At 45.4% G+C, this 57671-nt stretch carries 54 protein-coding genes and 1 riboswitch (1 of these 55 only partly in view); of the genes, 33 read left to right on the top strand and 21 right to left on the bottom strand.

Translation table 11 applies throughout. The features are described 5' to 3' along the window. Positions 1-179 precede the first annotated feature (179 nt). From glgC to ACQEXT_RS07050, 3 genes are all read left to right on the top strand, one after another. Positions 180-1397, top strand: a complete 1218-nt coding sequence (gene glgC, locus ACQEXT_RS07060; protein WP_138972408.1) for a glucose-1-phosphate adenylyltransferase — start codon at positions 180-182, stop codon at positions 1395-1397. Continuing rightward, on the top strand, positions 1387-2847 hold the full coding sequence (gene glgA / locus ACQEXT_RS07055) for a glycogen synthase GlgA (protein ID WP_426951239.1): 1461 nt from the start codon (positions 1387-1389) through the stop codon (positions 2845-2847). Before glgC ends, glgA begins: the two co-directional genes overlap by 11 nt. Before the next feature lie 154 nt (positions 2848-3001). Then, positions 3002-3805 (top strand): alpha/beta fold hydrolase, encoded by an 804-nt coding sequence (locus ACQEXT_RS07050; protein ID WP_138972410.1) that lies wholly within the window; start codon positions 3002-3004, stop codon positions 3803-3805. Between the two features lie 2 nt (positions 3806-3807). Here ACQEXT_RS07050 and ACQEXT_RS07045 read toward each other — a convergent pair whose 3' ends face one another. The 5 genes from ACQEXT_RS07045 to torD all read right to left on the bottom strand — a co-directional run bounded on the left by ACQEXT_RS07045 (position 3808) and on the right by torD (position 7776). Next, positions 3808-4113 carry a putative signal transducing protein gene (locus ACQEXT_RS07045; protein ID WP_138972411.1) on the bottom strand — a complete coding sequence of 102 codons (306 nt, stop codon included), beginning with the start codon at positions 4111-4113 and terminating at the stop codon, positions 3808-3810. After that, positions 4113-4805 carry a TVP38/TMEM64 family protein gene (locus ACQEXT_RS07040; protein ID WP_426951238.1) on the bottom strand — a complete coding sequence of 231 codons (693 nt, stop codon included), beginning with the start codon at positions 4803-4805 and terminating at the stop codon, positions 4113-4115. Before ACQEXT_RS07040 ends, ACQEXT_RS07045 begins: the two co-directional genes overlap by 1 nt. A gap of 138 nt (positions 4806-4943) precedes the next feature. Beyond that, on the bottom strand, positions 4944-5540 hold the full coding sequence (locus ACQEXT_RS07035; RefSeq protein WP_426951237.1) for a TfoX/Sxy family DNA transformation protein: 597 nt from the start codon (positions 5538-5540) through the stop codon (positions 4944-4946). A gap of 132 nt (positions 5541-5672) precedes the next feature. Beyond that, a riboswitch (cyclic di-GMP riboswitch) is annotated at positions 5673-5758 on the bottom strand. A gap of 142 nt (positions 5759-5900) precedes the next feature. Next, entirely contained in the window at positions 5901-6908 is a 1008-nt protein-coding gene (purR, locus tag ACQEXT_RS07030) for an HTH-type transcriptional repressor PurR (RefSeq protein ID WP_138972414.1), read from the bottom strand. A 220-nt stretch (positions 6909-7128) separates the two neighbouring features. Continuing rightward, positions 7129-7776, bottom strand: a complete 648-nt coding sequence (gene torD, locus ACQEXT_RS07025) for a molecular chaperone TorD (protein ID WP_138972415.1) — start codon at positions 7774-7776, stop codon at positions 7129-7131. 238 nt (positions 7777-8014) lie between these two features. On the opposite strand from torD, the gene torR reads away from it, so the two are divergent. After that, complete coding sequence (gene torR / locus ACQEXT_RS07020; RefSeq protein ID WP_138972416.1) at positions 8015-8728, top strand: two-component system response regulator TorR; 714 nt, start codon at positions 8015-8017, stop codon at positions 8726-8728. A gap of 71 nt (positions 8729-8799) precedes the next feature. Here torR and elyC read toward each other — a convergent pair whose 3' ends face one another. Further along, positions 8800-9603 (bottom strand): envelope biogenesis factor ElyC, encoded by an 804-nt coding sequence (elyC, locus tag ACQEXT_RS07015; RefSeq protein ID WP_426951236.1) that lies wholly within the window; start codon positions 9601-9603, stop codon positions 8800-8802. 95 nt (positions 9604-9698) lie between these two features. Here elyC and cmoM point away from each other — a divergent pair, with 95 nt between their 5' ends. From cmoM to mukB, 4 genes are read left to right on the top strand one after another with little or no spacing between them, the layout of a single operon-like run. Further along, complete coding sequence (cmoM, locus tag ACQEXT_RS07010; RefSeq protein WP_240800917.1) at positions 9699-10508, top strand: tRNA uridine 5-oxyacetic acid(34) methyltransferase CmoM; 810 nt, start codon at positions 9699-9701, stop codon at positions 10506-10508. Positions 10509-10510: 2 nt separating this feature from the next. After that, positions 10511-11848, top strand: a complete 1338-nt coding sequence (gene mukF / locus ACQEXT_RS07005; protein ID WP_331416016.1) for a chromosome partition protein MukF — start codon at positions 10511-10513, stop codon at positions 11846-11848. Further along, positions 11829-12560 (top strand): chromosome partition protein MukE, encoded by a 732-nt coding sequence (gene mukE / locus ACQEXT_RS07000; protein ID WP_171052214.1) that lies wholly within the window; start codon positions 11829-11831, stop codon positions 12558-12560. The genes mukF and mukE overlap by 20 nt, the downstream gene beginning before the upstream one ends. Continuing rightward, positions 12557-17014, top strand: coding sequence for a chromosome partition protein MukB (mukB, locus tag ACQEXT_RS06995; protein WP_426951234.1), 4458 nt, complete (start codon positions 12557-12559; stop codon positions 17012-17014). The genes mukE and mukB overlap by 4 nt, the downstream gene beginning before the upstream one ends. A gap of 49 nt (positions 17015-17063) precedes the next feature. Here the strand turns inward: mukB and ACQEXT_RS06990 are convergent, their stop codons facing one another. The 6 genes from ACQEXT_RS06990 to ACQEXT_RS06965 all read right to left on the bottom strand — a co-directional run bounded on the left by ACQEXT_RS06990 (position 17064) and on the right by ACQEXT_RS06965 (position 23295). After that, complete coding sequence (locus tag ACQEXT_RS06990; protein ID WP_138972421.1) at positions 17064-18041, bottom strand: alpha-L-glutamate ligase-like protein; 978 nt, start codon at positions 18039-18041, stop codon at positions 17064-17066. A 3-nt stretch (positions 18042-18044) separates the two neighbouring features. Further along, on the bottom strand, positions 18045-19550 hold the full coding sequence (locus tag ACQEXT_RS06985) for an inactive transglutaminase family protein (RefSeq protein WP_426951233.1): 1506 nt from the start codon (positions 19548-19550) through the stop codon (positions 18045-18047). 17 nt (positions 19551-19567) lie between these two features. Further along, on the bottom strand, positions 19568-20311 hold the full coding sequence (locus ACQEXT_RS06980; protein WP_331427504.1) for an ATP-dependent zinc protease: 744 nt from the start codon (positions 20309-20311) through the stop codon (positions 19568-19570). A 219-nt stretch (positions 20312-20530) separates the two neighbouring features. Continuing rightward, on the bottom strand, positions 20531-21502 hold the full coding sequence (gene cmoB, locus ACQEXT_RS06975) for a tRNA 5-methoxyuridine(34)/uridine 5-oxyacetic acid(34) synthase CmoB (RefSeq protein WP_269377182.1): 972 nt from the start codon (positions 21500-21502) through the stop codon (positions 20531-20533). 62 nt (positions 21503-21564) lie between these two features. Then, a complete protein-coding gene (cmoA, locus tag ACQEXT_RS06970; RefSeq protein WP_138972425.1) occupies positions 21565-22302 on the bottom strand; it encodes a carboxy-S-adenosyl-L-methionine synthase CmoA in 738 nt (245 codons plus the stop codon). Between the two features lie 111 nt (positions 22303-22413). Further along, positions 22414-23295, bottom strand: a complete 882-nt coding sequence (locus tag ACQEXT_RS06965; protein WP_426951231.1) for a DUF72 domain-containing protein — start codon at positions 23293-23295, stop codon at positions 22414-22416. A gap of 274 nt (positions 23296-23569) precedes the next feature. Here ACQEXT_RS06965 and aspS point away from each other — a divergent pair, with 274 nt between their 5' ends. Further along, positions 23570-25348: an aspartate--tRNA ligase gene (gene aspS, locus ACQEXT_RS06960; RefSeq protein ID WP_138972427.1), complete on the top strand. Its 1779-nt coding sequence runs from the start codon at positions 23570-23572 to the stop codon at positions 25346-25348. A 124-nt stretch (positions 25349-25472) separates the two neighbouring features. Next, complete coding sequence (locus ACQEXT_RS06955; protein ID WP_426951229.1) at positions 25473-26507, top strand: GGDEF domain-containing protein; 1035 nt, start codon at positions 25473-25475, stop codon at positions 26505-26507. 19 nt (positions 26508-26526) lie between these two features. On the opposite strand, the gene ACQEXT_RS06950 is transcribed toward ACQEXT_RS06955, so the two are convergent. Next, the gene (locus tag ACQEXT_RS06950; RefSeq protein ID WP_426951227.1) at positions 26527-27219 is read right to left on the bottom strand and encodes a pseudouridine synthase; all 693 of its coding nucleotides are present in this window, start codon (positions 27217-27219) and stop codon (positions 26527-26529) included. 292 nt (positions 27220-27511) lie between these two features. Here ACQEXT_RS06950 and ACQEXT_RS06945 point away from each other — a divergent pair, with 292 nt between their 5' ends. Continuing rightward, positions 27512-29737 (top strand): NADP-dependent isocitrate dehydrogenase, encoded by a 2226-nt coding sequence (locus ACQEXT_RS06945; protein WP_426951226.1) that lies wholly within the window; start codon positions 27512-27514, stop codon positions 29735-29737. A gap of 76 nt (positions 29738-29813) precedes the next feature. On the opposite strand, the gene cspD is transcribed toward ACQEXT_RS06945, so the two are convergent. After that, a complete protein-coding gene (gene cspD / locus ACQEXT_RS06940) occupies positions 29814-30035 on the bottom strand; it encodes a cold shock domain-containing protein CspD (protein ID WP_138972431.1) in 222 nt (73 codons plus the stop codon). 463 nt (positions 30036-30498) lie between these two features. Between cspD and clpS the strand changes: the two genes are divergently transcribed. Together clpS and clpA are read left to right on the top strand one after the other, a co-directional pair. Then, positions 30499-30819, top strand: coding sequence for an ATP-dependent Clp protease adapter ClpS (gene clpS, locus ACQEXT_RS06935; protein WP_006879492.1), 321 nt, complete (start codon positions 30499-30501; stop codon positions 30817-30819). A 42-nt stretch (positions 30820-30861) separates the two neighbouring features. Beyond that, the gene (gene clpA, locus ACQEXT_RS06930; RefSeq protein ID WP_331427442.1) at positions 30862-33132 is read left to right on the top strand and encodes an ATP-dependent Clp protease ATP-binding subunit ClpA; all 2271 of its coding nucleotides are present in this window, start codon (positions 30862-30864) and stop codon (positions 33130-33132) included. A gap of 67 nt (positions 33133-33199) precedes the next feature. On the opposite strand, the gene ACQEXT_RS06925 is transcribed toward clpA, so the two are convergent. The 3 genes from ACQEXT_RS06925 to ACQEXT_RS06915 are packed head-to-tail and all read right to left on the bottom strand — an operon-like array spanning position 33200 to position 35559. Next, positions 33200-33835, bottom strand: coding sequence for a YdcF family protein (locus ACQEXT_RS06925; protein WP_426951223.1), 636 nt, complete (start codon positions 33833-33835; stop codon positions 33200-33202). Between the two features lie 15 nt (positions 33836-33850). After that, positions 33851-34672 carry an NAD(P)H-binding protein gene (locus ACQEXT_RS06920; RefSeq protein ID WP_426951221.1) on the bottom strand — a complete coding sequence of 274 codons (822 nt, stop codon included), beginning with the start codon at positions 34670-34672 and terminating at the stop codon, positions 33851-33853. Further along, on the bottom strand, positions 34672-35559 hold the full coding sequence (locus ACQEXT_RS06915) for a LysR family transcriptional regulator (RefSeq protein WP_426951220.1): 888 nt from the start codon (positions 35557-35559) through the stop codon (positions 34672-34674). The genes ACQEXT_RS06920 and ACQEXT_RS06915 overlap by 1 nt, the downstream gene beginning before the upstream one ends. 89 nt (positions 35560-35648) lie before the next feature. Between ACQEXT_RS06915 and ACQEXT_RS06910 the strand changes: the two genes are divergently transcribed. Both ACQEXT_RS06910 and ACQEXT_RS06905 read left to right on the top strand, forming a co-directional pair. Further along, complete coding sequence (locus ACQEXT_RS06910) at positions 35649-36068, top strand: PACE efflux transporter (RefSeq protein WP_426951218.1); 420 nt, start codon at positions 35649-35651, stop codon at positions 36066-36068. 66 nt (positions 36069-36134) lie between these two features. Beyond that, positions 36135-36917, top strand: a complete 783-nt coding sequence (locus ACQEXT_RS06905; RefSeq protein WP_426951217.1) for a substrate-binding periplasmic protein — start codon at positions 36135-36137, stop codon at positions 36915-36917. Here ACQEXT_RS06905 and ACQEXT_RS06900 read toward each other — a convergent pair. Next, a complete protein-coding gene (locus ACQEXT_RS06900; RefSeq protein WP_426951215.1) occupies positions 36910-37143 on the bottom strand; it encodes a TIGR02647 family protein in 234 nt (77 codons plus the stop codon). The two genes, ACQEXT_RS06905 and ACQEXT_RS06900, sit on opposite strands and share 8 nt — an antisense overlap. Before the next feature lie 545 nt (positions 37144-37688). On the opposite strand from ACQEXT_RS06900, the gene focA reads away from it, so the two are divergent. Continuing rightward, on the top strand, positions 37689-38531 hold the full coding sequence (focA, locus tag ACQEXT_RS06895) for a formate transporter FocA (RefSeq protein WP_269377350.1): 843 nt from the start codon (positions 37689-37691) through the stop codon (positions 38529-38531). Positions 38532-38589: 58 nt separating this feature from the next. On the opposite strand, the gene ACQEXT_RS06890 is transcribed toward focA, so the two are convergent. Then, complete coding sequence (locus tag ACQEXT_RS06890) at positions 38590-38715, bottom strand: hypothetical protein (protein WP_331427437.1); 126 nt, start codon at positions 38713-38715, stop codon at positions 38590-38592. 220 nt (positions 38716-38935) lie between these two features. Beyond that, positions 38936-39730: an ABC transporter permease gene (locus tag ACQEXT_RS06885; protein WP_426951214.1), complete on the bottom strand. Its 795-nt coding sequence runs from the start codon at positions 39728-39730 to the stop codon at positions 38936-38938. 443 nt (positions 39731-40173) lie between these two features. Between ACQEXT_RS06885 and torE the strand changes: the two genes are divergently transcribed. The 3 genes from torE to torA are packed head-to-tail and all read left to right on the top strand — an operon-like array spanning position 40174 to position 44075. Beyond that, positions 40174-40353, top strand: coding sequence for a trimethylamine N-oxide reductase system protein TorE (torE, locus tag ACQEXT_RS06880; protein WP_138972439.1), 180 nt, complete (start codon positions 40174-40176; stop codon positions 40351-40353). Between the two features lie 50 nt (positions 40354-40403). Beyond that, positions 40404-41588: a pentaheme c-type cytochrome TorC gene (gene torC / locus ACQEXT_RS06875; RefSeq protein ID WP_138972440.1), complete on the top strand. Its 1185-nt coding sequence runs from the start codon at positions 40404-40406 to the stop codon at positions 41586-41588. Between the two features lie 24 nt (positions 41589-41612). After that, positions 41613-44075, top strand: a complete 2463-nt coding sequence (gene torA, locus ACQEXT_RS06870) for a trimethylamine-N-oxide reductase TorA (protein ID WP_426951213.1) — start codon at positions 41613-41615, stop codon at positions 44073-44075. Between the two features lie 65 nt (positions 44076-44140). Here torA and ACQEXT_RS06865 read toward each other — a convergent pair whose 3' ends face one another. Continuing rightward, a complete protein-coding gene (locus ACQEXT_RS06865) occupies positions 44141-44887 on the bottom strand; it encodes a substrate-binding periplasmic protein (RefSeq protein ID WP_426951212.1) in 747 nt (248 codons plus the stop codon). A 371-nt stretch (positions 44888-45258) separates the two neighbouring features. Between ACQEXT_RS06865 and ACQEXT_RS06860 the strand changes: the two genes are divergently transcribed. The 14 genes from ACQEXT_RS06860 to tolB all read left to right on the top strand — a co-directional run. After that, on the top strand, positions 45259-46248 hold the full coding sequence (locus tag ACQEXT_RS06860; protein ID WP_426951210.1) for a porin: 990 nt from the start codon (positions 45259-45261) through the stop codon (positions 46246-46248). 296 nt (positions 46249-46544) lie between these two features. Continuing rightward, positions 46545-48284 carry a glycoside hydrolase family 36 protein gene (locus ACQEXT_RS06855; protein WP_426951208.1) on the top strand — a complete coding sequence of 580 codons (1740 nt, stop codon included), beginning with the start codon at positions 46545-46547 and terminating at the stop codon, positions 48282-48284. A gap of 57 nt (positions 48285-48341) precedes the next feature. Further along, positions 48342-48863 carry a crossover junction endodeoxyribonuclease RuvC gene (ruvC, locus tag ACQEXT_RS06850; protein WP_269377204.1) on the top strand — a complete coding sequence of 174 codons (522 nt, stop codon included), beginning with the start codon at positions 48342-48344 and terminating at the stop codon, positions 48861-48863. A gap of 165 nt (positions 48864-49028) precedes the next feature. After that, positions 49029-49646 (top strand): Holliday junction branch migration protein RuvA, encoded by a 618-nt coding sequence (gene ruvA, locus ACQEXT_RS06845; protein ID WP_138972446.1) that lies wholly within the window; start codon positions 49029-49031, stop codon positions 49644-49646. A gap of 12 nt (positions 49647-49658) precedes the next feature. After that, positions 49659-50663, top strand: coding sequence for a Holliday junction branch migration DNA helicase RuvB (gene ruvB, locus ACQEXT_RS06840; protein ID WP_269377207.1), 1005 nt, complete (start codon positions 49659-49661; stop codon positions 50661-50663). Between the two features lie 457 nt (positions 50664-51120). Continuing rightward, positions 51121-52707 (top strand): cytochrome ubiquinol oxidase subunit I, encoded by a 1587-nt coding sequence (cydA, locus tag ACQEXT_RS06835; RefSeq protein ID WP_331415995.1) that lies wholly within the window; start codon positions 51121-51123, stop codon positions 52705-52707. Between the two features lie 15 nt (positions 52708-52722). Next, on the top strand, positions 52723-53859 hold the full coding sequence (cydB, locus tag ACQEXT_RS06830) for a cytochrome d ubiquinol oxidase subunit II (protein WP_331415994.1): 1137 nt from the start codon (positions 52723-52725) through the stop codon (positions 53857-53859). 12 nt (positions 53860-53871) lie between these two features. After that, positions 53872-53979: a cytochrome bd-I oxidase subunit CydX gene (gene cydX, locus ACQEXT_RS06825; protein ID WP_000270284.1), complete on the top strand. Its 108-nt coding sequence runs from the start codon at positions 53872-53874 to the stop codon at positions 53977-53979. Then, positions 53972-54274 carry a cyd operon protein YbgE gene (ybgE, locus tag ACQEXT_RS06820; protein WP_426951204.1) on the top strand — a complete coding sequence of 101 codons (303 nt, stop codon included), beginning with the start codon at positions 53972-53974 and terminating at the stop codon, positions 54272-54274. Before cydX ends, ybgE begins: the two co-directional genes overlap by 8 nt. Positions 54275-54442: 168 nt before the next feature. Then, positions 54443-54862, top strand: coding sequence for a tol-pal system-associated acyl-CoA thioesterase (ybgC, locus tag ACQEXT_RS06815; protein ID WP_331415992.1), 420 nt, complete (start codon positions 54443-54445; stop codon positions 54860-54862). Continuing rightward, entirely contained in the window at positions 54852-55547 is a 696-nt protein-coding gene (gene tolQ, locus ACQEXT_RS06810) for a protein TolQ (RefSeq protein WP_426951203.1), read from the top strand. Before ybgC ends, tolQ begins: the two co-directional genes overlap by 11 nt. 5 nt (positions 55548-55552) lie before the next feature. Next, positions 55553-55996: an ExbD/TolR family protein gene (locus ACQEXT_RS06805; protein ID WP_138972452.1), complete on the top strand. Its 444-nt coding sequence runs from the start codon at positions 55553-55555 to the stop codon at positions 55994-55996. A gap of 12 nt (positions 55997-56008) precedes the next feature. After that, positions 56009-57076, top strand: a complete 1068-nt coding sequence (tolA, locus tag ACQEXT_RS06800; protein ID WP_138972484.1) for a cell envelope integrity protein TolA — start codon at positions 56009-56011, stop codon at positions 57074-57076. 52 nt (positions 57077-57128) lie between these two features. Continuing rightward, positions 57129-57671 carry the beginning of a Tol-Pal system beta propeller repeat protein TolB gene (tolB, locus tag ACQEXT_RS06795; protein WP_426951262.1) on the top strand. 771 nt of this gene lie beyond the right edge of the window, so 543 of the gene's 1314 nt are visible here — the first part of the coding sequence; the start codon lies at positions 57129-57131; the stop codon falls past the right edge of the window.

Raw genomic sequence — 57671 nt, 5'->3', positions numbered from 1 at the left:
AATCTTGCTGAAATACGATAACTTATAATAATCCTTTTACGCTAAGAACTAGGCTTAGAGTCTTGCGCGGCAGCGATTGTTGTGCCCACTCCTACGAGGAACTGGAGTGGGCTAAAGGAACTAGATGAGCCCCCCTAAATAAAGGCTCATTACACAATAAATAAAATGGAGAGAATTAAATGGCTGGTGTTTTGGGAATGATCCTTGCTGGTGGAGAAGGCTCGCGCCTGCGCCCACTGACGGAGTCTCGCAGTAAACCCTCGGTGCCTTTTGGCGGTAGCTACCGTCTTATCGACTTTGCACTAAATAACTTTGTTAATGCTGACCTAATGCGTATCTACGTGTTAACACAGTTCAAATCTCAATCTTTGTTTCACCACCTAAAGAAAGGGTGGAATATCAACGGTATTACCGACCGTTTTATTGACCCTATTCCAGCACAGATGCGTACCGGGAAGCGTTGGTACGAAGGTACGGCGGATGCTATCTACCAAAACCTCGGCTTTATGGAGTTATCTGAACCGGATCAAGTTTGTATTTTTGGTTCAGACCACATCTACAAGATGGATATCAAGCAAATGCTTGATTACCACAAAGAAAAGCAAGCTTCGCTTACCGTTTCTGCTTTACGTATGCCTTTAAGTGAAGCGTCTCAATTTGGTGTCATTGAAGTCGATGCTGAAGGGCGAATGGTAGGTTTTGAAGAGAAACCAGCGTACCCGAAATCTATCCCTGGCGATCCAGAATACGCGTTAGTATCTATGGGTAACTATGTATTTGAAGCACAGACGCTTTTTGCTGAGCTGATTGAAGATGCAGATAACCCAGACTCAACTCATGACTTCGGCAAGGATATCATTCCAAAGATGTTCCCTCGCGGCGATGTGTTCGTGTATGACTTCAGCACCAACCGCATTACTGGCGAGAAAGAAGAAGTGTATTGGCGTGATGTCGGTACGATTGACGCATATTGGCAGGCTCATATGGATCTGCTCGCGAAAGACGCGCCTTTCTCGCTGTATAACCGTAAATGGCCTCTCCACACCTATTATCCACCGTTACCACCGGCAACGTTTACTGACTCTGACAATGGTCGAGTACAAATTATCGATAGTCTTGTGTGCAGCGGTAGCTATGTTCGCGGTTCGAGAATTGAAAAATCGGTACTCGGCTTCCGCAGCAACATCGCCTCTGCGTGTGACATTAGCGAAAGTATCCTACTGGGTGATGTTAAGGTCGGTGAGGGCTGTGTACTGCGCCGCGTGATCGTCGATAAGGATGCGGATATTGCACCGGGTACCCAAATTGGTGTAAACCTATCGGAAGATAAGAAACACTACCATGTCTCGGAAGAGGGTATCGTTGTCATTCCAAAAGGAGCACGTATTGGCTACTAAGAATCTATCCATTCTATTTGTAGCATCGGAAGTTGAAGGGTTAATCAAAAGCGGTGGCTTGGCAGATGTTGCCAAGGCGCTGCCTGAAGCATTGCTCACATTACAGCAAGATGTTCGTATCACTCTACCCGCATACCAGAAAGTAGCGGGCATTGAACAAGCTCCAGTTTTACTGGACACACAGCTTGAATATTGGCCGCACACACCGTATCGAGTTAAACAACTCGAAATCGTGGGAGTACCTGTCTACGCGATTGATTGCGACGAGTACTTCAACCGCTCGGAAATGTACGCGGAGAACAACCAAGCGTATCAAGACAACGGTGAAAGGTTTGCTTTCTTTAGTGCCGCGTGCCTCGATATGCTACCGAAACTTGGCTTTCAACCAGATATCGTTCACGCCAATGACTGGCATACTGGGTTTGTTCCCTACTTACTGAAACACCGCTACGGAGCGGATACGTTTTTTTCATCGACGAAAAGTGTACTCTCGGTGCATAACGCCGTATTTAAAGGGGTGTTTAGCTATGATGAGTTACAGAATCTACCAGAGATGCACACACGCTACGCTGGTGATGCGGCTGTGAGTGACACCCATGTAACCATGCTAAAAGCGGGCGTTATGTGTGCGGATAAGATTAATGCCGTGAGTCCTACTTATGCACAGGAACTAAAAACTGAGTTAGGTAGCCATGGTATGGCGGCGGAATTTCAGCACAGAGCTGAGGATTTAGTCGGGATACTCAATGGTTGTGACTACTCGGCATGGAACCCTCAAACCGATCCTTCTTTGCCTGTGAACTACAAAGCAACGCGACAAAGCATGGTACGGGGGAAGAAAGCGTGTAAGAAAGAACTTCAGCAACGTGTTGGTTTAGAAGCGTGTGATGTAGCTGTATATGGCATGGTTTGTCGCCTAACGCACCAGAAAGGTATCCACTATCTAATCCCGATTCTGGATGCTTTCTTGAAGCATCAAGTTCAGGTGGTCATCGTTGGTACTGGAGACCCTGTCTTGGCGGCGCAGCTAAAAGAGATTGAAGCGTTACACAGCGATAAATTCGTCTTTGTCGAGGCCTACGATAATGACCTTGCTCATTTGGTCGAGGCGGGCTCTGACTTCTTTATCATGCCTTCTGAATTTGAACCGTGTGGGTTGAATCAAATTTATAGTATGGCTTATGGCACGTTACCCATTGTCCGTGGCGTCGGGGGATTGCGTGATAGTGTCAATGATTACGACGAAGGACCTAATACGGCGACTGGTTTTGTTTTTCAACAACCTGAGCCGAGTGAGTTATTAAACGTTCTACAGCGTTCACTCTTGCTATATGCCCAACAACCAAACGAAGTTAAACGCGTTCAATTGTATGCGATGGAACAAAACTTCTGTTGGTCTAAAGCGGCTGAAGAGTATATCAACCTGTATCGGTCGGCCCTTCACGCTTAACCTGTCTAAAGGCGTCATTTCGACGCCTTTTTCAATGATATTTACATTTTTGACCAGAGAATGACGGATAAATGGAGTTGTCGGACTTAAATCCTTCTAGGATTATGGTAATCTCCTAAGCCAAGATTTTGAACCTAAGTGGCCCTTGTCTGATATGAGCGATACCCTGTTATTCCACAAAACGTTTGCCCACCCTACTAGTGACGAGTGGGTTGTCTTTGTGCATGGTGCTGGGGGAAGTTCATCGATTTGGTTTAAACAAATCAAAGCGTACAGGGAGCATTTCAATCTATTGTTGATTGATCTTCGCGGTCATGGCAAATCGAATCAGTTGCTCAAAGAGCTGATTGCAAACCGCTATACCTTCAAAGCCGTGACCATGGATATTCTCAAGGTACTTGATCACCTAAAGATTCGTTCAGCCCATTTTGTGGGTATGTCGTTGGGTACCATTATTGTTCGTAATATCGCAGAGTTATCGACGGACAGAGTGAAGTCAATGGTGCTGGGAGGCGCTGTAACGCGTCTTAATACACGCTCTCAAGTGTTGGTCAAACTAGGTAACCTTTGTAAGCACATTGTTCCTTACATGTGGTTATACAGCCTTTTTGCCTATATCGTGATGCCTCAACGTACGCAAAAAGAATCACGTCACTTATTTATCCGTGAAGCCAAAAAGTTATGCCAAAAAGAGTTCAAGCGTTGGTTTATTCTTACTGCTGAAGTTAATCCGTTGATGCGATACTTCAAGGATCGTGAGTTACCCATCCCAACGCTATACTTGATGGGCGAGCGTGACTACATGTTCATTCAACCGGTTAAAGAGATGGTTGCCGCTCACCGTAAAAGCCAATTACTTGAAATCGCTGATTGTGGTCACGTCTGTAATGTTGAAAGGCCTGATGAATTTAACCAACACTCGATAGCCTTTATTCAGCAGCAAATCGAAGCCAAATAGAGTTAGGGCATACAGGCGCCGCACTTCCAGCACAAACCGAATTGAGCTTCGTTTTGTTCACTACACTCACTACACCGCCAGCTTACTCCTCTTTCAGCACGCTTAAAATCGGCAATGATTGCTTGTGCTTGAGCGAGTTGTTGAACATCGAATAGCCAAATATACGGTTCACTGTTCTCACCAAAAGGGAGCTCTCCCTGTAAACCGAATAAACCTTCGCCCCGCACCTCACAAAGGATTTGCTGTGATTTCAATAACTCACAAACGATATGTGCTTCAGGTGGTGTTGTCGCTGAGTAGAGACGCATTACACGTTTCCGTTTGATGCTGAAGGCGTCGATTTGAGTTTGGCCATTATCCACTTAGCGACAACAGGGAAAAGACCTAATAAGGCAAAGGAAGCCAACACACTTGGAGAAACGATACCGGATAAGTGTTCAATCTGCGCCAACTGGGTACCCGCGTTGAGGTATACCGCTGTGCCTGGCAACATACCTAACTGGCTCACCAAGTAGAATCGTAAAGTCGTAATCGGTGTTAGCCCCATCAATAGGTTGATCAAAAAGAACGGAAAAACAGGAATTAGACGTAACGAGAATAGATAAAATGATCCGTCACGTTCAACGCCTTGGTTGATTGATGACAACTTGTCACCAAACTTCGTTTGAACCCAGTCTCTAAGAAGATAGCGGCTGCTTAAAAAAGCCAGAGTTGCGCCAATGGTACTGGCAAAAGAGACAAGGACTAAGCTTGTCCAAAAACCGAATAGGGCAGCTCCCAATAGTGTGACCACAGCAGCACCCGGAACAGAAAAGGCGGTGATGGTGACATAGGCCAAGAAATAGCTAGCGGCCGCGACAACGAAGTTATCTGCGATAAATAGAGCGAGCTCGGCTTGCTGAGCTTTAGCGTTTTCCAGAGTGAGATACTGTCCAAAATTAAGGGCTAGCAATACAACAACAAGGATGAACACAACGCCCAAAATCAGTTTTTTACTCATACAACATCTCCATCAAACATCAAAGCTAGCGAAATTAAAGTGTTAATAGACTAGAAAGGGAAAGCAAGCAGTAAATTTCACAAATAAGAAAAAAGTCAGCACTAAGGCTGACTCTTTATTGATTCGATAACTTATCTGTTAGTGATGGCTAAGCTCGTTGAGCAGCTCTTGGCGTCGATTTTGAGGAATGACGGACCAGTGAGTGCCATTGATCGCACCTTCTAATGCCCAAAGTAGCTCGATGTTAACGTCAGAAGAGTGAGTAGACTGAATGGCTTTGAATGCGTTAACTGAGCCGGTTTCTTCAAGGTTTTCGACACTTTCGATACCTGCTTTATTGAGCATACGCTCAGTAGCTAATCGTAAGTTCGGTAAATCTTTGAGGCGACTTGGTTTCGCTTGCGATTGAGTTTTCTTCTCGTTGTTTGCCGCATCAAGTGCAAGCTTGGCGAGTTCTAAGGTTTTATTGGTATCTGAACTCCAGTCATGACACAAGGCGTAGTATTTCGTTACAACGGGAAATCCGCGTTTTTTATAAACGTAAGGCTCGAGTCCTTGAGATTTAAATTGTTTAGCCAGTTCTGCGTCTGCACGAACGTGAAGTTTATCGTTGACCACGAGTGCGAACATCGTGTCATCAGCAAAAATGCCAAAGCCACCAAACATTGAACGAGACTTGATGTAGCCAAGTTGCTCAAATAATCGCATTGAGTCTTTTAGTATTGGTTTATCCATGCTGTTTATTCTCGGTGTATAGTTATACGCCACCAGTTCAGGTCCGAGAGATTAGCAAAATAATGCAGGTACTTTGTAAGTAAGGCGTCATACAACCGTTAGTAATTCGTGTATGACAAGTGCATATTTACCATCGGCAACCCCGCTACCAGACATATCATGTTTAAGGCCGGAGGCTTTGCGTCCCACCCTTTCGGAGTGGTTTGCCCTGTTCGTGGCATTGTTCGAACATTTAGAGCATAAATAAAATATGCGTAGGACATCACGCCGAAATGGAATAAGTGTGATCTTGGTTCAGTAAAAAGAGGTGAATTATCCGCTTAGCCAATAATGTGCTACCGGCTAAGCGAACGATTTGAACTATTTGTTCAAATCAAGGACGGTATTTCGTTCAACAATCTCAGGGTGCATTTCAAAAATACGCTTCTCATGCTCTTTATCTTTGATCCGCTCAAGCAAGATTTCGAATGCGTTTTTACCAACACGACGTTTTGGTTGGTGGACAGTTGTTAATGGTGGAGAGAAGTACTCAGCCAGCTCAATATTGTCATAGCCGATGACTGACATATCTTCAGGAATTCGAATGCCTTTTTGCTGTAGACGGCTCATCAAACCCAATGCCATTGTGTCGTTGAAACAAAACACAGCACTTGGCTTGTTATCCATCGCTGCAATTTTGTCTGCGGCGAGTACGGCGGTATCACACTCGAAGTTGCCTTCAAGAATCCAATCTTCATTCACCGAAAGTTCTGCTTCACTCATCGCGCGTTTGAAACCACGAATACGCTCCTGACAGGCGGCTTTTTCAAAGTGACCACTTAGACAGGCAATATCTTTATGACCACGTTCGATCAGATATTTTGTTGCTAGGTAGCCGCCTTCTTCTGAGTTATCAATGATCTTGTCCGCTTGCGAGCTTTCAGGACCCCAGTCCATAACGACTTTAGGGATATCTTTATGGCGATCGAGCATTTCGCTCAGCTCTTCAGTAAGGTCTGAACACATGACTAAGATGCCGTCTACGCGCTTCTCTGCCAACATGCGGATGTAGTCGCGTTGTTTCTCGTAGATGCCACCAGTATTACACAAGATAAGCGTGTAGCCCTGACGGTAGCAGTAGCTTTCTACGCCATCAATCACTTCTGAAAAGAATAGGTTTGTTGATTGGGTGACCAACATACCGATTGTACGAGTCGTGTTACATTTCAAGCTACGCGCAACAGCACTTGGCGCATAGTTTAACTCGTTCACCGCTTCCATTACTTTTTCTTGAGTAGCTTCAGCAACAAAGCGTGTTTTATTAATTACGTGAGACACAGTGGTTGTTGAAACACCGGCTAGGCGAGCAACATCTTTAATAGTGGCCATAAGGTTTTGTCCTGTCGATGACTGCCAAGCAAATATATTCAAGTGTAGAATAAAATAGTCTGGCAGAAAGTATCAGAAACACAAAAACCGCCCTTATTTAGCGGTTTGTATTTGAATCGTTCATTTTTATCGTTTGCGGTCACGATTCTAGACCGCAAACTCTCAGAGAGCAAACAAAAAACGTCAAAGTTGTAGGTTTGAGCTCACAATGTGCGTTTTTTTACTCGCCTGCAAGATAGCTGCAATCTAGCTCTAAGAAAGCGCTAGTAAGGCTGGCGATTGCAGAGTAAAAGCCGAAGTCATCGAGTGTCTGACACTTGGCTGAAAATTTCGGAACCCAACTCAATAGGTGTTGCTGAATAAACGCTTCTTGCTCTTTTAACGCATCTTCTAAATGACGTTCTTGTTCCAACTCATTTGAGCGAATAATAAGATTGCCAAGAAAGTCGAGTTCGATTGCAAGATGGTCGGCTGGCTCGTTTAGATCTTTTTCAACTGCAACCCCATGTTTCGCCATGAGCTCTTCCATCTCTTTAGCTGGCGTGTCGTTGAGTAATCCCGATTGACCAATGTACATAGAGGCATAAGGAAGGGCAGAGTCTCTATCTGACTTTAAAAATAGATCACAGAAATCTGCGGCGAGTTCCAATTGAGCATCTTCACGATCCATCAAGCGATTGAGCGCATCAGTGACACGGTCAATTGCAGGTTTTAAAGCGGCATTTTCACCCAAACCAGTCAAAAACGCGCGGATTTCAGCGGAATGATACTGCGCGATATTTTCCTCAGTAAGCTCATTGGCAAACAGGCTTGATAGCCACCAGTAAATCTCGGCACGTTTCTCATTAAATGCTTTAATTTCTTGCATTAGGTTCAACTCCTAAAATAACTATCTACTAGTTTAACCAATAGAAATGAATAGGGATAACGGCTTGTGTGATAAGTTACCATCAATTATGAATGAATGTTAATGAGTGGGTGACTTTTGTCTTGAATCAAGAAAAAATCATCTTTCTTAGTTTTAAAGTGATAATTACTAGAAATGTTACTATTTATGAATAGAATACAATTTTAGAGCAATTCCCAATGTAAATTAAGTGGTGTAGATGAGCTATCATGTACTAGTTGTAGAAGATGACGCAGTCACGCGTAGCAAACTCGTTGGTTACTTTAAGAACGAAGGTTATAACGTGAGTGAGGCTGAAAGCGGCGAGCAGATGCGTCATACGCTACAAAACAATGCGATTGATTTGGTGATGTTAGATATTAATCTTCCTGGTGAAGATGGATTAATGCTAACGCGCGAACTTCGCAGTCAATCTGACATTGGAATTATCCTGGTAACAGGACGCACGGATAGCATCGATAAAATTGTTGGCCTAGAAATGGGCGCAGATGATTACGTCACCAAACCGTTTGAGTTACGCGAACTTTTGGTTCGAGTTAAAAACTTATTGTGGCGTATCTCTTCTGCCCGCAACGCATCTGCAACACTAGACGCAGCGCAGCAAGACGACAATGTAGTACGTTTTGGAGAATGGACATTTGATGTTCAACGACGTGCATTAAGTCGCAATGGAGAGCCAGTAAAACTCACTAAAGCTGAGTATGAATTGCTGGTTGCACTCTCTTCATACCCTAATCAGGTATTGAGCCGTGAGCGTATTCTCAACATGATTAGCCACCGTGTCGACGCACCGAACGATCGTACCATTGATGTGCTGATAAGACGTATGCGAGCGAAAATGGAATTCGATCCAAAGAACCCTCAGATCTTTGTGACGGTTCATGGCGAAGGTTATATGTTTGCAGGCGACTAGTCGCTCTAGATGAATTAAAAAAACCGAGGCATTTGCCTCGGTTTTTATTTTACAGTGATGACAGCAAGTTGCTAAACGTTGCTCTCTGAAGCCTGCAAAGCTTTCTCTTCATAGTCTGACGCCCAGTCTCGAAGCGTCTGCCAAATACGACCCAATGTCTCGTGCCAATAACGTTCAGTTTGCTCGAGGTAGACCGCTTTTGGCGCATATTTGGCCCAGAACTCGGTTACATTCTCATGCGCTAAGTAGTTAGTTGGAGCGGCATAAGGTTTTAAACCTGCTGAGTGGAACTCATTCAGTGCGCGCGTCATATGGCTTGCTGAAGTCACCACAACCAGCTTTTTGTTTGTCACAAAAGCTGCTGCTTGTCGCGCTTCTTCCCACGTATCTTTTGCTGTTTCAAGCAAAATGATGTCGGACTTAGACACACCAAGTGCGAGCGCGACTTTGGCCATCATTCGTGCATTACTCACTTCTGAACCTGCGGCGTAACCAGATAAGATCAGCTTGGCGCCTGGGTAGATGCGTAAAATTCGAATACCTTCTGTGAGGCGCATCAAACCAGAACGGCTTAACTCAGATGTTGGTGGTATTTTATCGTCGACAACGTGGCCGCTGCCCAAAACCATAACATAATCGATGGGCTCATCGACTGGGAAAAACGCCGAATATTGGCGCTCTAGTGGCATCAATAGACGAGATGAAACGGGTTGGAAGGCGATCAGGAAAATGCCAATAAAAGAGAATAGAACAACAAAGCAACCTGTCTTCTGCTTTCGAGTAAACATGATCAACATTAGCCCGAATAGGCCAATGATGAGCAGGGCCGGCAAGGGCATTAGCAAAGAAGACACAACTTTTTTCAGCTCAAACATACGAAATAGTCCGAAAAAACATCAATTGATTATATTTTAAGAGAAAGCCTCTTTATTCCTGCTTTTCTTGTGACAGAATAGCAGCACGATTAGACATGATAACTCAAGCTGCTGTGACTGAAGACCGCAATTTCGACGATATTGCCCACAAATTTGCAAAAAATATTTACGGTTCTGACAAAGGCGAGATTCGTCAAGTCATTGTTTGGGAAGATCTTCAACAGATACTTCATGCCGTAGATGGGGCGAAACAACCACTGAATGTGCTGGATGCCGGGGGCGGCTTGGCACAAATGTCACAAAAGCTTGCTAAACTCGGACATCACGTCACGTTATGTGATCTATCTTCTGAAATGCTGCAATTAGCAGAGCAGGATATTGCAAATAATGAACTGCTTGCGCAGTATCGCTTCATTCATTCGCCAGTCCAATCGATTGATCAACATCTCGACACTCAAGTAGATATCGTTTTGTTTCATGCAGTCATGGAGTGGTTGGCAGACCCGAAACCGGCATTAGAAAAAGTGCTTGAGCAGGTGAGAGCTGGTGGTATGGCTTCCATCATGTTTTATAACCACCATGGGCTGGTCTACAAGAATGTTGTATGTGGCAATATTCCCCATGTTCTTGACGGGATGCCGCATCGTAAGCGTTTTAAATTACAACCGCAAAAAGGCTTAAAACCCGAAGAGGTATATCAGTGGATAGAAGACGCTGGTTTTTCAATTTGCGGTAAATCTGGTATTCGTTGTTTTAGTGACTACATAGGCAATATGGAGTATATGGGCGACTACCAGTATGAAGATGTGTTGGCACTAGAAAGACAATTGTGCAGACAAGAGCCATACCTCTCGTTAGGCCGATACATACATGTATGGGCGAAAAAGAAAGATAAGCAGGACTAACAATGAGTGAGATGACTCTAAATGCTGCAGAGCAGCCGATCGACGAGTTGGTCGGCTGGGTAAAACAGCACGATTTCTCATTGAATCTGACCACAGAGCGCTTGGCATTTTTGATCGCTATTGCTGTGCTCAGTAACGAAAGGTTCGATGAAGAGTTAGGTGAAGGTGAACTGCATGATGCGTTTACCATAGTGACTCGATTATTCGAAGAAACAGGGGATGCATCTGCGTTCCGTGCAAACAACGCCATTAATGAGATGGTGAAACAGAGACTAATCAGCCGCTTTACCAGTGAAATTAACGACGGAGCAAGTATTTACCGTTTATCGCCTCTCGCGATCGGTATTACTGACTATTACGTTCGCCACAGAGAATTTTCTAAGCTTAAATTATCTATCCAATTATCTATGGTTGCAGATGAAATGGCGAAAGCGATTGAGTCTGCACGTCAGGGTGGCACACCTGAGCATTGGCGCAAGAATGTTTACGGAGTCTTAAAATACTCGGTGGGAGAGATTTTTGACCAAATCGACTTGAACCAACGTGTGATGGATGAGCAGCAACAGTCGGTCAAACTTCAAATTGCGGAGCTACTGAACAAAGATTGGCGAGATGCGATAAACAACTGTGAGTCGCTGCTGTCTGAAACGTCCAACACGCTTAGAGAGTTGCAAGATACGCTCCAAGCGGCGGGTGATGAACTGCAAACTCAGATTCTTGATATTCAAGAGCTGGTGTACGGTGATGATGAACTCGAATTTATTGCCGAAACACTGTTCGCACTGCAAATGAAACTTGACCGCATCACAAGCTGGGGTCAACAAGCGATTGACCTTTGGATTGGCTATGACCGTCACGTCCACAAGTTTATCCGTACCGCGATTGATATGGATAAGAACCGAGCGTTTAGTTCGCGTTTACGTCAATCGATAAAAGATTATTTCGATATGCCTTGGTATCTGACTTATGCAGATGCTGAGCGTCTAACTGACCTTCGTGATGAAGCTCTAGTACTTCGCGATGATGAAGTCACAGGCCAAGTGCCGCTAGAGGTAGAATACGAAGAGTTCCAACAGGTCAATGATGAATTGGCAGAACGCATTGGCAATATGCTCCGAGTTCATAAAGAACAGGGTACCGCCATTGATCTTGGTATCGTGCTACGCGATTACCTAGCTCAGCATCCGCAGACTCATCATTTTGATTTAGCACGAATTGTTATCGACCAAGCAGTACGCCTTGGCTATTCCGAGTCAGATTATCAGGCAATTCAGCCAGACTGGCAGGCGATAAACGATTTTGGTGCAAAGGTACAAGCAAATGTCATCGACCGATACTAATGAATACATGCCAGATAATCTGGTAAAAGCAATTTCGAACCCTCTGTTCCCAGCGCTTGATAGCATGCTGCGAGCAGGGCGTCACATTTCCAGCGAAGATCTCGATAACCACGCACTGTTGTCAGACTTCGAAGTTGAGCTGAGCTCTTTTTATCAGCGTTACAACACAGAGCTAGTTAAAGCACCTGAAGGCTTTTTCTACCTTCGTCCACGTTCAACCTCTTTGATTGGCCGCAGTGTTCTTTCCGAACTGGATATGCTGGTGGGCAAGGTGTTGTGTTTCTTATATCTAAGCCCTGAGCGCTTAGCTCATGAAGGTATCTTTACCAACCAAGAGTTGTATGAAGAGCTGCTTGCTCTTGCTGATGAATCTAAGCTAATGAAGCTTGTGACCAACCGAGCGACAGGTTCAGACTTAGACAAAGAGAAACTGTTCGAAAAAGTACGTACGTCTCTACGTCGACTACGCCGTTTAGGCATGATCATCAATATTGGTGAAACGGGCAAATTCAGTATCAGTGAATCGGTATTCCGCTTCGGGGCAGATGTACGCATCGGCGACGATATGCGTGAAGCACAACTGCGTCTTATCCGCGATGGTGAAGCGGTTGTCCATACCAAAGAACCAAGTCAGGGTAGCCTCCTTGAGCGAAATAACGATGACAATGATGATCAAGCCGAAGAGCAAATGTTAGAAGAGGGTGAAGCATGATTGAACGCGGTAAATATCAATCGCTAACCATGGTCAACTGGAACGGCTTTTTTGCGCGTACATTTGATATCGATGGTCTAGTAACAACGCTTTCTGGCGGTAACGGTGCAGGTAAGTCTACGACCATGGCGGCCTTCATCACGGCACTGATCCCAGACCAAACCTTACTTCACTTCCGTAATACCACAGAGGCGGGCAGCAATCAGTCATCTCGTGATAAAGGTCTTTACGGTAAGCTGCAAGCGGGTGCCTGTTACGCTGCGCTTGACGTGGTTAACTCACGAAATCAACGCTTACTGTTTGCCGTCAAGCTACAGCAAGTGGCTGGCCGTGATAAGAAAGTCGACATCAAGCCATTTGTTGTTCAGGGTTTACCAAGCCATGTTAAACCTACCGATATTTTAATTGAGAGCGTGTCGGCAACTCAGGCACGTGTTCGTCAGATTAACGAAGTAAAGGAAGCGGTCGGACAATTCGAGGGTGTGCAGTTTAAAGCGTTTCCTTCCATCGTTGACTACCACTCGCAAATGTTCGAGTTTGGCGTTATTCCGAAGAAACTACGTAACTCCAGTGATCGCTCTAAGTTCTACCGCTTAATCGAAGCGTCACTGTACGGCGGTATTTCAAGTGCGATTACTCGCTCACTGCGAGACTACTTGCTACCGCAAAATGGCGGCGTGAAGAAAGCGTTCCAAGATATGGAATCAGCGTTGCGTGAAAACCGTATGACGCTTGAGGCGATCAAAACCACTCAAGCCGACCGTGACCTGTTCAAACACCTGATCACTGAGTCAACCAACTACGTGGCAGCAGACTACATGCGCCATGCAAATGACCGACGCAACAAGCTAGAGCAGACTCTATCTTTACGTAGTGAGTTGTTTGGTTCACGTTCAACGCTAATCGAGCACAACAATCTACTTAACAGAGTGCAAGAAGAGCTTGAGCTGCTGGTTGAGTCTGAATCTGCTTTAGAGCAAGACTACCAAGCGGCGTCTGACCATCTGCAATTAGTGCAAAATGCTTTGCGTCAGCAAGAAAAGATTGAGCGCTACCAAGAAGATCTGGAAGAGCTCAACGAGCGTCTTGAAGAGCAGTTGATGGTGGTTGAAGAAGCGCAAGAGCGTGTCGCGATGGCCGAAGAGCAAGCGTCTGTTTCTGAAGAAGAAGTGGATAGCTTGAAGAGTCAGTTAGCCGACTACCAGCAAGCGCTGGACATTCAGCAAACCCGTGCGCTGCAATATCAGCAAGCGGTTGAGGCGCTAGATAAAGCAAAACAACTATTGGGTAACGAAGGCTTAACTGCTGAATCGGCGCAAGTGCTTGTTTCTGAGTTGAAAGCGCAAGAAGCCCAAAGTACGACAGAGTTGCTCGCAACTAAGCATAAATTGGATATCTCATCAGCTGCTGCTGAACAGTTTGAATCCGCTCTCAAGCTGGTTGCAAGTATTGTCGGACATGTAGAGCGTAAAGAGGCTTCAACAGCCGCGAAAGCCGCGATTGAACAGAGTCGTGAAGCACAGCGCATCGCTCAAAATGAACAGCAATGGCGAGCACAGCATCGTGATGTGGAACGTCGTTTACATAAGCAACGCCAAACTCAGGAGTTGGTCGCTGAATATCAAAAACAGCATCAAGTTGAACTGACCGATGAAGCGACGTTTGAGATCGAGCGTGAACGTCACGCTCAACAGATCGAATCTTTAGAGATATCTCAAGAAGAGTTGCGTGAGCAACGCAGTGAGCAGCGCCGTCTAGAGCAAGATGCATCCGCTGAAATTAACAAGCATGAAGCCATTGCTCCAACTTGGATTGCTGCGAATGATGCCCTCGAATCACTTCAAGAGCAAAGCGGTGTAGAACTGTATGACAGTCAGGCTGTCATGAGCCATATGCAAGTCGTTCTAGAGCAAGAAAAACAACAGTCTATCGCCAAAGATAAACTGGCTGAACGTCGTAGCAAGCTTGAAGATGAAATTGAACGACTCGCGTCTCCTGGTGGTTCTAACGATCCGCGCCTGAAAGGCTTAGCCGATACCCTAGGTGGGGTTCTGCTGTCCGAGATTTATGACGATATCACCATTGACGATGCGCCGTATTTCAGTGCGATGTACGGCCCAGCTCGCCATGCGATTGTTGTATCAGACTTGTCTGGTATCGAAGAGAAGCTGGTTGAATTAGATGACTGCCCTGAAGACCTCTATATCATTGAAGGTGACATCGATGCATTTGATGACAGCTCATTTGATGCAGAAGAGCTTGAAGGTGCGGTATGCGTGAGAATGAATAATCGTCAGATGCGTTATTCGCGTTTGCCAGAAATTCCTTTGTTCGGTCGTGCCGCTCGTGAGCAACGTTTGGAACTGCTGCGCAATGAGCGCGAAGAGGTCGTAGAACAGCATGCTAAAGCGGCATTTGATTCGCAAAAACTCCAACGTCTGTACCAAGCATTCAACAACTTTGTGGCTAAACACATTCAGGTTGCGTTTGAACCAGACCCAGAGCAAGCATTGATCGTAGTACGTGAAAAACGCGGCCAATTAACACGAGCTTTGGCAGATCTAGATGCCAAAGAGCAGCAGCAACGTAGTCAGTTATTGGCAAGCAAGCAAGCGATATCCGCTCTGGATAAGATTGCGCCCAATATGGCTCTTATTGAGGATCAGGCACTACTTGCTCAGTTTGAAGAACTGGAGCAAAACATTGCCCAACTGACAGACGCCAAAGCGTATATTGCTCGTCATGGTAAGGCGATTGCTGAGTTAGAAAAAATTGCTTCAGCGCTGGAAGCTGACCCTGAGCAGTTTGATGCTTTGGAAGCGGAATACCACGCGGCTGACCAAAAACTTCAACAGCTGAAAACCCAGATTTTTGCTGTGGCAGATTTGGTTGAGCGTCGTCATTACTTCGCTTACTCAGACTCAGTCGATTTGTTGAATCAAAGTAGCGAATTGAGCGAGCAGCTCAAATCGAAACTGGTCGAAGCGGAACGTATGCGCACGCGTTCACGCGAGGAGTTTAAACAGGCTCAAGGCCAGATGAACCAATACAACCAGGTGCTAGCCTCACTCAAGAGTTCGCATCAGGCGAAGCTTGAGACGGTTCAAGAGTTCAAACAAGAGTTACAAGAATACGGTGTCACGGCTGACGAGGGTGCTGCTGAACGCGCTATGCGTCGTCGCGATGAACTGCAAGAGCGTTTGCATACTTCACGTTCTCGTAAGAGTGAATACGAGCGCACTATCACTGCGACAGAACTTGAAATGAAAGCGCTGGCAAAACGTCTCAAGAAAGTACAGAAAGATTACGTTGATCTGCGTACATTTGTCGTTGCAGCGAAAGCAGGTTGGTGTTCAGTACTTCGCCTAGCACGTGAGAATGATGTGGAACGTCGCCTTCACAAGCGTGAACTGGCTTACATGTCCGCGGATGAACTGCGTTCTATGTCGGATAAATCGTTGGGCGCATTGCGTCTTGCGGTCGCCGACAATGATGATCTGCGTGATGCGCTGCGTCTTTCTGAAGACAATGCACGTCCAGAACGCAAAGTCTTGTTTTATATTGCCGTATACCAGCATCTTCGTGAGCGTATTCGTCAGGACATTATTCATACTGATGATCCTGTTGAAGCTATCGAAGAGATGGAAGTGGAACTTGCGCGTCTAACCGAAGAACTGACACAACGTGAAAACCGTTTGGCAATCAGCTCGGATTCTGTTGCGAGCATCATTAAGAAGACGATTCAGCGTGAGCAAAACCGTATTCGTATGCTTAACCAAGGTCTGTCCAACATCTCATTTGGTCAGGTCAAGGGCGTCCGACTCAACGTTAAGATCCGTGAAAGCCATGAAATATTGCTTAATGGCTTGTCTACAGGACAAGAACAGCACAAAGATCTCTTCGAATCCACGCGTTACACGTTCTCTGAAGCGATGGCGAAGTTGTTCCAACGTGTTAATCCACATATCGACATGGGACAGCGTTCTCCTCAGGTTCTGGGTGAAGAGTTACTGGACTACCGTAACTATCTGGAATTAAGTGTGGAAGTTAACCGTGGTGCAGATGGCTGGCTTCAAGCCGAGTCAGGGGCACTATCGACAGGTGAAGCAATTGGTACCGGTCAATCGATTCTATTGATGGTTGTACAGAGTTGGGAAGAAGAGTCTCGACGTCTACGTAGCAAGGACATTGTACCTTGTCGTCTATTGTTCCTTGATGAAGCAGCACGTCTTGATGCTAAGTCTATCTCAACTCTGTTCGAGTTGTGTGACCGTCTCGACATGCAGTTACTTATCGCTGCACCAGAGAATATCAGCCCAGAGAAAGGGACGACTTACAAACTGGTGCGTAAGGTATTTAAAGACCACGAGCATGTTCATGTCGTTGGCTTACGTGGCTTTGGACAAACCAAGAAAGCCAAGAGTGAAGCCCAGCAACTGGTCGAAGAGTTATAAGAGACAAAAAAGCCCGCGAAAGCGGGCTTTTTTTGTCGTTAAAACAGAGCTATCTAGGTATTTCTTTGGCGAAGATACCGAACTGACGCGCGGCATAAGCGACGCGTTCGGCTGGCTTCGGATACTCAGCGGGTGAACCAAGACTCTCGATATGATGAAGGCGAGGCAATAAGCCAGCGCCGTTAGCGATTTGAATAGCAAGTCCAGGACGAGCATTCAGTTCTAGCACCATTGGACCTTCCTCTTTATCAAGTACCATGTCGGTACCCATATAGCCGAGCCCAGTCATTTCCCATGCACTTGAAGCAAGGATCAGTAGCCGTTCCCAATGAGGTACTTGAAGGGTCGCTAACTCCATGCCGGTGTCTGGATGGTGGGTAACAGGTTGGTCAAACTGTACAGCTCGGACAGCACGGCCTGTCGCGATATCAATGCCCACACCAACGGCACCTTGGTGCAAGTTTGCTTTACCGTCAGAGGCGGCAGTAGAGCAGCGCATCATCGCCATTACCGGATAACCTTTGAAGACGATGATGCGCACATCAGGTACGCCTTCGTAGCTGAAACCTTCGAAACAGTCATCAAACTTAATCAAATTCTCCACAACAGCAACATCGTTTTTGCCGCCTAAGGAGAAGAGCCCCGCCAATGCGTTACTGATATGACGCTCTACATCTTCTTGATTAATGGTGGAACCCGAAGGTTTGGTGTAAACACCATCTTTATGTGACGTGATAACCAAAATACCTTTACCACCACTACCTTGGGCTGGTTTGATCACAAAGCCAGGCCAGTTCTTGACCATTTCATGAATGGTTTTAACTTCAGCCTGATTGCGAATCACACCAATCAGTTTTGGTACCGTAGCGCCGGCCGCTTCAGCAATGATTTTGGTTTTGAGCTTGTCGTCAACCAGCGGATACTTTGAACGGTCATTGTATCGGCCAATGTAGCTGTGGTTGCGCTTGTTCATGCCCATAATGCCTTTGTGGCGGAGCTTGAACGGCGATGTATATTTCGAAAACATCACTTACTCCTCCGCTAGCGGTTTAAAGCGACGGAGTTCAGTTAAGCGGTAACCTGTGTAAGTACCTAGCAGCAAGATAGCCGCTAACACGATCAACTGTAGACCGATAAAGTTAAAGGTCAGGTGCTGAATGAATGGGTTCGTCATCGCGAGATAAACCAGCACAGCAGTGAGCAGTGAGCCACCGCCTTGCAGCACGACTTCCTTCGCGCCTTCTTCTTCCCAGAGAATGGACATACGTTCAATCGTCCAAGATAGAATAATCATAGGGAAGAAAGTAATCGATAAGCCTTCGGTTAAGCCAATCTTAAATGCGACAACGGTAAACACAGAGATGATCATAATTACCGTGATGATCACCGCCGATATCCTCGCGACTAACAGTAAGTTGAGCTTCGATAGATAACTTCGAATGATAAGGCCCGTACCGACGATCAGCAAGAAGCCAACAATACCCGTAACGAGTTGAGTCTGAACAAAGGCGACGGCAATCAACACCGGCATAAATGTACCTGAGGTTTTCAGACCGATAATCACACGTAAGAACACAACGATCAGAGCGCCAATCGGGATCAGCATAATGGTTTTAAACATCGCTTGTTCTTCAAGAGGCAAGCTGTGAATCGAGAAGTTTAATAGACCATCTGCGAGTACTTTATCTTTGGTTGCTTGTGATGGCGTAATATCCTGCGCGATCATAGAGAAGTGAACCTGACTGTTTTGACCGCCCACTAAATCAAGTAGTGACACATTAGATTCATCCCAGACCAGAATGTTGTCAGAAATGGCAGGGTTAGCGTTGTTTGGATTAAACAGAACCCATTGATTTCCGTTCCATACCTGATTCATGTTCTGGATAGTTTGTCGACGACGGCCATCTTCAAGCTCGATAACGCCAACGACTTTACTTGGTACTTTGGCGTAAGCGAGGATTTTTGCCACTGCGTCTACTTTGCTCATGCGGTTCAGCAGTAGTGAAGCATTTTGGCTCTCTGAATCGTTGATTGATTTGATCAACTCGCGAGTGAAGGTAATGTCGTCAGCAGAGCGTTGATTCGCACGTTCAATCAACGCAAGAACGGCAGCCTCTGCGGGGCCATCAAAGGTCGGTTGAGTCATTTCGTTGGTGGGTGGCGTTGATTCGACCTTAGCTTGGGGATCAACCAAGAACTGAGCTTTATAGTAGATGGTTTGTGGTCCTGTGGCCTGACGTACTGACCACTCGGCGCGGCGTCCGGATTCAGTTTCTACGTATGAAAGACCGTAACCAGGAGAAGAAGATGATTCATCAATTAAGGTGAAGCCTGTCTGAGTATGAGGTGCAGCTAATGAGGCTTTGACAGGCTTGGATTGACCACTAAATTCAATGCGAGCCTCGATGTCCCAGACCTGACGTGCTTCGCCTGGTGTCCAAGGAACGCCATAATTCTGGTGGCGGAAGATGCTCAATGCAATACCAGCAACAATTAATAGGGCAACTGATATATAAAAAGGGATTTTTGAAGTCATAAGCTTACGCTACCTTGTTATTTTTCTTGGTTTTCCGTATGGATGTATTTTTTACTTACATCAACGACAGCTATATCACGGATGAATTCGCGTCCTAGTAGTACAGGATGACTCATCTGAGAACGATCCGCCAAGGTAAATTGCGCTTTTTCATGGATTTTTCCGAGTTTAACCCACAATTCAATCACCGCTCGTCTTTCGACTTCTTCATTGGTTGATTGGCGAATTTTTACGAAACGAAGAATAGGCGCTTCGATCCAGTTAGATTCATCAAGCGTTTTCTCTCCATCTGAAAGATGGAAGCGCACCCAATTCTTACCATTGCGCTCGAACTCTTCAATATCGATAGCGTTGAGTGATGATGTCGCAGCTCCGGTATCAACACGCGCGTCAAAAGATTGCTTGATTGAATCAATGGTGACTTTTTCTACTTCGCCGAGCACGATGCCATGAGTCGGTGTTGGTTGGGCAGGAGCTGGGGTAGTGAGGACGACTGGCGCCGCAGTTTTACGGACTTCATTCATCGCTTCAGTTCTGAAATCGGACAACTGCTGTTCAAGTAAGTTGACCTGATCCTCAAGACTCTCGATGTAATCAGACTGGTTGCTCAATTGCAAAGCTAGGTTTTCGTATTGAGTGGTGAGATTTGTTTCTGAAGCCTGAATGGCTGCAAGTGTTTCTTGGTGGAGCTGTTCGCTGTTTGTCAGCGTACAACCAGAGACTAGCATTATGGCCATTAAAGGGGTCAATCTTGTCAACATTGAGAAACCTGAACGTAAATAGAATTATTAATTAAATAAGAAGTTTAGCGTATATATTTTATCGCAAACAAGCAGCAATTGGATTGATGCTCTCAAAATTTGAGGAAGGGATGATCATACGCAAAAAATAAGGATGCTGAGCATCCTTATTATTGTATTGGCTATTGGATACGAGAGAAACGTTTTCAAGTCGAACTTGGGTTAACTCTCTGTCAATATTTATGGTTTTTTAGCAACCAGAATCGCGCGTCTTGGTGCTGGGTGACCTTCGACGGTTTTCGATGGGTCATTCGGGTCTAAGTAATCAGGCAGAGAGTTGTGAGTCATCCACTCCGTGGTACGTTGCTCTCCAACGCTTGTGACATTTTCATCGACAATACGCACATCGACAAAGCCCACTTGTTCCAACCAAACCTTGAGTGCTTTTGCTGACGGGAAGAAATAGACGTTACGCATCTGAGCGTAGCGATCAACAGGAACAAGTACAGAAGTCTCATCACCCTCGATAACCAATGTCTCTAACACCAGTTCGCCACCAGAAACCAGTTGGTCTTTCAATTGGATAAGATGATCCAGTGGAGAGCGGCGATGATAGAGCACACCCATGCTAAACACAGTGTCAAACGCTTCCAGTTTAGGAAGTTGTTCTATACCTAGAGGTAGCAGATGCGCACGCTGATCGTCACCCATCAGTTTACGTATCGCTTCAAACTGAATCAGAAATAGGTGAGAAGGGTCGATACCGACAGTGAGCCGAGCACCTTCACCCAGCATGCGCCACATGTGGTAACCGTTACCACAACCGACATCAAGCACACTTCTGTTTTTCAGTGGTGAAATGTGTGGCAGAACGCGATCCCATTTCCAGTCACTGCGCCACTCGGTGTCAATATGAATGCCGTGAACATGGTACGGGCCTTTACGCCACGGATGGAATGTGCGCAACAGGCTTTCAAGCTTGTTCAACTCGCCTTGATGAAAAGGCGTGTCATTGGCAAGAGTGACAGAGTTTTTTAGATCGACTTGGTCAGGCGAGCCTTGTGGGATCTTGTTCAATGCTTTGACCCAGCGACCAAAGTCACCATGTTCCGCATTTTGCCAGTCGGTTAGCTGCTGAGGGAGTACGTTTAACCAAGGTTGAAGGCGTGTATCTTGAGCAATCAACTGGTAGAAATTAGCAAAATTAAACATAGTCTTATCACTGATATTAAATTAAAAATTTGACACAAAATGAGTGAGTCGAAAAATTCTCGCTATTTAATCGCGAACATAGAGCCAAAGTTAAAGCATTGGAACCAGACATCGTAGCTAGTGAAGCCAATCGCTTTAAAACGCGCTTTGTGCTCTTGCTTAGAGTCAGGACGCATTACGTTTTCGATGGCACTTCTCTTTTGGCTGATCTCAAGTTCGCTGTAGCCATTGGCTCGTTTAAAGTCATGGTGGAGATCAATCAGAAGCTCATTGGACACTTGGTCTTCAAACACGTACTTCTCAGACAGAATTAAAATCCCACCTGGACGTAAACCAGCGTAGATCTTTTCAAGTAAGGCATATCTGTCTTCAGGAGACAAAAATTGCAGGGTAAAGTTAAGTACCACAACAGAGGCATTTTCAATTTCAATATTGCGGATGTCCGCTTCAACGACTTCCACTGGCGTGTCACTTCGATACGCGTTTACGTGTAGCTTACAGCGTTCTACCATCGCAGATGAGTTATCTACGGCGATGATTTTACAGCCTTCTTGATTGATGTGACGGCGCATCGAGAGCGTTGCAGCACCGAGTGAACAACCTAGGTCGTAGATGGTTGAATGCGGCTTGACGAAGCGTTCCGCCAGCATACCAATCGCTGAGATGATATTGCTGTAGCCAGGTACTGAGCGTTGAATCATGTCTGGGAACACTTCGGCGACACGTTCATCAAAGGTGAAATCCCCAATTTTATCGATTGGAGCCGAAAAAATAGTATCCGGATTGCTCTTAGGGTTCATACTCAGTTCTCACTAGATGTCGGCTTGGTCGCCAACATGGTCTACAGCTATTAAAAAGGCGCGTATTTTATGAGAAATAAACGCCTGTGTCATGTTTTGTGGTGATTCTCTTTAGAACATCTGAAGCTGTGATACGCCATCGTCTGCTGGAAATGGTGATAAGTCAGGCAAAAGGGTCTGTTGCTGCAAACTCTTATACAAGGTTGCAGCCAGCTCCGGAGCGATAAGGTTATCCGACGTGTGAATAAACAAATATGGCTGTTTTCCCTGCGCTATCCATTGAGGCAGTTTAGCTAACCATGGCTGAAAAAAGGCGAGATTCTTCTCTTCTTGTGGGTGGCCAATAAAACGCACCATCGGCCGACTTGCCGTGGCGATGGCATGGACAGGCACTTTGGGTTTTTTCTGTTGGGCGTCAAGCAAGGACTCGTAGTGGGGGTGTGTTGGCTCAAGTGGTTCAGAGAACACAGGGCGGCTGTCCATGATTATGCGATCGTAATTGTTTTCGATCAGCCACTGATTCAAGGCAATTTCCGCTTCGCCTTTAGCAAAAAAAGCCGGATGGCGCACTTCAACACCGATAGGAAAGTTGGGTGGAAATAGGGCACAAAATTTCTTCAATATATCGAGATGCTCGGGTGAAAACGCAGCGGGAAGCTGGATCGTCCATTGACCAATCCGATCATGCAGCGGTTGCATGATGTGCATGAACTCTTTCAACTGACTTTGGCTGCCTCGCAGCATTTGTTGATGGGTAATAGCTTGGGGTAGCTTGAAGGTGAAACGAAACTCGTCGTGAGTGGCTGCTTTCCAATTATTGACAGTGCTTAATGTCGGGGTTGCATAGAAGGTGGTATTCCCCTCCACGGTATGAAAGACGCGCGCATATTTTTCTAGCCTTTCAGAGGGTTTAGTCCCTTTTCCATAAACGCTTTGCTGCCAATTGTTGTGAGACCACATGGTCAGCCCGAGTCTGACGGGTAAACGGTCCATATTTTGTACTTAACACCCATGATTTGATTAGAAGAATAGAGCTTTGCCGAACCACCCATTATGGGGCTATAATCAGCGCCAATTATCTTACATTGATGCTGTTTTACGCCTTTATTGCTTTAAAAAGCATCAATAGATGATAAATCGCAATAAATTGTATGCTGGGTAGTCGATCTCGACCAACTTTCAGCGTATAAATGGAACTTTGCTCTATCGGTAAAGTTAACACCGATAGATAGTAATCAACAAATTTAAAGAGATTGGGAAATTCATTATGCGTACCCATTACTGTGGTCACCTGAACAAGTCCCTTGCAGGACAAACTGTAGAACTTTGCGGCTGGGTTAACCGTCGTCGTGATCTAGGCGGTCTTATTTTCATTGATATGCGAGATCGTGAAGGCGTAGTTCAGGTTGTTGTCGATCCAGATATGGCAGACGCGTATGAAATCGCAAACACTCTACGTAATGAGTTCTGTATCAAATTAACTGGTGAAGTACGAGTACGCCCTGAAAGCCAAGTGAACAAAGACATGGCTACGGGTGAAGTGGAAATTATCGCCAAAGGTCTAGAAATCATTAACCGCAGTGATGTTCTACCACTGGACTTCAATCAGAAGAACTCTGAAGAGCAACGCTTAAAATACCGTTACCTGGATCTTCGCCGTCCAGAAATGAGTGACCGCATCAAACTACGCGCAAAAGCGTCAAGCTTTGTCCGTCGTTTCCTAGATGACAACGGTTTCTTAGATATCGAAACGCCAGTTCTGACAAAAGCGACCCCTGAAGGCGCTCGTGACTACTTGGTACCAAGCCGAGTTCATAAAGGTAGCTTCTACGCGTTACCACAGTCTCCACAGCTATTTAAACAGCTGCTAATGATGTCGGGCTTTGACCGTTACTACCAAATCGTTAAGTGTTTCCGTGATGAAGACTTGCGTGCAGACCGTCAGCCTGAATTCACTCAGATCGATATTGAAACGTCATTTATGTCGGCTGATGAAGTTCGCGCGACAACTGAGAAAATGATCCGTGAAATGTGGCAAGAGCTGCTTAACGTTGATCTCGGTGAATTCCCAGTAATGCCGTTTAGCGAAGCTATCCGTCGTTTTGGTTCTGATAAGCCAGATCTACGTAACCCACTAGAGCTTGTAGACATCGCTGACCTAGTGAAAGACGTTGAGTTCAAAGTATTCTCAGCGCCTGCTAACGACGAAAAAGGCCGCGTTGCTGTTATTCGTGTACCAGGTGGTGCGTCACTAACACGTAAGCAAATTGATGCTTACGGCGAGTTCGTTGGTATCTACGGTGCGAAAGGTCTAGCTTGGATGAAGGTTAACGACCGTGCAGCAGGCATTGAGGGTATTCAGTCTCCAGTTGCTAAGTTCCTAAGCGAAGAGGTGATCAACGGCATTCTAGATCGTACGCAAGCTGAAACTGGCGATATCATCCTGTTTGGCGCAGACAAAGCAAACATCGTTGCTGAAGCAATGGGTGCTCTACGTCTGAAACTAGGTAAAGATCTAGAGCTAACCAATGAATCTGCATGGGCGCCGCTATGGGTTGTTGATTTCCCAATGTTTGAAGAAGACGACGAAGGCAACTTGCATGCAATGCACCACCCATTCACATCACCTCTAGGTGTTAACGCGGAAGAGCTAAAAGCGAACCCAGCAGCTGCGAACTCTAACGCATACGACATGGTGCTAAATGGCTATGAAGTGGGCGGTGGTTCAGTACGTATCCACAACGCAGAAATGCAAGCAGCAGTATTTGACATTCTAGGTATCGATGCACAAGAGCAACAGCTTAAGTTTGGCTTCCTATTAGACGCACTTAAGTTCGGTACGCCTCCACACGCAGGTTTAGCCTTCGGTCTTGACCGTCTAGTTATGCTGTTATGCGGTACTGAGAACATCCGTGATGTTATTGCGTTTCCGAAAACAACAGCGGCTTCATGTCTACTGACCGATGCTCCAAGCCTAGCGAATCCGGCGGCGCTTGAAGAGTTGGCTATCGCTGTCACAGCAGCAAAAGAAAAAGACGCGGAATAATTTTCGAGTCACATCAATCTATTTGCAGCCGCTTGGAAACAAGCGGCTTTTTTACATTCAAAGCATGAATATTACGCGTCTTTGTGTTAAAAATACGTAACACTTTTGGGTAATAGATACAGATATGAACGATCACCTGATTCAATGCGACGCAACCTACCAACTTAGGCGCAAAGTCTTAGTTGGTATGTGTGTTGTTTTAGGCGGGACATCATTGTTATTCGGCTTAACCAATGTTTTCTATTTTGGAAAAAACGCGACGTTGTTGGGTATCATAGAGCTTGTTTATTTTGTCGTCTCTTTTACCATGCTTCAGTATGTAAGAAAATCGACTCAGCCGAATTGGTTTCTTGGATTCCATTGTGTTGTTCTAACCTTTTTAATCAGTTATGGAACATACGTTAGCCGAACAGAGAGCACGGTTTATTTGTGGGCGGTGGTGTTGCCAACCGTATTCTATCTCGCGTTAGGGATCAGGATTGGATTTATTTGGAGTCTTATTTTTCTCTGCTTAGAGGTCACAGTTCTCTATTATTCGCTCGGTGAGCAGTTGATGACTTATTTTGCGACATATTTGAATCTCGTCATGGCATACATATTTGTCTGGGCGATTTCTCACGTCTATGAAGATAGTCGCGTGCGAGGGGTTGAACAACTTAATTCTTTGGCACATCAAGATGCGCTAACGGGTGCACAAAACCGTTTAGCTTTAGTCACGACGTTCAAACAAAAACCACTATCGCTCAATGGCTGTTATCTGTTTGCATTAGATTTGGATGATTTCAAGGCGATCAATGACAACTATGGTCATGCTGGTGGAGATGAGGTGTTAAAAGAGGTCGTCAGGCGTTTAGATAAAGTCGTCACTCGCCAACAAATTTATCGAATGGGAGGCGAGGAGTTTGTCGTCCTTCTCGAACCCAAACGAGTGGCCGACGTTGGATTGCCTCAATTGATTGAGCAGTTACAAAGCAGTGTCATGGAAAGTCCAATAATTTTCGACTCACGGAACATTCATGTCACTTTCAGTGCGGGAGTTGAGCAATTCACCCTTAATGAAGGTCTAGACAAGACGTTGTCTAAAGCAGACAACGGCCTGTACTTAGCCAAAAAAGCAGGAAAGAAGTGCTCCTTTTTTCAAGGAAAAGCGGTCGCTTAACTCGATTGCTGCTGTGCAATTAGAGCGTTATTTCTTTCCATTCCCCAGGTTGTAAATCACCCAGCGTGATCTCTCCGATAGAGTGACGGATTAATCGTAAAGTTGGAAAACCTATGTTGGCTGTCATGCGACGAACTTGACGATTGCGGCCTTCAACAATGGTGATTGCTAGCCAAGTTGTTGGAATATTTGCGCGGAAGCGAACGGGTGGGGTGCGTGGCCACACGTTCGGTTCAGGCATAATCTCAACGCCAGCAGGCAGTGTCATTCCATCTTTCAGTTCAACCCCTTTACGCAGCTTGTCCAAATCATCTTCGGAAGGTGCGCCATCGACTTGTACCCAATAGGTCTTAGGTGATTTAGAGCTAGGCTGAGTAAGTTTGGCTTGTAGAATGCCATCGTTCGTCAATAGCAGTAAACCTTCGCTGTCTCGATCGAGTCTGCCTGCGGCATAAACACCTTTCACAGGAATAAAGTCTGCCAAAGTCTTTCGTCCGTCACCATCCGTAAACTGGCTTAAAGTGTCAAACGGTTTATTAAACACGATGACCTTTCGATCTTGCAGCGAGATTTTTGGCTTATTTGACGGAGAGGCTTTACGAGCATTGGAAGAAGGTTTGTTGGTTCCACCATTTGAGTTTTTGTGTTTAAAACCAGAGCGTTGCTTTCTCGATGTCGCAGAGGATGAGTCACGGCGAGTGCGTGATGACATGTTAACTACCTTGCAAAAATGTAAATAAAGTGTGTTGTAAAGTTTCTTCAGCGGCTTAGATGAGCTATCATTTGCGCGCCCGAAAACAGGATTGTTGAACAAGATAATAGACTATTATCATGTTTTTGTTTAATTATAACTAACCGCACTCAAGTCACTCGCTGTGAAGCGACCAAAACAAAAAGAGACGGACAAAACGCGACAAGTGAGGGGATGAATAATCAACTTGTTGCCGGCCATTTACACAAAGCTACTCATCCGATGGCTTTGCTAGAACAAATAGGGAAATTTCATGCCTACAGAAAAACCTACAATTATTTACACCATTACTGATGAAGCACCTGCGCTAGCGACATATTCACTTCTTCCAATTATTCAGTCGTTTACTGCTTCTTCAGGTATCAACGTTGATACACGTGATATCTCTCTAGCTGGGCGTATTATTGCTAACTTCCCAGAGCACTTAACTGAAGAACAACGCATTGGTGATGCGCTGACTGAACTTGGTGAGTTGGCTAAAACACCAGAAGCAAACATCATTAAACTACCTAATATCTCAGCTTCTATCCCTCAGTTGAAAGCCGCGATTAAAGAGCTTCAAGAAAAAGGTTACAACCTACCTAACTACCCTGAAGAACCAAGTACGTACGAAGAAGAAGCGATCAAAGCAACGTACGACAAAATTAAAGGTAGTGCGGTAAACCCAGTTTTGCGCGAAGGTAACTCTGACCGTCGTGCTCCTCTATCTGTAAAGAACTATGCGAAGAAGAACCCACATTCAATGGGTGCATGGTCTAAAGACTCGAAGTCACACGTTTCTAGCATGGCAGACAACGACTTTTTCGGTAGTGAAAAATCTCATACCGTTTCAGGTGAGACAAAAGTTGCCATTGAGTTTGTTGATGCAGCGGGTTCAGTAAAACAGCTTAAAGCACCTTTTGCTCTGCAAGATAAAGAGATTATCGATTGCTCAGTAATGAACAAGAAAGCCCTAGTGGAGTTCTTTGAAGCGCAAATCGAAGAAGCAAAACAGCAAGACGTATTATTGTCTCTGCACATGAAAGCGACAATGATGAAAGTCTCTGACCCAGTGATTTTTGGTCATGCTGTTAAAGTGTACTACAAAGACGTATTTGCGAAATACGGCGACCTATTCGATAAGCTTAGCGTTGACGTAAACAACGGTCTGGGTGATGTGTACGCTAAGATTCAAGCGCTTCCTGCGGCACAGAAAGAAGAGATTGAAGCGGCTCTAGAGGCTGTTTACGAAACTCAACCGCCTTTGGCGATGGTTGACTCAGATCGCGGCATCACAAACCTACATGTTCCAAGTGACATCATTGTCGATGCTTCTATGCCAGCAATGTTGCGTTCGTCGGGTCAAATGTGGGGACCAGACGGCAAGCAGAAAGACACTAAAGCGATGATCCCAGATCGTTGCTATGCAGGCATCTATCAGGCTGTGATTGATTTCTGTAAAGAGAACGGTGCATTCGATCCAACGACAATGGGCAGCGTACCAAACGTTGGTCTAATGGCTCAGAAAGCCGAAGAGTACGGTTCTCATGATAAGACCTTTATCCTAGATGCAGCGGGCACAGTGCGCATCGTTGATGCATCCGGTGCAGTGCTACTGGAGCAATCAGTAGAAGAAGGCGATATCTTCCGTATGTGTCAGGTTAAAGACGCACCAATCCAAGATTGGGTCAAGCTTGCAGTCACTCGTGCACGTGCAACGGGTGCGCCAGCGGTCTTCTGGCTAGATGAAAACCGCGCTCATGACGCTCAGCTGATTGAGAAAGTAAACCAGTACTTGCCTCAACACGATATTGAAGGTCTAGAGATCAAGATCCTTGCTCCATTAGAAGCTTGTCAGTTCTCTTTAGAGCGTATCAAGCAAGGTCTAGATACGATCTCAGTAACGGGTAACGTTCTTCGTGACTACCTAACTGACTTGTTCCCGATTCTTGAGCTTGGTACATCAGCGAAGATGCTATCCATCGTTCCTCTCATGAACGGTGGCGGTCTATTTGAAACGGGCGCGGGTGGTTCTGCTCCTAAGCACGTTCAGCAGGTAGAGAAAGAAAACCACTTACGTTGGGATTCACTAGGCGAGTTCCTCGCTCTTGCCGCTTCTCTTGAGCATCTAAGCACAGTAACAGGCAATGCTAAGGCGCAAGTACTGGCAGACGCTCTGGACAAAGCAACAGGTGACTTCCTAGATAACAACAAGTCTCCTTCGCGTCGAGTAGGTGAGTTGGACAACCGTGGTAGCCATTACTACCTAGCAACATACTGGGCACAGGCACTCGCGTCACAATCTGACGATGCTGAACTTGCTGCTGAATTTGCGCCAATCGCTCAAGCACTAGCGGCGCAAGAAGAGAAGATTGTTGCAGAATTGAATGATGCACAAGGTGTCGCTGGTGACCTAGGTGGCTACTATGCACCTGTGTTTGAAAAAGCGTCAGCTTTGATGCGCCCAAGCGAAACACTTAACGCAATCATCAACGGCTAAGTCAGACATTCGATACAACAAAACCCGCTGAAAAGCGGGTTTTTTCATGTTTAAAACGATTAAGTTGGCAGCGATTTTATTTTGCTGGTTGAGCTTCAACCGGAACTACACAGCTTGCGTGATAGCCTTTAGGTCCTTCTTCCACTTCAAAATTCACTTGTTGGCCAGCTTTCAGAGTACGATAACCATCCATTTTAATGGTTGAATAATGTGCAAACACATCTCCATCCTCTCCCTCTGGACAGATAAAACCAAATCCTTTGGCGTTGTTAAACCATTTTACTGTACCTGTAGCCATGCTATACATCCCTCATGCATTTTGTTACTGATGTTGTTTGAATATTTACATTGATTCCTTGTAAACAGAAAGTGAATTTCCATTCAGCCGCTGCCAAATTTTCAGTCACTATTTGACCAATGTAGCCAATGATTGAGCACAGTCAATAGGAAAAAGGTATTACAGTCTACATATTTACAAACAAATCACTTTTGAGATTTACATTTTTGCAACGATTTGGCTTGATAAATATCGATAATCTATAAGTCGCTGTTATTGTTTTTGGTTTCTTTTTAATCAATTAGATACATCTCTTACGCCGATAGAAATCTTTTATTTGCAGCGACGCAATTGCTGCATTAGTCTCTAAGTAAGAACAAAATTTAATTGCAGCGTTTTGTTCGGAATAGTAAGAACTAAATTCAAAACTTCTGCTCTGTGAAGTGGTAAAATTAAAACAGTCAAACATCAACGTCTAATAGTCATGAGCAAACATTTTGAATGGGTTACTCCAGATTCAGATCTGCTGGAGTTAGAGAAAACAAAAGTTAAGCCACCGTCCATGTATAACGTTGTCCTAAACAACGATGACTACACACCAATGGACTTTGTGATTGAGATCCTAGAGCGCTTTTTCTCTATGGATATCGACAAAGCAACGCAGGTGATGCTCCAGGTGCATTATGAGGGAAAAGCAATTTGTGGCACGTATACTGCAGAAGTTGCTGAGACCAAAGTAGCGCAAGTTACAATGTATTCTAAGGAAAACGAGCACCCTTTGCTTTGTACAATGGAACAAGCCTAGCGCTTGTTCGAGCAACCTAAGTTGTTCTTATAGGAGGTACTTATGCTGAATAAAGAATTAGAGTCGAGTCTAAACGGCGCATTTGCTCGCGCTAGAGACAAACGACATGAGTTTATGACTGTCGAGCACCTCCTGTTAGCATTGTTGGAAAACGATGCAGCGAGAGAGGCTTTGCAGGCATGTCAGGCAGATGTAGATTCGCTTCGTAGTGAACTGGATGTTTTCATTGATCAAACTACCCCTCTCATTCCAGAAAACGACGAAACTCGCGAAACGCAACCCACTTTGAGTTTTCAACGCGTTTTGCAACGCGCAGTATTCCATGTTCAATCTTCTGGCCGCAGTGAAGTAACAGGGGCAAACGTCCTTGTGGCGATTTTTAGTGAACAAGAGTCTCATGCGGCTTATCTACTCAAGAAAAACGACATTAGCCGCCTAGATATTGTTAACTTTATTTCTCACGGTATTACCAAAGCGTCGAGTTCGAGTGATGACTCTCATTCCTCTGACTCTTTCAGCGACAACGTCGAGGATACTGGTTCAGAGGAGCGCCTAGAGAGCTTTGCAACGAATCTTAACCATATTGCAAAACAAGGGCAGATAGACCCACTGATTGGTCGCGAGAAAGAACTAGAACGAACGATTCAGGTATTGTGCCGTCGTCGTAAAAACAACCCATTACTGGTCGGTGAGGCAGGGGTTGGTAAAACAGCGATCGCTGAAGGTCTTGCATGGCGAATTGTGGAAGGCCAAGTGCCTGAGATTATCGCTAACAGTGTGATTTACTCGTTGGATATTGGCTCGCTACTTGCGGGTACTAAATACCGTGGTGACTTTGAGAAACGTTTTAAAGCGATTCTTAAACAGCTAGAAAAAGAAGACGATGCCATCCTGTTTATCGATGAGATTCACACAATTATCGGTGCAGGTGCCGCCTCTGGTGGTCAAGTCGACGCGGCAAACCTAATCAAGCCATTACTAAGCAGCGGCAAACTGCGTTGTATCGGTTCGACAACTTATCAAGAGTACAGCAACATCTTTGAAAAAGAGCGTGCGCTATCGCGTCGCTTCCAAAAAATCGATGTGGTTGAACCGTCTCTTGATGACACCACTAAGATACTTATGGGCTTGAAACCTAAGTATGAAGCACACCATGAAGTGCGTTACACCAATAAAGCGCTTCGTGCGGCGGTTGAGCTATCGGCTAAATACATTAATGAGCGTCATTTGCCAGATAAAGCGATTGACGTTATTGATGAAGCAGGTGCTCGCAGTCGTTTGGCTCCAGCGAGTCGTCGCAAGAAAACCGTAGGTGTTGCAGACATTGAAGCTATGGTTGCTAAAATGGCACGTATACCTGAAAAATCTGTCTCATCTTCAGATAAAGAGATACTGCAAAAGCTCGATGAGAAGATGAAGATGCTGGTGTTTGGTCAAGATGATGCCATCGATGTACTTAGCGAAGCGATCAAGTTGACTCGCGCGGGTCTTGGTGCAGACCATAAACCAGTGGGTTCATTCTTGTTTGCAGGCCCGACGGGGGTAGGTAAGACTGAAGTCACGGTTCAATTATCGAAATTACTTGGTATCGAGCTACTTCGCTTTGATATGTCTGAATACGGTGAACGTCATTCGGTGAGCCGTTTGATTGGTGCGCCTCCGGGTTACGTCGGATATGATCAGGGTGGTTTGCTGACGGACGCCGTCATCAAACATCCTCACTCAGTCGTTCTGCTCGACGAAATCGAGAAAGCGCATCCAGACATCTTTAACCTGCTACTGCAAGTTATGGATAATGGTACCTTGACGGACAACAATGGCCGTAAAGCTGACTTCCGTAACGTTATTTTGGTGATGACCACCAATGCCGGTGTTCAGGAGACCGTTAAGAAATCTATCGGTTTGATCCAACAAGATCATAGTCATGATGCGATGTCGGAGATCAAGAAGGTCTTTACGCCAGAATTCCGTAACCGTTTGGATAACATCATTTGGTTTAACAGCTTAGATGAACATGTGATCCATCAGGTTGTCGACAAATTCATTGTTGAGCTACAAGCGCAGCTTGATGCTCGTGGTGTATCGCTCGAAGTTTCGGATGATGCTCGCCATTGGCTTGCAGTTAAAGGTTATGACAAAGCCATGGGTGCTCGTCCTATGGGGCGTGTTATCCAAGAGCAACTGAAGAAACCACTCGCGAATGAACTGCTATTTGGTTCTTTAGTGGATGGCGGTACAGTGAAAGTTGATCTCAATGATGATGAGCTAAAGTTCGAGTATCACAGTGAGAAAGAAGCGGCCATTCATCCTTAAGACGCGGAAATGTTAACAAAGCCAGAGCATTGCTCTGGCTTTTTGTTTATCGGCTTAAAGCTGGTCGTTAACCAAAAACAGATTTCACCGCCTGATAAGCACTTTCTACACTCGTTGGAATGGATTGTTCAATTTGGAAACCGAGCTTGGGGTAGTCTTTAATTCGCTCGAAATCTCCCAGCATTGCTGTCACTGTCGTTGTCAGGTCAATGTCCTCGTTGAAGTAATCACAGAAAGTGGTTTTGGATGACGTGACACAAATGTGCTGACAAGGAGCAGGCCATTGCTTAACGAAAGTCGCGTAGGTACGTCGCTCCATGTACGGTTTTTGAACCAAGATAAATGACTTAAAATTTAGCCCTAGATTTTGCAATAACTGGTAGGTGAAACGAACATTTTCACCGGTGTTGGTCGCTTTATCTTCAACAATAATGTCAGCCGTTGGTACACCAAGATCTTTCGCGTAATCGGCAAAAGTCTGGGCTTCACTTGAAGTAAAAACACCTTCAGTCAATCGGCCAGTGCCCCCCGAAAAGATGATTTTAGACGCCCATCCTGCAAGATAGAGATGAGCCGCATACTCCGCAACGCGGATATCGTTACTTCCAAGCACAAAGATGCAATCAGACCGCTGTAAGGTGTCTGACAGCTGCATGTACTGCCATAAATGTTCAATCTGCTGGTAGAGTTTTAATTGACTCATAAGAGGTTGACCTTTCTAGAGTGCATCTAAGGTGTGTTGAAAATGAAAGCGATAACCTAACGAAACAAGTTTATCAGCGATGATGCGTTTGTCTGGGACATGCACGAGAGTGGGTAATTTGTTATCGCTTGCGACACTGTCTAACGCCGCCTGATAGTATTCTGCCTTATTCACCGTGTTCGGGGTGGTGGCGTTGACGGTGGTATCTATGCTGTTCAAGGCCATAAAACTTACGATACCTACAGCATCGTGCAAATGAAGCATGTTAGCAGGAGCTTGGTCGCTAACTTGTTTTAACATCGCCGCAAATCGAGAGGGATGTCGGTTGGGGCCAACCAATCCACTGCAACGAACAATTGCGTAGCTGAGTCTAGAATCAATTAGGTGCTGCTCAGCCTGCAACATGATCTTGGCATTGTCACTAAACTCAGGATTATCGATACTTTTATCGAGAGTCGCATCCGCCTCGACCATCTCTTGAGCTAGGTTAGGGTACACAGTGGTAGAACTAACCATAACAACCCGTTGAACCCCATTGTTTTGCGCAGATGCAATCAGCGTTTGCCAGTTCCCAACGTAGTCTTGACCACTCTGTTTGCGAAACCCCGGAGGAAAACAGCCAATCACGATGTCAGTTGGAGTTGAACTAAGCTGTTGGTCGAGATCGTTACTGCCATTCGCTAGGTTCGCGACGAAGCTATTGATACCGAGTTGTTCAAGTTCCTTAACGCCTTCTGGTGTCGTTTTACTGACATGGACACTGTGTCCAATAGAGGTCAAGTACTGGCCAAGCGGCTTACCTAACCATCCTCCACCTACGATAGTTATCTTTTTCATTATTTCGTCCCTGATAGGAGCGTACGAAGCTCTGTACGAAGAAGCTTGTGTACTGGTTTATTTGCGAACCCTTGGTGCTGAACCACATCGACATTGGCTTGCCATTGTAGCCGCTCAAACTCGATCGGAATTCGCTTAATCTGATTTTCTTCACAAGCATTGGCGGCGATATGAGTGGGTAAAAATCCCCAGCCAAAGCCTTGAGCGATTAAGCCTAATAATACGTGGTAGCTATCTGCGTACCAAATATCGGGGCTGTATGCCTGCTGAAATCCACTGACTTTGTTATTTCTAGAGCGTAACAACAATTGGCGGTGAAGCAACAGTTGATCGACATTAGCAGATGTTTGCATTGCAAGTGGATGTTTCTGACTCACATACAGGTCAAATTCAACATGGCCAATCGATTCGAAATCAATGCAGGCAGGGGTGTCGATCTCTGAGAAAATTAATCCGGTTGTGGCTCTTTTTTCGGTCACCATATCGAGAATGTCGGTACTTGAAGAGACCAGTATCTCAACTTTTAGATGGGTGTATTGGTTTGTGACCTGCTCAAGCACGCCTGTGAAATTGGTCAAGGGAATCCCTTCGTCAATGGCAATGGTGATGGCTTGCTCTTGTGGCGCGAGCAGGCTAGTGCTGCACTCAATCAAACGCTGATGCTGCCTGAGAGTGGCGTTAGCGTGGGGGAGTAGTTGTTTCCCTGCCTCTGTGAGTACTGGGTACCGACCTTGACGATGGAACAGTTCTGTCCCGCAGTCGATTTCTAAATTCATTACATGCTGACTCACCGCAGACTGCACTTTATTAAGTTTGCGAGCGGCGGCTGAAAATGATCCAGTTTCGACGGTAGCGCAAAAGGCTGAAAGTTGTTCAATGCTAAACATATCACTTTTACTGATGGTAACTAACTTTTTAGTATCTCGATTGTAGATGATTATGTCGCTTCAAGTTGAGATCAAACAGAGATATTAAGATGCAGACTAAAGAACGTATTTTTCACGCGGTATCCTTTGAGGCATTCGCCCTAGCGATCATTATCCCAGTGACCTCCTTGATTACTGGAAAAGAAACCAGTGACTTAGCGCTTGTAGGGATTGGACTGAGTCTTTTTACTGTGGTTTGGAATTACGCCTACAACATAGCGTTTGATCGCCTGTGTGCTGTTCCCCGTCAACAACGAACGTTACGAGTGCGCTTGCTGCATACATGCGGCTTTGAAGGAGGGCTGATTTTTATTACGGTGCCGAGCATTGCGTGGTTTTTAGCCATAGGAGTTCTAGAAGCGATAATGTTGGAAGCAGGATTTCTCGTGTTCTTCTTTTTCTACGCGACTGGGTTTAACTGGTGTTATGACCGAGTGCAACCTTATAGATGGTTAACAGCAAGAGTTTAGCGCAATGCGGAGAGCGTCCTATTATTAAAGAGTGTCTTATCCGTCTTGGTGGAGACCTAGATAAGTATGAAGTGGCTGCTCCTAACCTGTCTGTTACTCTATTCCTTGGCGGTTCAACCCGCACCGAGGGTTTATATGACGTCGCTAGACTGGCCGCCATATTCTGGTGAGTCATTGTCTGACAATGGATTCTCAGTGGCCATTGCCCGAGCCGCTTTTTCTGCGATGGGGTATGAGCTGGTGGTTGAATTTAAACCTTGGGTACGGACTGTCGCTTTAGCATCAAAAAAAGATCAGTATATTGGCTATTTTCCTGAGTATTATTTTGAAACCAGTGAGTTTGTCTTTTCTGACCCGATAGGTAGTGGGCCATTAGGGCTGGTGGAGAATGTTAACAGACCTATCTCTTGGAGCCAACTTGAAGAGTTACAGATGTTGCGAATTGGAGTGGTTCAAGGGTACATCAACACAAAACAGTTTGATGGCATGGTCAGTCAAGGTTTAATTCAGGTCGAAGCCTCTGCCAATGACACTGTCAATATCCACAAAGTGGCTAAGGGACGATTAGATGCCGCAGTCATTGACGCGAACGTTTTAGATTATTTAATCCGTATCGACCCGCGTAAGAAGATGCTGTCGAAGATGATTAGGATGAACAGTAGGATGTTGGAGAGTAAGTTACTCTATCTTGCATTCAAAAACACGCCAGAAGGGAACAACTGGCGTGCTATTTTCAATCAAGGTCTAGAGAAGATCGATGTTGAGGCAATCATAGAACAACATAACCAAATCCAACTACTTGGGGTCACATTGCCTGCCTCAGATCAAGGGATGCAAGAAACTAACTAGAAAGTACGCGCAGAGCTTTGTCTGCGTGCTCAGCCATTTCAATACCTTCGTCAGTTAAGTAGCCACCATCAGGAAGTGTGCACAACCCTTTCTCATATAGGCGCTGTACAGCCGCCTGCATCTCTTTAGAAGCGTCATGGTGAACTTTAATACCGGTTGCAGCACTACTGATATCAAACTGAAGCAAGAGATTAAGTTCAGCCATATGGTCAGGCGTAAATTTCATATTTAATTCCTTATCGAACGTACTGGATTCAAGGTAATCAGGATGATGTGAATCGGCAACTCAATGAGTTGAGAAATGTTATCCAAGCCTTACTTTAACAACAGGATAGAACGAAATTGGTTATCTGCTGTGCAATCGAAGAGAGACTAGACCAGAATCAAAGAATTATCTGCTAAGCGGAATATTGGCTTGTCATTATTAGGGGCAATCTCCCTAATGTTAGGGATTTAAGTTATGGCGAAATGGGTCAGTATACTAATGTCTAATAGCCAACAAGCATAATAAAGTTTGTTATTATGAATATTCAAACTAAAACAATAATCAGCGCTCTACTTTAGTAGTAATTGATATTTAAATTATTGATTTTTAATGCTATTTTCAATTGATTTAATGAGCATTTATCTAAATTTATCTTTGTATTAGCCTTAGTTTTCATGAGGTGAAAAAGATTTTGTCTACTTGAATGATTTAACGCTTGAATTTGATCACAATTCACGTAATTATCCGCGCCCACTAACCCATATGTTGCAAAATGTTTCCCGATGATAAATCTCAATCAGTTTGATTCATTATTACCTCCTCAAATGGCTGAGCGTGCGGCAGAAATTGGCGTAGGCAAAGCAACCAAAGACCCTGTTAAATCATTCCTATTGGCGATCTCCGCAGGTATCCATATTGGTATCGCATTTGTGTTCTATACCATAGTAACGACAGGTGCAGGTGACCTGCCTTGGGGCATCACACGCCTGCTGGGTGGCCTTGCCTTCAGCTTAGGTCTGATCCTTGTGGTGGTGACGGGTGGGGAGCTGTTTACCAGTTCTGTTTTGACCTTAGTGGCGCGTGCCAGTGGCAAGATTACGTGGAAAATGCTGTTTAAAAACTGGCTGGTTGTCTACGGTGGAAATCTTATTGGTGCCTTGTTGCTTGTTGTTTGTATGTTGATGACCAAACAGTACATGTTTGACCATGGGCAGGTTGGTCTTAACGCAATGGCGATTTCCCAGCATAAGCTACATCACACGTTTTTATCCGCTGTTGCTTTGGGGGTAATGTGTAACGTACTAGTCTGTGTCGCTGTATGGATGACCTTTAGTGGACGTACACTTACCGACAAGATTGCAGTGATGATTTTACCTGTCGCGATGTTCGTATCTGCCGGATTTGAACACTGTATTGCGAACATGTTCCAAGTGCCAATGGCTATCGGCATCAAGTATTTTGCGCCAGCTGAGTTTTGGCAGATGACGGGGGCGAATATTGCTGATTATGCCGACCTGAACATGATCGATTTTATTACTAACAACCTAATTCCAGTGACACTAGGTAACATTATTGGCGGCGGAGTGTTTGTCGGAATGTGGTACTGGTTGATCTATCTAAGAGACTAACCGCATATCTCTTGATATAAGGCTCACATTTGTGAGCCTTTTTTAGTAGCAAAACCGCTTATCGATATTCGATACCGAGCCATTCATCTAACGCCTGAATCTCTCTTGGCTCATCTTTTAGCCAGTCACGAAAATCACTATTCTCGCTATCAGTATTGGTAGCGTCACTGCCATTGAAATACATTACTTTATCCCTCTAGTAAGTCCTGAGTGACAACCTAAGTGGGTCAGATGACAAGATTATTACGTTGCGTGAATTAAATTTTATGCGCATGAATGCAAAGAAATTTTTTTATTGACCTCTCTGTAAGCTCTGGATAGACCAGTTGTAATGGATGTATCACCACGGTTATCCACAGAATCTGTGGATAAGATCTAAAATCCCATTGAGACAACTTACGAGATCATTTAGTAGATGGGATGTGAACCAGTATACGTCCTTCCTTGCTAATACAGTTTCTCACCGTCAGCTTGAGCGCAGAGACGATAGAAACCGTCATCATCACAAAGATCGCAACCATGATCATTAACTGATATTTAATGGCGATAATAGGACTTGCGCCGCCTAAAATTTGCCCAGTCATCATTCCCGGTAGGGTAACCAAACCTGTCGTAGCCATTGTGGCAATGGTCGGAGAGAGTGAACGACGAATCGCATCACGCACAAAGGGTTGAGTGGCGTAATATGGGGATGCACCTAAAGACAACGCGGCTTCGTATTCACTGCGACGAGTTTCGAGCCCTGAGAAAAAGGTCTGCATAGAGACGATATTACCACTCATAGAGTTACCCAAAAGCATACCTGCAAGGGGAATTAAATATTGAGCATTAAACAGCGGCATGGGTTTGATGACTAATAACGTGATAATTGAAAGTATCGGCAAAAGCCCCACAACCAAACCTGTTGTGATGGGCAGCATGAGCCTAGAGGCGGGCAATTTGGCTTTGCTAATGATGGCACTGGAACCAATGAGCAACATCAGTATCAGCCAAAGTAAATTTACAATTAAGCTATTGATAGTAAATAAGTATTCTAGATAGATGCCGACCAGTATAAGCTGCAATGTCATACGTGCTACACTGATGAAAATATCCTTTCCTAGATCAAGCTGGTAGTAGCGATCGCAAAGTAGTGGGACAGCTAGCAAGCTGAAGAATATCGCCAAAACCAGCCAATCTATGTCTATAACACTGTCCATAATTTTCCCTCAATTAGTCCGTCGCTAGTTTATCAGACTACAGAACAGCCTCACCTTGTCTTGAATTCGGTAAACATAAGAAAAAGCACTCATTTTAGCTACATTACCGTTACAAATGGGCTAAAATTAGCACGATAGTTGTGTGCCTCTAAAGTGGTATATGTTAATAAATGTTATCCAAATGATGCGCGTAATGGGTGGTTTTAACAGCTTATTCACTATTAACAATTCTTCACATTTAGGCGTATATTGACACATCAGAATGCAATTAAACACAACTCTGGATGAGCTCAAAAAAGTGTTGGATAACAAGGGCAGAACGTCCGGAATTGATTGAACCCTACTAAGAGTATGGTCTAACATTTCTCTTTAGAGATTGTAAAAAAACTTTAGCTTATTCGATAGAGCTAACCAATAACACTAGATACAAAATAGGCAAATGTATGAGTGATGTTAATAAAATCGAGAGTGGTGAAAAACGCTCTCTGGAGTGGAAGTCATTCCTCTTCATCGCGGTTGTTCTCTTCCCTGTTTTAAGTGTGGCGTTCGTAGGCGGTTACGGATTCCTAGTGTGGATGCTGCAAGTATTCTTTATGGGTCCTCCAGGTGCTCATGGCATGTAGGCCAATGAGCTCAATTCCACATTTTTAAAAAGATTTTAAGAGAGCAAAACATGAAATCATTGATCATTAAACTGTGGCGTACCATGACACGCCCTGCAGTTCATATCAGCCTAGGTGTGCTGACTATGGGCGGCTTTATTGCGGGTGTTATCTTCTGGGGTGGCTTTAACACTGCTTTGGAAGCGACTAACACTGAAGAGTTCTGTGTCAGTTGCCACACCATGCGTGACAACGTATACGTAGAGCTTCAAGAAACCGTTCACTGGAAAAACCACTCTGGTGTTCGCGCGACTTGTCCAGACTGCCACGTACCACATAACTGGACTGACAAAATCGCTCGTAAGATGCAGGCTTCAAAAGAAGTGTTCGCTCAGGTATTTGGTAACTACGATGAACCAGGAGTATTCGAGGAGCGTCGTATTGAGCTTGCTAAGCACGAGTGGGATCGTTTCTCTGCGAACAAATCGCTAGAGTGTAAAAACTGTCACAACTACGAATCGATGGACTTCGAGCAAATGTCTCCGACTGCACGTATCCAGATGAAACAAGCAGCAGAAAAAGATCAAAGTTGTGTTGACTGTCATAAAGGTATTGCCCACAAACTACCAGCAGGTATGGACAGCATTGGCGGTATCGTTGGTGATTTAGAAGCATTGGCATCAAATACCAACTATGGTGTTGGTCAGTCACTAGTGAGTGTTCGTCACTTGCCAGTGTACTTCGATGCTGAAGGTACTCAAGAAGCGGGTCTACTAAACCCTGCATCTACGGTAAAAGTGATTGCAGACAAAGGTGACTTTGCTGAAATCGAAATCGATGGCTGGCGCAAAGCGAAAGGCTTTGGTCGCGTGATTCAAGAAGATTTCGGCAAAAACATTGCGGTGGCTTCACTTCTTAAAGAAGCATCAACTGACAGCAACGTGGTGACAACAGGTGAGAAGCGAGTAGACGAGCTAACGGGTCTTCCTTGGGAGAAAGTGGCTGCGAAAGTATGGATCAAGAAAGAATCTATGCTGAACGATATCACTCCAGTGTGGGAAAAATCGAAGGAAGCGTACAAGACAAACTGTTCAGTCTGTCATACACAGCCAGCTGAAGCGCACTTTGATGCCAACACATGGCCTGGTATGTTCGACGGTATGCTAGCGTTCGTTAACTTGGATACAGATAGCGAAGCACTTATCCTGAAATATCTACAGAAGCACTCTTCAGATTATGCTGAAGGTCACCACTAATAAGCGTCGGATGGAGTAATTTAAATGGCTATTACACGAAGAAGTTTTCTTAAAGGCGTTGCAACGACAAGTGCGGCGTCAGTAATCGGTCCGAGCTTATTAGCGTCTGCTTCTGCAAACGCAGCTGAGACCGTAGGTACTTGGAAAGTAACAGGTTCACACTGGGGCGCGTTCCGCGCCCACATCTACGCGGGTAAAGTTCAAGAGATCAAGCCGCTAGAGTTAGATAAGAACCCAACAGAGATGCTTAACGGTATCAAAGGCATTCTCTACAGCCCATCACGTGTGCGTTACCCAATGGTACGTCTAGATTGGTTGAAGAAGCACAAATACAGTGCGGAGACACGCGGTAATAACCGTTTTATTCGAGTGACTTGGGACGAAGCGTTAGACTTGTTCTACCGTGAGCTAGAGCGCGTACAGAAAGACTACGGTCCATGGGCTTTACACGCGGGTCAAACGGGTTGGAACCAAACTGGTTCGTTCAACAACTGTACAGCACACATGCAACGTGCGGTTGGCATGCATGGTAACTTCATCACTAAAGTGGGTGACTACTCTACAGGTGCAGGTCAAACCATTCTGCCATACGTTCTAGGTTCTACCGAGGTATACGCGCAAGGTACATCTTGGTCAGAGATTTTAGATAACTCTGACAACATCATCTTGTGGGCAAATGACCCAGTGAAAAACCTCCAAGTAGGTTGGAACTGTGAGACTCACGAGTCGTACAAGTACCTCGCTCAATTGAAAGAAAAAGTCGCTAAAGGTGAGATCAACGTTCTGTCTGTTGACCCAGTTAAGAACAAGACTCAGCGTTACCTAGAAAACGACCACCTGTACATCAACCCGATGACAGACGTTGCATTCATGCTGGCTGTAGCGCACGTGCTTTACAACGAAAACCTTTATGACAAGAAGTTCATTGAGACTTACTGTCTAGGTTTCAACGAGTTTATTCAGTACGTTCAGGGTGAGACAAAAGATAAAGTTGTCAAGACGCCTGAATGGGCAGCGGAAATCTGTGGCGTTAAAGCAGACAAGATTCGCGAATTTGCTCGTATGCTGGTTAATGGTCGTACTCAGATCCTTATGGGTTGGTGTATTCAACGTCAACAACACGGTGAGCAGCCATACTGGGCAGCGGCTGTTGTTGCCGCTATGGTCGGTCAAATCGGTCTACCTGGCGGCGGTATCTCTTACGGTCACCACTACTCAAGTATCGGTGTACCTTCGACTGGTTTTGCTGGCCCTGGTGGTTTCCCACGTAACCTTGACCAAGGTATGAAACCGAAATGGGACAACAACGACTTCAATGGTTACAGCCGTACTATTCCGGTTGCGCGTTGGATCGACTGTCTACTAGAACCAGGTAAAGAGATCAATTACAACGGCAGTAAAGTTAAGCTACCAGACTTCAAGATGATGGTGATTTCGGGTAACAACCCTTGGCACCACCACCAAGATCGCAACCGCATGAAGAAAGCATTCAAAAAGCTTCAAACTGTGGTAACGATTGAGTTTGCTTGGACAGCAACGTGTCGTTTCTCAGATATCGTGCTACCTGCTTGTACGCAGTGGGAACGTAACGACATCGACGTGTACGGTTCATACTCAAGCAAAGGTCTGATTGCCATGCACCGCTTAGTGGATCCTCTGTTCCAATCTAAGCCTGACTTCCAAATCATGAGTGAGCTGACTCAACGTTTTGGTCGCCGTGAGGAGTACACTCGTGGCATGAGCGAAATGGAGTGGATTGAGAGCCTTTACAACGATTGTCGTGATGCCAACAAAGGTAAGTTCGAAATGCCAGAATTTGCAGAGTTCTGGGAGAAGAGCGTACTCGACTTTGGTGAAGGTCAGCCTTGGGTTCGTCACGCAGATTTCCGTAAAGATCCGGAGCTCAACCCTCTAGGTACACCGTCAGGTTTCCTAGAGATTACTTCTCGTAAGATCGGTCGTTACGGTTATGAACACTGTCAAGAGCACCCAATGTGGTTCGAGAAGACAGAGCGTTCTCACGGCGGTCCAGGTTCAGACAAACACCCGTACTGGCTACAATCGTGTCACCCAGATAAGCGTCTTCACTCTCAGATGTGTGAATCGGAAGAGTTCCGTGCGACTTACGCGGTTCAAGGTCGTGAACCTATCTACATCAATCCTGCCGATGCGAAAGCAAAAGGCATTAAAGATGGCGATTTAGTTCGTGTATTCAACGACCGTGGCCAACTGTTAGCGGGTGCGGTTGTTACAGATAGCTACCCTCGTGGTGTTGTTCGTATCGAAGAAGGTGCTTGGTATGGTCCTCTGAACGAGAAAGAGGGCGCAATCTGTACTTACGGCGATCCAAACACATTGACCATGGACATCGGCTCATCTGAGCTTGCTCAGGCAACATCTGCGAACACATGTATCGTAGACTTTGAGAAGTTCACTGGCAAAGTACCGCCAGTTACCTCATTCGGTGGTCCAATCGAAGTGGCTTAATCACGTCGAAGAGATAAAAAATACCAGCCAACAGGCTGGTATTTTTTTTGCTCGTTTTTTGACATTTAGCGCTTACTGTTTAGTCCGTAGCGCGTTTTTAGGCTCTGCAATTCTTGTGCGGCTTGTTGGTCGAAGAATTTGTTCAGTACCTCGACGATTTGTTCCGCTTGTGGGTGGCTCTTGCGCACCGCAGCGTACAAGGGTGTCGAGTCGAGGTAGACGTCGCTAAAAGCGAGTTGCCCTCTATCAATCCCCATTTCTTTAATCGTCCATTCTCCTACCACTTCATCGGTAACCAAAGCATCGGCTCTTTCTGTCAGAACAAGGCGAATGCTGTTCGGAAGGTCGATCGATACAACTGGCTTCATTTGGTCATACTCAAGTAGGCTTCCCGCATAGGCGTAGCCGTTAATCAGAGCAACGCGCTTATCTTTAAAGCTCTCTAAGGACTTGAACTTGAAGTTGCTCTTTCGTAACGAAACAACGGCCATTTGGTTATACATGTAAGGTTGCGTAAACAGAAAGGTCTTTTCTCGCTCTTCCGTTTTCCATATTGCGATAATGACGTCGTTTTTGCCTTTGATGGTCTCTTTAAGAATTCTTGCCCAAGGTTTCTCGGTAAATTGGACTGTGTAACCTGAAGAGGTGAGCGCATTAACGACCATGTCATGGGCGATGCCTTTGCCAATGGGAGAATCCATGATAAATGGAGGCCAAGCTGTTTGGGCTGCATGCAAGGTCTCTGCCGCAGTGGAGCTTGCCCATAGACTCAATGTGATGCAAACGGTGATCTTAAGGCGACTTGTAAACAAAAGGGTTACTCTTTATTGACTGTACTTTGAGTTTAGTCGACGCATGTCAAGCGAAAGAGTTTTTCTTGATTGTCTCATTGGCTGAGAAAATGAATTAATTATTTTGAACTTTATTAACTCATTGGTTTTTAAAGTGTTTAGATAAAAACTCACAATTATTGTGATCTTTATCTAAATTAATCACCATTAATGGCGAAAAGGTGAGCTGTTTTTAGCTTTTGTTAGGTTTTTATCGATTGCGCATTATGATTTCTTAGTTCTTTTTCGATTGTTTTATTTGTTAATTATCAGTAGGGCGAATAGTTTCTGCCATCAGAGCGAGCAGATGGTGTATGACGCTCATAAATAAAAATATATAGGAACAAATAAAAATGAAAAAGACAGTATTAGCAGTAGCACTTTCTCTTGTTGCTGGTTCAGCGATCGCAAACGATGTAAACCAAGATGTATCTGAGCGTGCACGTGAATCAATCATCGACCTTATCCTATCTGGTGACGAGTTCTCTGTAGGTGGTCAAGTAGCCGTTGGTGGTTACTACCAAGAAGGTCGTAAAGATGGTGCTGAAAAAGAAGAATTTTACAACGGTGGCGTAACGGGTTTTGACCTATTCGTAAACTACCAGAAAGGTAACGTTCTTGGTCAGTTCGCGGGTGAATTTGACCTAGCTGATAACTACTCTTCTATGGACGCTAAATTCACTGTAATCGACGCTTGGGTTGGTTACAAAACTGGTTTTGGTGTTGCGACTATCGGTTACGCAAATGATTCTGCGCTAGATGCAGTTGACGGTGCTGCTGACCTAACAATCGAATTCGGCGCTTCAGCTTCTGATGCTTCAGATGTAAACCAAGTGGTTAAGTTTGAAGGTATCAAAGAAGGCTTCAAATACGCGATTTCTTACTACGGTGACCGCGAAGCAGACGCGACTGGTCAAAAAGGCTTTAACGGCTACGTTGGTTACCAAAACGACAAGTTCCAAGTTAACGCTGGTTACGAAAACAACGACGAGAAAAACAGCAAAGACGGCATCGAGCAAATCATGCTAGTTAATGGTGTGGTTAACTTTGGTGATATCGCGATTGGTGCTAACGTTGCTCAACATGAAAAATTCAACGGCGACGACTCAATGCTATACAGCGCATCTGCTGGCTACACTATGGATAAACTGTACCTAGCAATCGGCTACGCACACCAAGAAGGTTACGCAGCGAATGACTTCGATACGCAGTACACTAACTTCGGTGCGTCTTACCAAATCACTAACAAACTTTCTACGCTAGTCGATTTCAAAGTTGACCTAACTGACGAAAACGGCAACGATGATCTAGAAGCGTTCTTCAAAGTTGCTTACGACTTCTAATCAAGTTTAGGCTCTTACTTTTTCGGCCTGCATTGCAGGCCGTTTGTTATAAAGCAGGACGCTTTGCGCAATAATCCACTGCCTTTTTGCCCTCCGGAGATGGAGGGCTGTTTCGTTTCCCAAAAGGCACATTAAGCAGTGAATTCACTAAAAAATGCGTGCCTATTTGAAACCTGGACTAAAGCGATAAAAATCTGAAACGTGATGAGAGTACGCTTTTGTACTGTTGATGAAATGGACAATAAAATAGGCGAGTGCTGTAATGGACGGGTTCCAGTTTTGTTCAGAGTATTGATATGGCCCAGCAGTTAGAACTTGCCAATGGTCGCAAAGTCCTAGTCCCAAGTTACCAAATTCAAATCACCCAAGATAAAAACCAGCTTTCATTCTCTTTCCAAGGTCTGAGCAATGACAAGTTTGATCAACGGTTCTTACTGTGTCAGACGGAATTCAATTTTGAGCGCAGCGCTGTATTGCTCGGGGACGGCTTTCAAATGCTGGCGCAAACCACGGGGACGGTCGATGAGCCACTCGACATTGGACGTTGTCCTGATAATAGCCTTAGCTACCGTATCTACCCGAGCAGTGCCAATAAACGTTATTACAACTATTTGGTGATTGAAGATTCTCTGGGCTACAACTTGTTTGGCTTTACGTCATGCCACCGCTTTGCGGGCTATTTTGAGATCGAAGAGTCTGAAAGTGGTCTGATGATCAATGCGTATTTGGATGGAGAAAACACTTATCCATTGGATTGGGCGAGCAATCAGTTAGAGTCTCTTGTCTGCTTACAAGGCGAATCACTGTCTCGTCTATATAGTGACTTTACCGATTTGATTGCACAGCATCACACTCCAAGGCCTGGCGTGACAAAACCTTCGCCTATCGGCTGGTGTTCTTGGTATGCCTACTATGCGGAAGTGAACCAACAAAATATCTACGACAATCTAGAAAAGATGCAGGGCAAACTTGCTCAACTGGATTACGTTTTGCTTGATGATGGGTATCAGGCTTTTATGGGAGATTGGCTAACCCCTTCTGACAAGTTTCCGTCGGGAATTAAAAACGTTATTGCTCGGATTAAATCGGCTGGGAAAAAACCAGCAATCTGGTTAGCTCCTTTTATTGCTCAGCCTGAGTCAGAGGTTTTCAAAAACCACCCTGATTGGTTTGTACGCCATCAAGATAACAGCCTGCTCAAAGCCGATGATGTAACCTATGCTGGTTGGCGATGTACGCCTTGGTACATTCTCGATACGACTCACCCAGAGGTTCAGGTGCACTTGACCCATGTTGTTAAAGTGATGAGAGAGGAATGGGGAGTAGAACTGTTTAAGCTTGATGCAAACTATTGGGGCACGCTCAAAGGCAAAAGAAGCCAAAGCGGAGTCACTGGTGTGGAAGCTTATCGTCTTGGGATGGAAGCGATTGCAGAAGGCGTGGGTGATGGTTTGATCTTAGGCTGCAACGCGCCGATGTGGCCATCTATTGGTCTGGTGGACGCGATGCGGGTCTCTGATGATGTTGAGAGGAACGAACGTCGCTTTGAACAGATCGCCAAAGAGACTTTCTATCGCAGTTGGCAGCACCGCAAGCTTTGGCAGTGTGATCCAGATTGTGCCACGTTTGTTTCTCTTGCTAATCAAGCCGCAGAAAGACAAAGTTACCAATTCCACCGTGACGTTCTACTCGCCTCTGGGGGCCTATTGCTATCGGGCGATCCATTAACCGAACTGACCCCGTTTGCTCAACGTTCGTTAAGTAAACTGCTGCTAAGGCACAAACACTGTCAGGAAGCGGCGCGCTTTACTGCGTTAAATCTCCATCACGCCTATTTACCTTTGACAGAGAGAAACGAATTACACTGTCTGTTTAATTATCAGCAAGCGGCACGTGACATCACTTTAACTGCGGATCAACCTGTCTATTGGTACGACTACTGGAGCGGAGAGAAGCTGGTGGCAGAGCCAACCCCTGTTATTGAAGTGAGTCTTGAGTCAGGCTTATCAAGCCGAGCGATAATTACCTCGATATAGCACAAAGAGTGCTTTAACATGTGTCACTGAACAAAAAAACATATCGATTAGGTATCAATGTCAGTAATACTTGGTATTGACCCTGGCTCTCGAATTACGGGATACGGGGTCATACGTCAAAATGGTCGTCATCTCCAGTACCTTGGTAGTGGATGTATACGCACCTCAGAAAAAGAGCTCCCTGGGCGATTGAAGCAGATTTACGCCGGAGTTTCAGAAATCATCACTCAGTTTCAACCGGACGTTTTTGCCATAGAACAAGTCTTTATGGCACGAAACGCGGATTCAGCATTAAAGCTTGGTCAAGCTCGTGGTAGCGCTATTGTCGCTGCGGTTAATGCTGAACTGCCCGTTTATGAATACGCGGCAAGATTAATCAAACAAGCGGTGACAGGAACGGGCGGGGCAGACAAAGAGCAGGTTCAGCACATGGTACAACAGATGCTGAAGTTACCTGGTCGTCCGCAAGCTGATGCTGCCGATGCACTGGGTGTGGCAATTTGTCATGCCAATACCAATAAAACCCTGATTGCAATGGCAGGAAAGGCAAGCAGTGCCCGTCGAGGTCGTTATCGATAGACCTACCAATAGTGCCGAGATTAACATACAGGTCGATGCAGTCCGCACCCTGACCTCTCAACTTGATCAAGTTGTCTCAAAAATATAGTCAATAATGATAAAGGACTGGATGTCTATCCAGTTCTTTATTATCCTGTCGCAAATTCATTTCTAAGAGTATCCACTGTGATTGGACGTCTGCGCGGCATTCTAATTGAAAAACAACCACCTGAATTATTGATTGAAGTTAACGGCATTGGCTACGAAGTTCAGATGCCGATGAGCTGTTTCTATGAGCTACCAAATGTTGGTGAAGAAGCAATCATCTATACTCACTTCGTGGTACGTGAAGATGCGCAGCTACTCTACGGTTTTAATACAGTCAAAGAACGTGCGTTGTTTAGAGAAGTGATTAAAGCAAATGGCGTTGGTCCTAAACTGGGTCTGGGCATATTATCGGGCATGACGGCGAGCCAGTTTGTTGCCAGCGTCGAAAGAGAAGATATCTCGACACTGGTTAAGCTACCTGGGGTGGGTAAAAAGACGGCAGAGCGACTTGTGGTTGAGATGAAAGACCGTCTCAAAAGTTGGAGTGCTGGTGATCTCTTTACCCCTTACACTGATGCCGCACCAATTGACTCAGTGCCAGAAGCTGCTCAGTCGAGCGCAGAAGAAGAAGCGATCAGTGCACTGCTCGCGTTGGGTTACAAACCCGTCCAAGCCTCAAAAGTGGTTTCTCAGGTAATGAAACCAGAGATGAGTAGCGAGCAATTGATTCGTGAAGCCCTGAAGTCGATGGTTTAAAAGGTATCAGTCATGATTGAAGCGGATCGCTTAATAGCACCAGACAATACGATCTACAAAGAAGAAGATGTTATCGATCGTGCGATACGCCCTAAGAAGTTAGAGGACTACAAAGGGCAAGATCACGTCCGTAACCAGATGGAAATCTTCATTAAAGCGGCTCAGTTGAGAAATGAAGCACTGGATCATCTGCTGATATTTGGTCCTCCGGGTTTAGGTAAGACGACCTTAGCCAACATTGTCGCGAATGAAATGAACGTAAATATCCGTACAACTTCCGGCCCTGTGTTGGAGAAAGCGGGGGATTTAGCCGCGTTATTGACCAACCTTGAAGAGAACGACGTGCTCTTCATCGATGAAATTCACCGCTTGAGCCCAATGGTTGAAGAGGTACTCTACCCAGCGATGGAAGACTATCAGTTAGACATCATGATCGGTGAAGGCCCAGCGGCTCGCTCAATTAAAATCGATTTACCACCGTTCACGTTAATCGGTGCGACGACGCGTGCTGGCTCTCTGACCTCTCCTTTGCGAGATCGTTTTGGTATTACGCAGCGTCTTGAGTATTACAAGATCCCAGATCTACAAAACATTGTTCAACGCAGTGCGGATTGTCTCGGTCTTTCGATGGAAGCTGAAGGTGCTCTAGAGGTTGCGCGTCGAGCACGTGGGACACCGCGTATTGCTAACCGCTTGCTTAGACGTGTACGTGACTACGCGGAAGTGAAGGGGAACGGTCACATTTGTGCTGAAGTGGCAGACAAAGCGCTCAACATGCTTGACGTAGATGCTCAAGGATTCGACTACATGGACAGGAAACTGCTCTTAGCCATTATGGAAAAATTTGGCGGTGGTCCCGTTGGGCTCGATAACATGGCGGCCGCGATTGGCGAAGAAAAAGATACGATTGAAGATGTTCTTGAACCTTATCTTATTCAACAGGGTTATCTGCAACGGACACCAAGAGGGCGAATCGCTACCGATAGAGCGTATCTTCATTTCGGAATTGAAAAATAAGTTTTCACGGCCAGCAAATTCTTGCTGGCTTTTTATTATTAGTGATCTAAATCACATTAAACTAAATTGCCTACCACTAAATAGGTAATGTAAATGAGTGATTTGTTAACCACTTGTTTTGCATAAATAGTAATTTACAGCCGTATGCAACCCTCTCTTAACAAATGAGTTTTAAAATGCTTGATTTAGATCAAGGTGGCGCTTTTTTAATCACAAATGCCGTGCAAAAGTTGATGTAAATCAAAGCGAACTCTGTCCATAAATCTTTTGAAACAACCTGTTTTTCGCAGTAATATTAGTCCTAGCTATATTAGCTGATGCTTAACAATTAACTAACCGTTACGGTACATTTTTGCAACACATTGCCTATAACTGGTAACACGGGTTAAGTTCGTTCAACGATTAATAACAATGCATTAATGGAAAGAGTGTCTTCAGCCGACACATAGGAGTAAACATGATTGACGTAGTTGATCTGTCGCGATTGCAATTTGCACTGACAGCGATGTATCACTTCCTCTTCGTACCACTGACTCTAGGTATGGCCTTCCTATTAGCCATCATGGAATCTCTGTACGTAATGACGGACAAGCAAATCTACAAGGACATGACAAAGTTCTGGGGTAAGCTTTTCGGTATTAACTTCGCTCTAGGCGTGGCTACCGGCCTAACCATGGAGTTCCAGTTTGGTACCAACTGGTCTTACTATTCACATTACGTAGGTGATATTTTCGGTGCACCTTTGGCGATCGAAGCACTAGTAGCCTTTTTCCTAGAATCGACATTTGTTGGTCTGTTCTTTTTTGGCTGGGATCGCTTATCAAAACGTCAACACTTAGCCGTAACTTGGCTTGTAGCCCTTGGGTCTAACTTCTCAGCACTTTGGATTCTCGTGGCAAACGGCTGGATGCAAAACCCAGTTGGCGCGGAATTTAACTTCGAAACCATGCGTATGGAGATGGTGAGCTTTGCTGAGGTTGTTCTAAACCCAGTTGCTCAGGTTAAGTTCGTTCATACGGTTGCTTCTGGTTACACGACTGGCGCAATGTTTATTCTAGGCATCAGCTCATACTACCTATTAAAAGGTCGTGACATCGCGTTCGCTCGTCGTTCATTTGCTATCGCTGCCTCTTTCGGTATGGCTGCGATCCTATCCGTTATCGTCCTAGGTGATGAATCTGGTTACGAGCTTGGTGAAGTTCAGAAAGTGAAACTTGCTGCGGTAGAAGCAGAGTGGCACACAGAACCTGCTCCAGCAGCATTCACTCTGTTTGGTCTGCCAAATCAAGAGACAATGCACACCGATTACGCCATTAAGATCCCTTACGTGATGGGTATCATTGCGACTCGTTCATTCGACGAGCAAGTGACTGGTCTACGTGATTTACGTGACCAGCACGTTGAGCGTATCCGAACGGGTATGTACGCGTACGAGTTGCTAGAGAAACTGCGTGCTGGCGACAAGACTCCAGAAAACATGGCAGCGTTTGATGAAGTGAAAGGTGACCTTGGTTACGGTCTACTTCTGAAACGTTACACCGACGAAGTTGTTGATGCGACAGAAGAACAAATCCAAGCGGCCGCGGATGATTCTATCCCTAAAGTTTGGCCACTATTCTGGTCATTCCGCATCATGGTCGCGTGTGGCTTCATCATGCTGTTCGTATTCGGCGCGGCGTTTATTCAAACATGTCGTCAGAAGATCGAACAAAAGCCTTGGATTCTTAAAGCGGCACTATTTAGCATCCCACTACCTTGGATTGCTGTAGAAGCAGGGTGGTTCGTTGCCGAGTACGGTCGTCAGCCATGGGCAGTGGGTGAAATCTTACCGACCCACGTAGCCTCTTCTGCGCTCACTGTTGCGGAACTTTGGACGTCACTGTTCGCCATTCTGGCGCTCTACACGGTGTTCCTCATCGCTGAAGTTTACCTAATGGTTAAGTTCGCGCGTAAAGGGCCGAGCAGCTTGAAAACAGGCCGCTACCACTTTGAACAAAACGCTAGCTCTGTTGAAGACAAAGTCGGCCGTTCAGTCGAAGTTTAAGTGAGGGATGATTAAATGTTTGATTACGAAATCTTACGCCTTATCTGGTGGATCCTAATTGGTGTCCTAATGGTAGGTTTCGCTGTGACCGATGGTTTTGATATGGGTGTTGCTGCGCTTTCACCTGTTATCGGTAAAAGCGACACTGAGCGTCGTATTATGCTCAACACGATTGCCCCTCACTGGGATGGCAACCAAGTTTGGCTAATCACTGCTGGTGGTGCGCTATTTGCGGCGTGGCCATTAGTGTACGCAACGTCGTTCTCTGGTTTCTACCTAGCAATGTATGTAACTCTGGCTGCGCTTTGGTTACGTCCACTTGCTCTTGATTACCGTTCAAAGATCGAAGAACCAAAATGGCGTAAAGCTTGGGACTACGCACTTTGCTTTAGCGGTACCGTACCACCAATCATCTTTGGTGTGGCATTTGGTAACCTGCTACAGGGTGTACCATTTGAGCTGAACGATCTGCTAATGTCTCAGTACAAAGGGACTTTCTTTGCGCTACTTAACCCATTCGCTCTGCTCTGTGGTGTGTTAAGCCTGATGCTATTTGTCCTGCAAGGTGCAACATGGCTACAGATGAAAACCACTGAAGCGTTACATGAGCGTGCACGTAACGTTGCTCAAATCGCAGGCCTTGTTGCGGTGGCACTATTTGTTGCTGGTGGCTTCTGGGTTCAAAACATCGAAGGTTACGTGTTAACGAGCACAATCGATACGTTTGCAGACTCTAACCCACTAAACAAAGAAGTGGCTCTACAAGCAGGTGCTTGGATGACCAACTTCGAAACTTACCCTGCAATGTGGATTGCGCCAGTTCTTGGTGTATTTATGCCATTGCTCGCGGTAGTAGCATCTCGTTTTGAGCGTGGTGGTTTTGCTTTCCTATTCTCAAGCTTGTCTAACGCAGGTGTCATTCTTACTGCTGGTTTTGCAATGTTCCCATTTGTCATGCCTTCAAGTTTGGTACCAAACCACAGCTTAACCATGTGGGATTCAACGGCGAGTGAGCTCACTCTCGGTCTGATGACAGTGGTTGCGGCGGTAATGGTTCCTGTGATTCTTGGCTACACGACTTGGACTTACTACAAAATGTTCGGTCGTCTAGATAAGAAACATATCGAAGACAACGACGTTTCAGCTTACTAAGGAGCATTGACTATGTGGTATTTTGCATGGATTTTAGGTGTACTACTCGCGTGTGCATTCGGAATCATCAACGCTCTTTGGTTAGAGCACTCAGAAATGATGGACAAAGACAGTGAGTAATCTCGCTGCACAGGTCGCTAAGTTACATGCACCTGTCGATAAGACTCTGTTTAGAGTCTTATCCCTAGTTCTGGGTTTCTATCATGTTGCTATGGTGATGTGGGATCCAGAACTCTATTCCGCCTCAATTGGTGGCTTTAATGCGATTATCTCTCCACTGATGATCTGGGCGATCTGCTCTAGCATGGTGTTTGGGGTAGGATTTAAACCACGCAATTGGTACTGGCAGCTTTTGTTCAGTCCATATTGCTCACTGACGATACTGATTTACTTAACGGTTGTTCGGCTGTTGTAGTGAGGTGGGGTTAAACTCCATACATTTTGTATAAAAAAAGCGCGACTCCTTGAAGGGGTTGCGCTTTTTTTTGTTTCAAGCTTTGAAAACACTCAATTACCCTTGCACTGGTAGTGACGACTTGCGTTATAGTATCCCTTTAGCAAAAACCAAGTTGTGGACACAAACGTGCAGGATACCAACACAAAGTTTGAGTGGCCGGTGACGGTTTATTATGAAGATACCGATGCGGGGGGAGTGGTTTACCATTCTAACTATTTAAAGTTTTTCGAACGTGCTCGTACCGAGCTACTTCGCACAATTGGTGTATCGCAACAACTGTTATTGGAACAAAACCTCGGCTTTGTAGTCCGACACATGGACATCGATTTTTTACAAGGTGCTCGTCTTGACGATCACCTGACGGTAACAACTCAAATTGCTGACCTTAAAAAAGCATCCTTAACCTTCTGTCAGGAGATCGTTAATCCTGACGGTAAAACATTGTGTAAGGCAATGGTTAAGGTAGCATGTATCGATAATAAGAAAATGAGGCCAAAAGCTATGCCTCAATCAATAGTTATGGAGTTAACTAATAGTGACCGCTGATATCTCGATGCTTGACCTCTTCTTACAGGCCAGCCTGCTAGTAAAAATGGTTATGCTGATTTTGTTAGGTATGTCGATCGTCTCTTGGGCGATGATCATCAAGCGTAGTAAAGTGCTTTCTCTGGCTTCTAAAGAAGCAGAAACGTTTGAAGACAAATTCTGGTCTGGTACTGATCTTTCGATCTTGTACCAGAACGCCAAGAAGCGTAAGGACGAACTGGGGGGTACAGAAGAGATTTTCTATTCTGGCTTTACCGAGTTTGCTCGTCTACGCAAATCCAATGCAGATTCTCCAGACTTTATTATGGAAGGAACAGGACGTGCAATGCGCGTGGCGGTTTCTCGCGAAGTGGATGAACTTGAGACTAATCTGCCGTTCCTTGCGACGGTAGGCTCAATCAGCCCGTATATCGGTCTTTTTGGTACGGTATGGGGTATCATGCATGCCTTTATTGCGCTAGGTGAAGTGAAGCAAGCCACGCTCGCTATGGTTGCTCCGGGTATCGCAGAAGCACTGGTTGCAACGGCAATGGGTCTATTTGCTGCTATTCCAGCAGTGATGGCGTACAACCGTCTAAGTAACAAAGTCGGTAAGTTAGAACATAATTACGCGACCTTCTCAGAAGAGTTCCACAGCATCCTACACCGTCAGGCTATGGCGGGCAGAGAATCGGGTAAGGAATAACTGCGATGGCTGGTTACCAACCCAAAAAGCGCAAAATGACTGCCGAAATTAACGTGGTGCCGTACATCGATGTGATGTTAGTACTGTTGATTATTTTTATGGTGACGTCACCTTTTGTTACCCAAGGCGTTGATGTTGAATTGCCAAAAACAGCAACAGCACAGCCCGCCTCCGAATTAGCGGGCGATAGTGATGCGAGTTTTATCATTGTCGAAATCGACAGAGAGGGTAACTTGGGCTTGAGCGTGAATGATGAAGAAGTCATGCGTGGTATTTCACTGCAAGATCTTATTGTCCGTGTCAAAGCGGAACTGTCGCTCAAACCCGATTCGCCTGTTGCCGTAGGTGGTGACGCTGCAACGCCATATGCTGACGTTGTTTTGGTACTGGATGAATTAAGCCGTGCTGGTATTCCTAAGGTTGGATTGCTAACGGACATAAAGGAATAGCTTTCGTTGTCCATGAAAGAAACTAAATCTAAACAGAACGACTACAAGAAGCCGATAGCGATATCGGCGGCTTTGCACGCACTCTTAATCGTCGCCTTGATCTGGGGGACTGATTTTACCATGTCGAAACCTGAGCCAACGGGTAATATGGTGCAGGCTGTGGTGATTGACCCAAGCCTTGTTAGGCAGCAAGCGCAGCAAATTCGTAGTCAGCGTGAAGAAGCGGCGAAAAAAGAGCAAGACCGTTTGGATAAGCTTCGTCGTGAAAGCGAGCAGTTAGAAAAGAACCGCAAAGCTGAAGAAGAGCGGATCCGTAAGCTAAAAGAGCAGCAAGCGAAAGAAGCGAAAGCCGCTCGTGAGGCTGAAAAACAACGTATTGCTAAAGAGAAAGAGCGCAAAGCGGAAGAGCAACGTGCGCGTGAAGAGAAGCAACGTGTCGCTAAGCTCGAAGAAGAGCGCAAAGCAAAAGAGCAAGCGATCAAAAAAGCGGAACAAGAACGATTAGCCAAAGAAGCGGCGATTGCCAAAGCTGAGCAAGAGCGAATCGAACGTGAAAAAGCGGCCAAAGCGGCTGAAGAGAAAGCACGTCGTGAGCGTGAAGCAGCGGAAAAAGCGGAACAAGATCGCATAGCCAAAGAAAAAGCAGCGAAAGAAGCCGCGGAGAAAGCTCGTCAAGAGAAAGAACGCTTAGAGCGAATTGAACGTGAGCGTAAAGAGCAAGAAGCGGCACTGAACGATATCTTTGCTGGTCTAGAGACGGAGGCTGAAGCCAATACTTCAGCTCGGTCAAGCCACGTTGCAAACGAAGCGCAGCGCTATGGGGCGATTTATAGCCAACTTATTCAGCAAAATCTCCTACTGGAGGACAGCTTTAGGGGAAAGTCTTGTCGAGTTAACTTGCGTCTGATCCCTACTGGAGCAGACGCAATATTAGGTAATTTGTCGGTTTTAGGCGGAGACAGCCGTTTGTGCGCAGCTACGAAGCGCGCGGTGGCACAGGTGAACAGTTTCCCGCTGCCTAAAGACCCTGACATTATCGAAAAAGTTAAGAATATCAATTTAACCGTAGTACCTGAGTAATAAGGAAAAGCTTGTGTTAAAGCGACTAGTATTAGGATGTATGCTCACCGTGATGAGTGCGTTTCAAGTAGCCAATGCGGCACTGGAACTTGTGATTACAGATGGTATCGATTCGGCTCGTCCAATCGCTATTGTGCCGTTTAAATGGGAAGGCAGCACTAAGTTGCCTGAAGATGTCTCTGCGGTGATCGCATCGGATCTTCAACGCAGTGGTAAATTTAGCCCAGTGGCGACCAGCAAAATGCCACAAACACCCTACAGCGATGCCGAAGTAGACTTTAATGCTTGGACTGGTTTAGGCGTGGATGCTTTAGTTACCGGCTCAATCTCGCAAGATGCCAAAGGCGACTATGTGATTAACTACCAACTTGTTGATGTGGTTCGTGGTCAACTAACTCAAGGTCAAAGCAAGGCGCTTAGCGATGATGGTCAGTTGGTGCTATCGAAAGATCATGTACTATTTAACAAGCGAGCGACGGTACCGGGTAAACGCATGAGAGAGTACGCTCACCGTATCTCTGATCTGGTTTATGAGGCACTTACTGGTGAGAAGGGCGCATTCCTGACTCGTATCGCCTATGTGGTGGTGAATGAT

The organism is Vibrio sp. TRT 29B02, assembly GCF_050113655.1.
Taxonomy (GTDB): Bacteria; Pseudomonadota; Gammaproteobacteria; order Enterobacterales; family Vibrionaceae; genus Vibrio.
The sequence above is the reverse complement of the archived record's forward strand: the minus strand, read 5'-3'. Positions and strand labels throughout refer to the sequence as shown.

Excerpts from the sequence above, each read along its gene's own strand:
- mukF (WP_331416016.1), top strand. The coding sequence starts at position 10,511 with ATGAGTGAGATGACTCTAAATGCTGCAGAGCAGCCGATCGACGAGTTG.
- mukB (WP_426951234.1), top strand. The coding sequence starts at position 12,557 with ATGATTGAACGCGGTAAATATCAATCGCTAACCATGGTCAACTGGAAC.
- ACQEXT_RS06860 (WP_426951210.1), top strand. The coding sequence starts at position 45,259 with ATGAAAAAGACAGTATTAGCAGTAGCACTTTCTCTTGTTGCTGGTTCA.
- cmoA (WP_138972425.1), bottom strand. The coding sequence starts at position 22,302 with ATGAACCCTAAGAGCAATCCGGATACTATTTTTTCGGCTCCAATCGAT.
- ACQEXT_RS06950 (WP_426951227.1), bottom strand. The coding sequence starts at position 27,219 with ATGTCATCACGCACTCGCCGTGACTCATCCTCTGCGACATCGAGAAAG.
- tolA (WP_138972484.1), top strand. The coding sequence starts at position 56,009 with ATGAAAGAAACTAAATCTAAACAGAACGACTACAAGAAGCCGATAGCG.
- ACQEXT_RS06925 (WP_426951223.1), bottom strand. The coding sequence starts at position 33,835 with ATGAGTCAATTAAAACTCTACCAGCAGATTGAACATTTATGGCAGTAC.
- ACQEXT_RS06910 (WP_426951218.1), top strand. The coding sequence starts at position 35,649 with ATGCAGACTAAAGAACGTATTTTTCACGCGGTATCCTTTGAGGCATTC.
- elyC (WP_426951236.1), bottom strand. The coding sequence starts at position 9,603 with ATGTTTGAGCTGAAAAAAGTTGTGTCTTCTTTGCTAATGCCCTTGCCG.
- cydX (WP_000270284.1), top strand. The coding sequence starts at position 53,872 with ATGTGGTATTTTGCATGGATTTTAGGTGTACTACTCGCGTGTGCATTC.
- cmoB (WP_269377182.1), bottom strand. The coding sequence starts at position 21,502 with ATGTTTAATTTTGCTAATTTCTACCAGTTGATTGCTCAAGATACACGC.
- torD (WP_138972415.1), bottom strand. The coding sequence starts at position 7,776 with ATGCAAGAAATTAAAGCATTTAATGAGAAACGTGCCGAGATTTACTGG.
- ACQEXT_RS07045 (WP_138972411.1), bottom strand. The coding sequence starts at position 4,113 with ATGCGTCTCTACTCAGCGACAACACCACCTGAAGCACATATCGTTTGT.
- cydA (WP_331415995.1), top strand. The coding sequence starts at position 51,121 with ATGATTGACGTAGTTGATCTGTCGCGATTGCAATTTGCACTGACAGCG.
- ACQEXT_RS06900 (WP_426951215.1), bottom strand. The coding sequence starts at position 37,143 with ATGAAATTTACGCCTGACCATATGGCTGAACTTAATCTCTTGCTTCAG.
- ACQEXT_RS06980 (WP_331427504.1), bottom strand. The coding sequence starts at position 20,311 with ATGTTGACAAGATTGACCCCTTTAATGGCCATAATGCTAGTCTCTGGT.
- glgC (WP_138972408.1), top strand. The coding sequence starts at position 180 with ATGGCTGGTGTTTTGGGAATGATCCTTGCTGGTGGAGAAGGCTCGCGC.
- ACQEXT_RS06890 (WP_331427437.1), bottom strand. The coding sequence starts at position 38,715 with ATGTATTTCAATGGCAGTGACGCTACCAATACTGATAGCGAGAATAGT.
- mukE (WP_171052214.1), top strand. The coding sequence starts at position 11,829 with ATGTCATCGACCGATACTAATGAATACATGCCAGATAATCTGGTAAAA.
- cydB (WP_331415994.1), top strand. The coding sequence starts at position 52,723 with ATGTTTGATTACGAAATCTTACGCCTTATCTGGTGGATCCTAATTGGT.
- torE (WP_138972439.1), top strand. The coding sequence starts at position 40,174 with ATGAGTGATGTTAATAAAATCGAGAGTGGTGAAAAACGCTCTCTGGAG.
- ACQEXT_RS06905 (WP_426951217.1), top strand. The coding sequence starts at position 36,135 with ATGAAGTGGCTGCTCCTAACCTGTCTGTTACTCTATTCCTTGGCGGTT.
- torR (WP_138972416.1), top strand. The coding sequence starts at position 8,015 with ATGAGCTATCATGTACTAGTTGTAGAAGATGACGCAGTCACGCGTAGC.
- ACQEXT_RS06945 (WP_426951226.1), top strand. The coding sequence starts at position 27,512 with ATGCCTACAGAAAAACCTACAATTATTTACACCATTACTGATGAAGCA.
- ACQEXT_RS07050 (WP_138972410.1), top strand. The coding sequence starts at position 3,002 with ATGAGCGATACCCTGTTATTCCACAAAACGTTTGCCCACCCTACTAGT.
- ACQEXT_RS07035 (WP_426951237.1), bottom strand. The coding sequence starts at position 5,540 with ATGGATAAACCAATACTAAAAGACTCAATGCGATTATTTGAGCAACTT.
- torC (WP_138972440.1), top strand. The coding sequence starts at position 40,404 with ATGAAATCATTGATCATTAAACTGTGGCGTACCATGACACGCCCTGCA.
- ACQEXT_RS06805 (WP_138972452.1), top strand. The coding sequence starts at position 55,553 with ATGGCTGGTTACCAACCCAAAAAGCGCAAAATGACTGCCGAAATTAAC.
- aspS (WP_138972427.1), top strand. The coding sequence starts at position 23,570 with ATGCGTACCCATTACTGTGGTCACCTGAACAAGTCCCTTGCAGGACAA.
- ACQEXT_RS06885 (WP_426951214.1), bottom strand. The coding sequence starts at position 39,730 with ATGGACAGTGTTATAGACATAGATTGGCTGGTTTTGGCGATATTCTTC.
- ACQEXT_RS06990 (WP_138972421.1), bottom strand. The coding sequence starts at position 18,041 with ATGTTTTCGAAATATACATCGCCGTTCAAGCTCCGCCACAAAGGCATT.
- ruvC (WP_269377204.1), top strand. The coding sequence starts at position 48,342 with ATGTCAGTAATACTTGGTATTGACCCTGGCTCTCGAATTACGGGATAC.
- cmoM (WP_240800917.1), top strand. The coding sequence starts at position 9,699 with ATGATAACTCAAGCTGCTGTGACTGAAGACCGCAATTTCGACGATATT.
- clpS (WP_006879492.1), top strand. The coding sequence starts at position 30,499 with ATGAGCAAACATTTTGAATGGGTTACTCCAGATTCAGATCTGCTGGAG.
- ACQEXT_RS06965 (WP_426951231.1), bottom strand. The coding sequence starts at position 23,295 with ATGGACCGTTTACCCGTCAGACTCGGGCTGACCATGTGGTCTCACAAC.
- ACQEXT_RS06920 (WP_426951221.1), bottom strand. The coding sequence starts at position 34,672 with ATGAAAAAGATAACTATCGTAGGTGGAGGATGGTTAGGTAAGCCGCTT.
- cspD (WP_138972431.1), bottom strand. The coding sequence starts at position 30,035 with ATGGCTACAGGTACAGTAAAATGGTTTAACAACGCCAAAGGATTTGGT.
- ACQEXT_RS06985 (WP_426951233.1), bottom strand. The coding sequence starts at position 19,550 with ATGACTTCAAAAATCCCTTTTTATATATCAGTTGCCCTATTAATTGTT.
- ACQEXT_RS06915 (WP_426951220.1), bottom strand. The coding sequence starts at position 35,559 with ATGTTTAGCATTGAACAACTTTCAGCCTTTTGCGCTACCGTCGAAACT.
- ACQEXT_RS06855 (WP_426951208.1), top strand. The coding sequence starts at position 46,545 with ATGGCCCAGCAGTTAGAACTTGCCAATGGTCGCAAAGTCCTAGTCCCA.
- ruvB (WP_269377207.1), top strand. The coding sequence starts at position 49,659 with ATGATTGAAGCGGATCGCTTAATAGCACCAGACAATACGATCTACAAA.
- ACQEXT_RS07040 (WP_426951238.1), bottom strand. The coding sequence starts at position 4,805 with ATGAGTAAAAAACTGATTTTGGGCGTTGTGTTCATCCTTGTTGTTGTA.
- torA (WP_426951213.1), top strand. The coding sequence starts at position 41,613 with ATGGCTATTACACGAAGAAGTTTTCTTAAAGGCGTTGCAACGACAAGT.
- ACQEXT_RS06955 (WP_426951229.1), top strand. The coding sequence starts at position 25,473 with ATGAACGATCACCTGATTCAATGCGACGCAACCTACCAACTTAGGCGC.
- clpA (WP_331427442.1), top strand. The coding sequence starts at position 30,862 with ATGCTGAATAAAGAATTAGAGTCGAGTCTAAACGGCGCATTTGCTCGC.
- purR (WP_138972414.1), bottom strand. The coding sequence starts at position 6,908 with ATGGCCACTATTAAAGATGTTGCTCGCCTAGCCGGTGTTTCAACAACC.